The sequence below is a fragment of the Lentilactobacillus senioris genome, from assembly GCF_026798195.1.
GTDB classification, from domain to species: Bacteria; Bacillota; Bacilli; order Lactobacillales; family Lactobacillaceae; genus Lentilactobacillus; species Lentilactobacillus senioris_A.
Genome location: NZ_JAPQEZ010000004.1, coordinates 57,209 through 114,879 on the forward strand (window position 1 = coordinate 57,209; position 57,671 = coordinate 114,879).

Below are 57,671 nucleotides of genomic sequence, written 5' to 3' on the forward strand. Positions count from 1 at the left end.
GTGGTGGTGTTAACTTCAGAAGCCCAAAATCGAGATTTAGGAATTGATCATGACATTTTGGGGCAACAAGGATTAGGTTGGGTAGTAACTTCATATTCGATGAAGGTGAATAGAATGCCACGAGTTGATGAAGTAATTACTGTTACTACCAGAGGGACTTCATATAATCGGTTCTTTGCACTTCGTGAATTTTGGGTAGTAGATGCAACTGGTCAAGAATTAGTAAAAATTGATAGTATCTGGGTATTAATGGACGAAGTTAAACGAAAAATTACTACCATTAGTCCAGAAATAGTTGCTCAATATGAATCGGAATTGGTTAAAAAAATGCCAAAATTACCAAGACCCACTGCCCCAGAAACCGTGATTGCTGAGAAAAATTATCAAATCAGATATACTGACATTGATTTCAACGGACATGTTAATAATGCCCACTATTTAGAATGGGTAGTAGATACCTTGCCGATGACGTTTTTAGAGCAACATACCCCCAAGGCCATCAACATTCGGTTTGAAAATGAAGTGGTGTATGGACAAACTGTGCAAGGAACTGTTGAATTATTAGGAGACGACTCTCAAAGTATTTCACGACACGAAATTAAGTTTGAAGATACCACCGCAGCATTAGCTGAAATTACTTGGCAAAAAGCTACCTTATCGGAGGATGAATAATGAAGATATTAGCATTAGATACATCCAATCAACCATTATCGGTTGCCGTATTAGTAGATGGTAAAATGCAAGCTAGTGAAACCCTCACCACCCATAAAAAACATGCTGAATTCTTATTACCAGTCATTGAAGATTTAGTTTCAAAGTCAGGCTTACAACCGGCTGAAATTGATCGAGTAGTAGCTGCAGTGGGACCAGGATCTTATACGGGAATTCGGATGGCCACTACGTTTGCTAAATCCTTTGCTAGTACGTTAGACAAAGAATTAGTTGCAGTTTCCAGTCTACTAGCACTGGCTTTAAATATTAGGGCCGAAAATGTATTGATTAACCCAATGTTTGATGGTCGTAATCAAAATATGTTTACGGGCCTTTACCAGTGGCAAAACGGGCAATTAAAAGCGGTAGTGGAAGACCAACACACTAACGTAAATGATTGGTTAGACCAATTAACAGAGTTTAATTTACCAATTGTTATGGTTGGAGAAATCGATAATTTTGTGGAACCTTATCAAGAAATTTTAGGTGATCGGGTCCAAGTGACTGAAGGACTGCAAAATATTCCCAATGCGGCTTTATTAGCTGAATATGGTCAACAATTAGAACCTATTAAAAACGTGGATAGCTTGGAACCTCGCTACTTACGACTCACCAAAGCAGAAGCTGATTGGCAAGCTGCTCATCCAGATGAAAGGGGTGGTAACTATGTGGAAAAGGTTTAAGACCTGGTATGGTCAAAATATTAGTAATCGGGATGCTAGATTACGGGAAAAATATTTAGATATCAGAAACCACGAAGTTACCATCAATGATATGGATTACTTTCTTGCCAAAGCGGTAATTCCGGATATTCCTGAAATTTTAGGAATTGAACGAGCAGTTTATGGTGGTCAAACTCCTTGGGATGATAAAGCATTTCAAAACGAATTAAGTCGTAAAAAAGACCGCTTTTACTTAGTTTTAAGAAGAAATGATTGGTTAGTAGCATTTATTGGTTGTTCTTTGAATTTTAAAACTAAGGATTGCCATATTACTAACGTTGCAGTTGCTCCTAATTTTCAAAACCATGGCTTGGGTTATTTTTTGGTGACCAAAATTATTAAAAAAGCCCGACAATTAGAGTATAAAAAAGTAACTTTAGAAGTACGGGTAAGTAACACCAACGCTCAAAAATTATACCGAACCTTAGGTTTTCAAGATGCTGGAATTAAACGGGGTTACTATAATGGCGATCATGAAGATGCCTTAAATATGGTGTTGGAATTAGATGGGACTGCTGACGCTGTGGTTCCTGATTATGATACGGAGGAAAAATAGTGGCACGAAATTTAATTTTAGCTTTTGAAACTAGCTGTGATGAAACCTCAGTAGCAGTGATCGAAGATGGTAACCAAATCTTATCCAACGTAGTGGCTACTCAAATTAAAAGTCACCAACGATTTGGTGGGGTGGTACCAGAAGTAGCTAGTCGGCATCATATTGAACAAATTACTATTTGTGTAAAGGATGCATTGGCAGAAGCTCAAGTGGACTATTCAGATTTAACCGCAGTAGCTGTTACTTACGGACCTGGATTAGTAGGAGCTCTCTTAATTGGGGTAACTGCTGCTAAAACCATTGCCTGGGCACACAACTTACCTTTAATTCCAGTTAACCACATTGCGGGGCACATTTACGCTGCTCGGTTTGTACAACCAGTTGAGTTTCCAGCGTTAGCGTTGGTTGTTTCTGGTGGGCATACCGAACTAGTATATATGCCAGCCGAAAATCAATTTGAGATCATTGGTGAAACTCGTGATGATGCAGCAGGAGAAGCCTATGATAAAATTGGGCGAGTATTGGGAATTAATTATCCTGCTGGTAAGACGGTGGATGAATGGGCTCATGAAGGTCAAGATACCTTTAATTTCCCCCGAGCTATGGACAAAGAAGACAATTTTGACTTTAGTTTTAGCGGGTTGAAAAGTGCCTTTATTAACACTGTTCACCATGCTGATCAAATTGGTGAAACTTTGGATGCCAAAAACTTAGCGGCTAGTTTCCAAGCTGCCGTTGTAGATGTGTTGGCTGATAAAACGGTCAAGGCCTTACAAGAATATCCAGTTAAAGAATTAATCTTGGCAGGTGGAGTCGCTGCTAACCAAGGAATTCGGGCACGGTTACAAAACGAATTACAAGCATTTCCTACAACCGAATTAGTCTTAGCACCTTTGGCTTTATGTGGTGATAATGCTGCTATGATTGGTGCCGTAGGGGAAGTATTGTACCGGCATAATGTGTTTGCAGATGCTAGCTTAAATGCTAATCCTGGATTGGAATTTGAGTGGGCAGCTGATAGTGAATGTTAAATAAAAAGGACTTTTGACACGGTTAAGTTGTCAAAAGTCTTTTTTTATTGATTATTCTAATAATTCTTCAAGTTCAATACTTTTTTCGGTCCACTGCATTTCAACTTCATCAGTTTTAGTTTGGTTATCATCTAAAGCTGCTTGCAGTCTACCTAATTCTTCATAATCAGTTTGAACGATAGAAACCATTTGTTCTTCAATAGCCGTCCGTTGATTTTTAAGATCGGTTAGTTGATTTTCGAGATCTTGAACTTGACGTTCCATCTTGCGCCGTTTCTTCTGGGCTTCTTTACCTAATTGATAATTATTTTTAGAAGGCAGACTGGTAGTAGTATTGGCTTCAAGATTATTTTGCTCCTCATTCCGGGCTTTGAGGGCTAATTGTTCGTCCTTTTTTTCGACGTAGTAATCATAATTACCAAGATAAGCAGTACTACCTTCCGGGCTGATTTCAACCACTGAAGTGGCCACTTGGTTAATAAAGTACCGGTCATGTGAAACAAATAAAATGGTGCCGTCAAATTGCTTTAAAGCGGCTTCCAGCACTTCTCTACTATCAATATCCAAATGGTTAGTCGGTTCATCAAGAATCAAGAAGTTATCATGCTTCATTGCTAACTTGGTAAGTAATAAGCGGGCTTTTTCACCACCAGATAAAGATCTGACTTGCTTTAAAACATCGTCGCCAGAAAATAAGAAACTACCTAAAATGCTTCTAATATCTTTTTCTGGGGAGGTGGGGTGTTCGTCCCACAATTCGGCTAATACCGTTTTGTTATTGTGAAGACTTTGCTGTTCTTGATCATAGTAGCCGGTATCAACGCCGGTTCCAAATGAAACCGTGCCTTTAATAAATGGAATAATGTCTAAAATACTTTTAAGCAGTGTAGACTTACCGATTCCGTTAGGACCCACAATAGCTACCGCTTGGTTAGCGGTGATGTCTAAGTTAATAGGTTCTGCTAGTATTTTTTCATCGTAACCTACAGCGGCATCGGTTACTTTTAATACGTTATGGCCACTTTTCCGATTACCAGAAAAAGTAAAATGAGCTACTTTTTCATCACTGTTAGGACGATCGATTCTATCCATTTTGGCTAGTTGTTTTCTTCTAGCCTGTGCTTGCCTGGTTGAAGAAGCTCTAACAATATTTTTATCCACAAAAGTTTGGAGTTTTTGAATTTCAGCTTGTTGTTTTTCATAAGCTCGCTCTTGTTGATCTTCTAGTTGCGCTTTTTGGGTAATATAGTTAGAATAATTGCCCTTATAATGATGGAGGGTATTGTGAGCTAAGTCATAGACCTCATTAACTAACTTATCTAAAAAGTACCGATCATGAGAAATGATTAACAGAGCGCCACTATATTTTTGAATATAACCTTCTAACCAGGTAATAGTAGCAACATCTAAGTGGTTAGTTGGTTCATCTAAAATTAAGAGTTCGGGTTTTTCTAATAGTAGTTTGGCTAATGCTAACTGAGTTTTTTGACCGCCAGAAAGTTCGCTAATAAAGTGGTCGTAATAGGGTTCGTCGAAGCCAAAGCCGTGTAGTACACCCCGAATTTCGGCAGCATAACCGTAACCATTTTGCCGTTCAAATTCTACTGATAAACGATCATACGTGGTAGCCAATTGCTCCAACTGATCTGAATCAGTAGTGGTTCCCATCTGATTTTCTACTTCGTGAAGTTGGTTTTCTAGTTGTTTCACCTCAGCAAAAACGGATTCCATTTCTGCATAAATGGTTTTATCTGATTCTAGTCCGGTATCTTGAGCAAGATAACCGATTGATAAATCTTTTTTCTTTGTGATTTCACCACCGTCAATACTGGTTTGGTCCATTATCATTTTAATCAAGGTGGATTTACCGGCTCCATTACGGCCGACTAAGGCAATTCTACTGTTATCTTGGATCGTAAGATTGACGTTAGTAAATAAATCTTCACCATTAAAACGTTTGGTGGCATTTTTAACCTGGAGAATTATCAAGGCAATCTCCCTTCTAAAAGTTCTATTCTTACTATTCTAGCATACTGGAAAAAAGGAATAAATTAGAATAATATTTGAAATCTATTTCACAATCTTTGTTAGTATGTTAAAATAGGTACCAATAAGTATTTCACAAGACATAATCTTTGAACTACGGATATGGAGGAAAATATTTCGTGGCAGTTGACAATATTCCAAAGGCAACGGCAAAACGGTTGCCTATTTACTATCGTTACTTAAACATTTTACACGATGCTGGTAAAAACCGGATCTCATCAACCGAGCTAGCAGATGCAGTCCAAGTGGACTCAGCAACAATTCGCCGTGACTTTTCCTATTTTGGTGCCTTAGGTAAACGAGGGTATGGGTACGACGTAGATAATTTACTTAACTTTTTTAAACAAATACTTAACCAAGAACGACTCACCAGTGTGGCTTTAGTCGGGGTTGGTAATTTAGGACACGCTTTACTTAATTTTAACTTCCACAAGGATAGTAATGTCCGTATTTCAGCGGCTTTTGATATTGACGAAAACATCGTTAATACTATTCAAGACGGAGTTCCTGTTTATCCAATGGATGAATTAGGTCAACAATTAGAAGATCAACAAATTAAAGTGGTCATTTTAACCGTTCCTTCTGCAGAAGCTCAAAAAGTTACGGATGATGCAGTTGCTGGGGGAGTTCAAGGAATTCTTAACTTTACTCCAATTCGGTTATCCGTTCCTGATAAGGTACGAGTTCAAAACGTTGACTTAACTAATGAGTTACAAACTCTAATTTACTTTATTGATAACTATTCGTAGTTTAATTACGTAAACCTATTTTGGTTTGCGTTTTTTTATTTTTCTAACCAAATCACTTGCATTTCTTAGCGAATGATAATATATTATAAACAGTGTTTAGCACTTCTGACAAATAAGTGCTAACAATGCTAATAATGTTGAAATTGATGGAGGGATTATCGTGTTAAAACCATTAGGAGATCGCGTAATCATCGAAACGCTAGAAGAACAAGAAGAAACCGTTGGCGGAATTGTCTTAGCAAGTAACGTTAAGGAAAAGCCTCAAACTGGTAAAGTAATTGCTGTTGGTGCTGGTCGGGTGTTAGATAACGGTCAAACCGTTGCTCCAGCTGTTAAGGAAGGCGACGTTGTTATGTTTGACAAGTACGCCGGTACCGAAGTGAGCTATGATGAAAAGTCATACCTTGTTCTACATGAAAAAGACATTGTAGCAATCGTAGACTAGAAACTTTTTAAACTAATAAAAATTAAACGTTGAGGTGGATATATAATGGCTAAAGAAATTAAATTTTCAGAAGATGCTCGCACATCCATGCTTAAGGGTGTTGATAAGTTAGCAAACACTGTTAAAACTACAATCGGACCTAAAGGCCGGAATGTTGTTTTGGAACAAACTGCTGGTAATCCAACTATTACCAACGATGGGGTTACAATTGCTAAGGCAATTGATTTACCTGATCATTTTGAAAACATGGGTGCTAAGTTAGTATCAGAAGTTGCTTCTAAGACTAATGATGTTGCTGGTGATGGTACCACAACTGCTACTGTTTTGACTCAAGCAATTGTTAACGAAGGTATGAAAAATGTTACTGCTGGTGCCAACCCAGTTGGTATCCGTCGGGGGATCGAACAAGCTACCAAAGCAGCTGTCGCTGCTCTTCACAATATGTCACATGATGTAAAAACTAAAGAAGATATTGCTCAAATCGCTTCTATTTCTTCAGCTAATGAAGAAGTTGGGAAGTTAATTGCGGACGCAATGGAAAAAGTTGGTAACGACGGTGTGATTACTATTGAAGAATCACGTGGGGTTGATACTAGCTTAGACGTTGTTGAAGGGATGCAATTCGATCGTGGTTACATGTCACAATACATGGTAACTGATAATGATAAGATGGAAGCTGACCTCGACAATCCATACATTTTGGTTACTGACAAGAAGATCAATAACATCCAAGATGTTTTACCACTACTTCAACAAATTGTTGAACAAGGTCGTTCATTGTTAATCATTGCCGATGATATTGGTGGTGAAGCATTACCAACCTTGGTTCTTAACAAGATGCGTGGAACCTTTAACGTTGTTGCTGTTAAAGCTCCAGGCTTTGGTGATCGCCGTAAAGACCAACTTCAAGATATCGCTATCTTGACTGGTGCTACTGTGATTACTGATGACTTAGGCTTGAACTTAAAAGACACTACTATTGATCAATTAGGTCAAGCAGGCAAGGTTAACGTCACTAAAGACGCAACTATGATCGTTGAAGGTGCTGGCTCTAAGGATGCCATCGCTGCTCGTGTTGAAGAAATCAAGGGTCAAATTGAAACTACTACTTCTGATTTTGATCGTGATAAGCTAAAAGAACGACTTGCTAAGTTATCAGGTGGGGTTGCCGTTGTACGTGTCGGTGCCGCTACTGAAACTGAATTAAAAGAAAAGAAATACCGGATTGAAGATGCTTTAAACGCTACTCGGGCCGCTGTTGAAGAAGGATTCGTTCCTGGTGGTGGAACTGCCTTGATCAATGTTATTCCTGACGTTGCTAAGCTAGAAGCTACTGGTGATGAAGCTACTGGTATTAAGATTGTTCAACGAGCATTAGAAGAACCAGTTCGCCAAATTGCTGAAAATGCTGGTGTTGAAGGTTCAGTAATTGTTGAAAAATTAAAGAACGAAAAACCAGGAATTGGTTACAACGCTGCCAACGGTGAATTTGAAGATATGATCGCCGACGGGATTGTTGATCCAACCAAGGTAACTCGTTCAGCTCTTCAAAATGCCGCTTCTGTTTCAGCTTTGTTATTAACAACTGAAGCCGTAGTTGCTGAAGAACCAAAAGATGATAGTGCCCCAATGGCCCCTGCAATGCCAGGCGGAATGGGCATGTAATTTAATAAATTAACGTCAAAAATCTAGGCAATTTTGCCTAGGTTTTTTTTAAAATTAAATGAGATTAGTAGCATCCATTAAAATATAAAATCACAAAATACATTAGTATCAAGGATTTTAATTGATTTAATCTGGCTGGAATTTTTATTTTTTACTGCACGACAGATAAGATGTAATATCGGTTAATATAAAACTTTTTGTGTGTTAAGATATTTTTGTACTTTAATAAAATAATAAGACTTGTTTTTCATTAGGTTTAGGCATATGATTTTATAGTTTAGTGCACAATAAATATGCCAATTTATTAACCAAAGAGTTAAAGGAGTAATTGCTATGTGGCGATATCTGAAACGGGTTTTAATTGGGAAACCTTTGAAAACGACGGACGAAGGAGGACAGGCGCTGAGCAAATTTAAGGCGCTAGCTTTACTGTCGTCAGATGCTTTGTCATCCGTGGCATACGGGACAGAACAAATCACTACCATTTTGATCACACTCTCAATGGCGGCGTTGATGTATCAAATTTGGGTTGCAGCCCTTGTTCTAGTTTTGTTAGCTGCAATTACGTTGTCTTATCAACAAATTATTCATGCTTACCCTTCAGGAGGGGGAGCATACGTGGTAGCAAGTACCAATTGGGGTCAAGGGGCCGGATTGGTTGCTGGGGGTTCGTTACTAGTTGACTATATGTTGACCGTAGCCGTATCAACTACTTCAGCAACTGAAGCCATTACTTCCGCAATTCCCGCATTATACAGCCATCAAGTGCTATTATCTTGTCTGATTGTTATTGGAATTATGTTATTGAATTTACGGGGATTACGTGAATCGGCTAGCTTCTTGACTTTACCGGTGTATCTATTCATTGTAATGATTATTTTCATGATTATTTACGGTGGCTATAATATTTTAACCGGTAATATTGAGTATCACGCTGCTGCTGGAATTAATGCTCCAGTTCAGGGAATGACACTAGTGCTATTCCTTAGAGCTTTCTCATCTGGATCATCATCATTGACTGGGGTGGAAGCGATCAGTAACGCGGTACCAAACTTTAAGACTCCCAAGAGTCATAATGCTTCCGCTACGTTAGCGATTATGGCAATTATTTTAGGAATCTTCTTTGGTGGTATTACCTACCTAAGTTACTATATGGGAATTGTACCAAACGGACATGAAACGGTGCTTTCTCAAATTGGTGAAGGTGTCTTTGGCCATGGATTCTTGTATTACTTACTACAATTATCTACCGCAATGATTTTAGCGGTGGCCGCCAACACTGGTTTTTCTGCATTTCCAATGCTAGCTTATAATATGGCTAAGGATAAGTTTTTACCACATGCTTACTTGGACAAAGGCGATCGATTAGGTTATTCTAACGGGATTATTTCATTAGCCATTGGGGCAATTGTATTAATCTTAATTTTCGGTGGTAAAACCAGTTCCTTGATCCCATTGTATGCCGTTGGGGTGTTTGTTCCATTTACCTTATCGCAATCGGGGATGATCATTCACTGGAAGCGTAATAAGGGTAAATTCTGGGCTGGAAAAGCCACTATTAACTTCATAGGGGCTTTCATCTCAGTTTCATTAGTAATCTGCTTATTCTTGCTACGGTTTGAAAATGTTTGGCCTTACTTGATTGTTATGCCATTGTTATTACGAATCTTCTACAAGATTCACAGACATTACAAGCGAGTAGCTGAACAATTAAGGGTGGAAGAAGAAGCTAGAAGCATTGCCGCAACTCATCATTATGATGGAGCTACTGTTATTGTATTGGTCAGTGGGGTTACCAAAGTTACGGCTAAGGCGATTAGTTATGCTCAATCTATTGGGGATTACGTAATTGCAATGCATGTTTCTTTTGATGCTAATCCTGAAAAAGAACATAAAACAGCTGAAGAATTTAAAAAAGAATTCCCGGATGTTAGATTTGTGGATATTCATTCTTCTTATCGCTCAATTGCGCAACCAACATTACGTTTCTGCGATGTAATTTCCAAACGAGCTGAAGATAGAAATTATTCAACTACGGTTTTGGTACCACAATTTGTTCCTCGTCATCCATGGGAAAACATTTTGCATAACCAAACTAGTTTACGTTTAAGAGCTACTCTAAATTCTAGACAAAATATTGTGATTGCTACTTATAATTATCATCTAAAAGAGTAGTACTACAAATTAATAAGGCTAACACTGGTATAAGTGTTAGCCTTATTTTTGTCCCTTGGAAAATAGAAAAATAGGTATAAAAAAACGACTCCTTAAGAGTCGTTTTTAATTTATTATTATTTAATGCCCATCATGTTTACAAAGATTGGAACAACAATATCAGAAACAATTGAAATAATAACGGTGGCAATTGCAGCCATTGATCCTTGAACTGAACCAAGTTGTAAGGCTTTGGCTGAACCAACGGTATGGCCGGCAGTTCCTAGCCCTAAACCAACTCCAACGGGTTCTTTTAAGTGGAAGATCTTAAGCAACCAAGTTGCCAAAGCGTAAATAATAACAGCGTTGACGATGCAGGCCATAGCAGTAACGGCTGGAATACCACCAATTGCACCAGCGATTGGCATAGCCACGGCAGTAGTTGCTGCTTGAGGAAGCATTGAAAGAATACCGGCATTGTCTAAGCCAAAGGCCTTAGAAACACCAAAGATGGCAAATAATGAAATAAATAGTCCAATAGTTAATGAAAGAATAATTACCGGCCAGAAACGTTTAACAATATCGTTTCGACGGTAAAGTGGAATAGCAAAAGCAATAGTAGCAGGTTGTAAGAACCAAATAATTTCATTACCACCTGGCAGATAAGCATTGGTGTAGAACCAAGTAGTATCTACATTTAACCATTTAGCCATTAAAACTAAAATGGTAATTCCTAAAACCATCCCAACAAAAAGGGGTTGAAATAGGAAAAAGCCGTGTGAAACCTTGAAGAGCCATTGACCCAGTAAGAATACCGCGATTGAAAGGAAAATTCCAAAGATCGGGGTACCCAAATATTTAATTATTTCAGCTTGCATAATTAACTCATCCTTTCTTTATTCGGTAACGCTAGTATCTTTGTGGAAGACGTTCTTCATAATCCACATAAACAATGAAGTAACCAATGCTACAACAACAAGCAAGATTACCGTTGAAAGAATGATTACGATGATCAGTTGAACACCTTGGTCTTTCATAACGTCTAAACTAGCTGTCAAAGCGATACCTGAAGGAACAAACAAGAAGGCAATTAAGCCGATCATAAAATCAGCAAACTTTTCAACCCATTCCAATTTCACAATGTGAAAGGCTAACAAACAATACATTAAAATTAAACCAATCACAGGTGTTGGCACCGGAAAGCTTGCTGGAAATAATGGTGAAATAAGGCTAGATACAAAAAGAACAGCTGCAAAGATTCCCATTTGGACAAGGATTGGAGCTTCCTTAGTCTCCACGTTTTGCTTATCGTTCATATTACTATCTCCTTTCAAAATGCTTTTTTTTAACCACCTTCATTATAGCATTTCACAAATAAAAAACAATTTAAAAGTAAATTGAAAGTTCATTGAATCACAAAATTATAGAACTTAAATCTAGCTAAAAACGTTCAATTTTTATTAAAGATCTACAAGAACCAGTAGTTAGCTTGTATTTAGTCGGTTCGATTTGTATAATTAATTAAAACTAAAATAAATTTGAGGTTAATATCTTGAGGTTTGAAATCATTGTTTCATTAGTTGCAACCATGATTATCTCGGCAATTTTGACCCCATTTGTTCGAAAGCTAGCCTTTAAGGTCGGAGCCGTTGATACTCCGAATAACCGACGAGTTAATAAGGTGCCGATGCCGACAATTGGTGGGTTAGCAATATTTATTGCCTTCACATTTTCTACAATGATTCTTTTGAGAAACCAAATGCCGACTAAAACATTATTGGGAATTTTTGGTGGAGAAGTTATTATTGTTTTAACCGGGATTGTTGATGATATTTTTGAATTAAAGCCGCGTCAAAAAGTATTAGGAATTTCACTGGCAGCTTTATGGGTCTATTTCTTTGCTGGAGTTAGAATGACCTCCATTACGTTGCCATTTATTACGGTACAGTTAGGGTGGCTCAGTTTGCCGCTTACCTGGTTATGGATTTTGGCGATTACTAACGCGGTCAATTTGATTGACGGACTAGATGGTCTGGCTACAGGTGTAGCGATCATTTCATTAAGCACTATGGGAATTACCGGGATGTTCTTTTTAAACGTAGGAAATGTCTTTGTTTCCATTATGATTTTTGCTTTGGTAGCTTCATGTTTAGGATTTCTACCATATAATTTTTTCCCAGCCCGAATTTATTTGGGTGACACTGGGGCGTTATTTATTGGTTTTATGATCTCCGTTTTTTCGTTGTTTGGCTTAAAAAATGCTACCTTTATCACCGTTATTATTCCGGTAGTTATTTTAGGAGTTCCCATTACCGATACTTTGTATGCTATTTTAAGACGGAAATTGAATAGAGAACCCATTTCTCATGCCGACAAAATGCATTTGCATCATCGGTTAATGAGTTTAGGGTTAACTCATCGACAGACAGTATTGGTAATTTATGGAATTGCTTTGATTTTTTCGTTTATTTCTTTACTTTACCCAATTTCATCGTTATGGGGTTCAATTCTGTTAACAATTGCGGTGTTGATCGGCTTAGAATTGTTTGTGGAAACAATCGGCTTGGTGGGGCAAAATAGACAACCATTATTAAATGGAATTAAAAAATTAGTTAAAGGCACCACTAGTAAAAATAGTCATTAAAAAAGGAAATTAGCATTTATTGCTAATTTCCTTTTTTGTATGGTAGGGCGACAGGTTGAATTGTTCCTTTGGCAATACTTAACTTACCGCTTAAAAGATCCATTAGTTCATTAATAATGTTTTCTTGTTCGCTAATACTAACTGCAATTGTAACGGTAACTTGACTTTCGTAATCGGTATTTTTGATAACGATGCTTTGGGTATTTAAGAAATAGATTAAAGAATCGAGTTGAGAATATTCAATGGTGATACCTAGCATTTGAAAATCTACTAATTCTACGATGCCAATGGTTTCGATTGCTGAAGCAGTGGTACCACTATAAGCCCTAATTAAGCCGCCAGCCCCCAATTTAATACCGCCAAAGTATCTAGTAACTACGGCAACCACATTATGAAGCTGGTTTTTCTTTAATACTTCTAAAATCGGAACACCAGCAGTTCCAGAAGGTTCACCATTATCGCTAGCTCGTTGAATTTGGTCAGTATCGCCAACGAGGTAGGCATAGCAATTATGATTGGCTTTAGGATTATCAGATATTACTTGATCAATGAATTCTTTAGCCGCGGATTCAGATTCAACGGGTGCTAAATGACAAATAAAACGTGATTTTTTGATTATTTCTTCGTATTTACCAGTAGTGGCAATTGTTAAAAAACTCATTAACGGTTCCTCCGAGAAATATTTATTGATGAGGTGATGAAATTGGTAATGCAATTAAGTGATTTGTTTGGTCGACAAATTAAAGAACAAGAGGTTCCTGAGTCGTTAATTACAAATTCAGCGTGTCACAGTTTTTCGGCGTTTACCCGTCGCGGGCAAAATGTTATTTGTGTAAGGTGTGGCAGCCAAATTAACAAACAAGAAACCAAACTAGCAATTGATCATTTTTATTGTGCCAATTGTCTTCAGATGGGAAGACTAACGTCCAGCGATAATCTCATTACGATTAACGAGCCCAACCAATTTAACTATACGGGTAGTTGCCAGTGGCAAGGAGTTTTAACAAATGATCAACGAAACTGCGCTAAACAAGTAATTGCATCTATAGACAAAAGAATAGACCGATTATTATGGGCGGTAACCGGAGCCGGTAAAACGGAAATGCTTTTTCCAGGTCTAGAACATGCTTTTAGGCAACAGTTGAGAGTAGCAGTGGTCTCTCCTAGAATTGATGTGATTTTAGAATTAGCTCCCAGACTCCGAACGGCCTTTCCAGATGTGACTAGCTGTTTACTATATGGGAAAACTACTGAAAAGTACAGTTATACCCAATTAGTGATAGCAACGGTACATCAGTTACTTCGATTTTACCACGCTTTTGACGTGCTAATCATTGATGAAGTGGACGTTTTTCCATTAGCTGGCAATAAGCAACTGCATTATGCTATCCAGCGGGCCAAAAAAGTAACTAGCAGTGTTATCTACCTCACTGCTACACCAGATACCACCTTAAAACAGCAGGTTAAAGCCACAAAGTTGGCCGTTAGTTACTTGCCTAGACGGTTTCATGGCTTTCCACTAGCCACTATTACTAATGTTAAAGTTGGTAATTGGCGAGCCAGATTAACGCAAAGAAAACTGCCACCTCAATTAGTAACTGCTATTGAACAACGGATTATTAAACAACAACCTTTTTTGCTTTTTGTCCCGCACATCGCTGATTTAAAGCTAGTGAGTGAAATTTTAAAGCCGCGGTTGAATTTACCAATCATTACGGTCCATGCAAAAGACCCGAAACGAGTTGATAAAGTGCGACAGATGAGAAATAAGGAGACTTTGTTTTTAGTTACTACTACCATTTTAGAACGGGGAGTTACTTTTCCCTTAATTGATGTATTAGTGTTAGGAGCCGACGACGATATCTTTTCCGCAGCAGCCTTAATTCAAATTGCGGGACGCGTTGGGCGCAATGTTAAGCGACCTAGTGGAGACGTGTATTTTTATCTCCATAAACGTACGAATGCTATTAAACAAGCTCAACGAGAAATTAAAATGATGAATAAAAAGGCAGGGTTTAAGTAATGGTAGAATGTTTACTATGTACTAAGCAGTTTAGTAATGGGCTTAGTTTTCAAGATATTTTTAGTTTTCGTCCCTTAACCGCACCTTCGATTTGTTCACATTGTCAGCAAACCTTTAATTCGTTGGTAGAAAAGCCAACTTGTTCTAGTTGTGGTCGCTTGTTAAATGAACAATTAGTTAATCCTTGTAATGATTGCCAAAAATGGGAGAATGATTCATTTACTAATCGTGCATTATATGAATACAATTCTGCATTGAAGGATTATATGGCTAGGTATAAGTTTATGGGGGACTACCGATTAAGGTTTGTGTTTCAATCAGAACTGAGTCAAGCCATTAAGCAGGAAGGAAAAATAGTAATAGCTATTCCAGTTAATCAAACCACTTTACGAACTAGGGGCTTTAATCAGGTAACTGGCTGGTTTGCTAACATTAAGTACTATGATGTGTTAACTCCCATTACCACTACTAAGACGGTCGCTCAATCTCAAAAAAATCGACGCGAGCGATTAGAACTAAAGCAGCCGTTTGAGTTGATCGCTAGGGCGGTACCAGTTATTAAAGACCGGGATGTTTTAATTGTTGATGACGTTTATACAACTGGTAGGACAATTCGGCATGCGGCCGATTTGATTAAAGTGGCTGGAGCTCGGTCTGTGACGGGCCTAACGCTGGCTCGTTAAAAATAAAAAGCGCAATATTTGTTATCTATTCCGCTTTCATTTATACTATGGATATAGAAACGGTAGCCAAGCTATCGTTACCATAATTAATATGGTGAAGGGAGAGATTAATATGCTTGATTTTAATATTCGTGGTGAAAACATTGAGGTGACTCAAGCAATTCGGGATTACGTTGAAAAACGAATCAGTAAACTAGAAAAATTCTTTGATAATGACATTCAGGCGTCAGCACATGTGAATTTGAAGGTTTATCCGGATAAACAGGCGAAAGTAGAAGTCACAATTCCTTTGCCATACATGACTCTTCGGGCTGAAGAAGTTTCTAATGACCTATATGCTAGCGTTGATTTGGTAACGGATAAGTTAGAACGTCAAATCAGAAAGTATAAAACTAAGGTTAACCGGAAGTCTCGTGAAAAAGGATACAAAAAACTTGATTTTGCTTCAGCTGAACTTGTAGCTGACTTAGAAGAACAAGATGAAGCTGAATCAAAATTTGAAGTAGTAAGAACTAAACGATTATCCTTAAAACCAATGGATAATGAAGAAGCCATTTTACAAATGAACATGTTGGGTCATGATTTCTTTATCTACGAAGATGCTAATTCAGAAGGCATTGACATTGTTTACCGTCGAAATGATGGTCGTTATGGCTTGATTGAAACTGGTGAAGATTAAAAAGTCGTTTTACTTGAAGCTTACCGTTAATTTTACGGTAAGCTTTTTCATTTGACACGTGATTTTAACCAAAACACAATGTTTATTTTGGTTTTCATCACTTGGCTACAATGATACAATGAATTAGTGTGTAATATTGAAACAATCAAAAACATTAAAAACAATGAATAATGAAATGTAGAAGGGAATTTACTGATGGCAAATGTATTAAAAAAATGGGTCGAAAGCGATAAAAGAGAGCTTAAACGACTTAGCAATCTTGCCGATAAGGTCGGATCATACGCTGATGAGTATGCCCAGTTAAGTGACGAAGATCTAAAAGCAAAAACACCAGAGTTTAAGGAACGTTACCAAAATGGTGAAACTTTGGATGACTTACTTCCAGAAGCCTTTGCCGTTGCTCGAGAAGGAGCTAAGCGAGTTTTAGGACTTTACCCATTCCACGTTCAAATCATGGGGGGAATTGTTTTACACGAAGGTAATATTGCCGAAATGAAAACTGGTGAAGGTAAAACCTTAACGGCTACCATGCCCGTTTATTTGAACGCTTTAGCTGGCGAAGGGGTTCACGTTGTTACGGTGAACGAATACTTAACTGCCCGGGATGCTGCTGAAATGGGGGAACTTTATAACTGGTTAGGCTTAAGCGTTGGGGTTAACCTTAATGACTTGAGTCCTGAAGATAAACGTGCGGCTTATGCTGCTGATATTACTTATTCAACTAACAGTGAAATCGGTTTTGATTATTTACGAGACAACATGGTGGTATACAAAGAAGATATGGTCCAACGTCCATTGAACTTCGCGATCGTCGATGAAGTTGATTCTATCTTAATTGATGAAGCTAGAACACCATTGATTATTTCTGGTCAATCAAGTGGAACTTCCCAATTGTATGTACGGACCGATCGGTTTGCTAAAACTTTAACCAATGATGAAGATTACAAGTTAGATTTAGAAACTAAGACGGTTTCTTTGACCGATCAAGGGATTGAAAAAGCGGAAGATTACTTCAACTTGGATAATTTGTACGATACTGATAACACCGCTTTAACCCACCATTTGGATCAAGCCTTACGAGCTAATTACATCATGCTTCGTGATAAGGACTACGTGGTCCAAAATGATGAAGTAATGATCGTGGACTCATTTACTGGTCGAATTATGGACGGACGGCGCTTCTCAGATGGATTACATCAAGCTATTGAAGCTAAAGAAGGTGTAACCATTCAAGAAGAAAGTAAGACGATGGCTAACATCACTTACCAAAACCTTTTCCGGATGTACAAGAAATTAGCCGGGATGACGGGTACAGCTAAAACAGAATCTGAAGAATTCCGGGAAATTTACAACATGGAAGTTATTTCAGTGCCAACTAACAAACCAGTGGCTCGAGTTGATGAACCCGATGTTTTATACCCTAGTTTGGAATCTAAGTTTGATGCGGTAGTAGACAAGATTAAGGAATTACATGAAAAAGGCCAACCAATGCTAATTGGTACCGTGGCCGTGGAAACTTCTGAATACTTATCCAATCGATTAGATGCAGAAAATATTCCACACGTAGTTTTGAACGCCAAAAACCATGCTAAAGAAGCCGAAATCGTTATGAATGCCGGGCAAAAAGGGGCCGTAACCATTGCCACCAACATGGCCGGCCGGGGAACTGATATTAAATTAGGACCTGGGGTAGTTGAACTTGGCGGTTTAGCTGTTATTGGGACTGAACGACATGAATCTCGACGAATTGATAACCAACTTCGGGGCCGTTCAGGTCGTCAAGGGGATCCAGGATTATCTCAATTCTACTTGTCCCTAGAAGATGATTTGATGTTGCGGTTTGGTTCTGAACGAATCAAGAATTTCTTGGATCGAATGAAGGTTGAAGGCGACGACGCTGTTATTCGTTCCAAGATGATTACTAAGCAAGTAGAGTCAGCGCAAAAGCGGGTTGAAGGTAATAACTACGATTCTCGTAAGAACGTTTTGCAATATGATGACGTTATGCGACAACAACGAGAAGTTATTTACCAACAACGCCAAGAAGTTATCGAAGAAGACAATTCATTGAAGTGGGTTATCATGCCAATGATTGAACGAACCGTTAACCGCATTGTTGATTTACACACCCAAGGCGATCAAGATGATTGGGATTTAGAAACTATTTTGGACTTTGCGATTAGTGCTATGGTAAACCCAGATGAAATTAGTTTAAGCGATTTGCAAAATAAATCAGCTGATGAAATTAAAGCTTACTTGATGGACTTGGCTAAGAAGGTTTATGACCAAAAGAAGGAACAACTTTACGACGAATCCCAAATGCTAGAATTCGAAAAAGTAGTTCTTTTACGAGTGGTTGATGCTCATTGGACCGACCATATTGATGCCATGGATCAATTGCGGCAATCAATTGGTCTTCGTGGTTATGGTCAACAAAATCCGTTGGTTGAATACCAACGAGAAGGCTACACCATGTTTGAAGAAATGGTATCAGACATTGATTACGATACCACTCGTCTCTTTATGAAGGCTGAAATTCGACAAAATATGCAACGTTAATAAGTTTTATGGTAGAAGGGCAGTGATGATTTTAATCGTTGGCCCTTCTTTTTACTAACGGAGGAAATGAGAATGGAATTAACTGAAAGTAAAAAACAATTAGCAAAATTGCAAGAAGCTATCACTGGCTTTAGGGGGTCACTTTGACCTTGATCGGTTAAGTGAAAGTATTGCTATTAACGAATCCAAAATGGCCGAACCAGGATTTTGGGACGATAATAATGCCGCTCAAAAATTAATTGATGAAAATAATCAATTAAAAGCTAAGTATGATCGATTTAATGATTTAAATAGCTTGCAAGATGATGTCGCTACGTTGGTAGATCTTTATGAAGAAGAACCTGACGCTGATTTAGCAGAAGAGTTAACAACTCAGTTGGAGCAACTGCAAAATAACGTGGACCAATATCAATTATCCCTATTATTGAGTGGACCTTACGACCATAACAATGCCATCTTAGAAATTCATCCTGGTGCTGGGGGCACCGAATCGCAAGATTGGGGTTCGATGTTACTTAGAATGTACACTAGGTGGGCTGAACAACATGACTTTCAAGTCACCACGTTGGATTATCAATTGGGAGATGTTGCCGGAATTGACAGTGTTACGTTATTAATTAGCGGTCCCGATGCTTACGGTTACTTAAGATCTGAAAAGGGCGTTCACCGGTTGGTACGAATTTCACCGTTTGATTCTGCTAGTCGGCGTCATACTTCATTTGCTTCGGTAGATGTGATGCCAGAATTAAATGAAGACGTAGAAATCGAAATTAATCCAGACGACTTAAAGGTCGATGTTTACCGGGCTAGCGGGGCTGGCGGACAGCACGTTAATAAGACTTCTTCTGCCGTCAGAATTACCCATTTACCAACTGGAATTGTGGTTGCTAGTCAGGCTCAACGTTCGCAACTCCAAAACCGAGAAACAGCAATGAACATGTTAAAGTCAAAATTGTATGAATTAGAAGAGCAAAAAAAGGCGGAGGAAAAAGCAGCTTTACAGGGTGAACAATTAGATATTGGCTGGGGTTCGCAAATCAGATCATATGTGTTTCATCCCTATTCAATGGTTAAAGACCACCGGACCAATTACGAAACTGCCAATGTTAATGCTGTGATGGATGGAGATTTGGATCCGTTTATCAATGCTTTTTTGCAATGGCAACTACAACAGGACAATCCAGATTAAAATGAAGAAAGGGTAGGATTTGAAGCGATGAAATATTTATTGGGATTGTTTTATTGGTTAGTGACCCCCGCAGTCCTGTTAGTTTTAGCAGCAGGTTTGAAAAGTTATTTAATCTCTAGTCATAGGGTAAAAAGGGAACGTAAGTTGTTTCATTCGGCCATTGATAGTGACAATTATGAAGGGCGTCATTTTGTGCAAATGAGCTTGCTATTAGGAGTATTAGGTTCTTTAGTTAGCTTGGTGACAGGAGTAACAGTACCACTTTCACTGGTAGTGATTTATCCAATCGTTGCCTTAATTTTACTGGTGGTAGTTCCCCAATCAGTGACGTTGTTAACGTTGTTAGCGACAGTTGGGATAATGGCATTTGATCCAACTAATTTTACTGAATCACTAACTGGTTGGTTAACGAAGTGGGGCTATCAAACTAATAATCTTAACTTAGTGGGAACACTAGGGTTAGCTACCATTGTTGTTGGCGGTTTAGCTTTCTTTGTTCGCCGCAATGCAGGCCAACATTTATCGCCTAAAATTGAATTTAATAAACGTAATACCATGATTGCCGTTTACCCATTTAACGAACTATCCGTAGTCCCACTATTAGTATTAGTACCAGGCAACTGGTTTAGTACGCATTTACCTTGGTGGCCATTATTAAATCTTGGTGGTCATTCTGTTGCACTAGTGGGATTACCATTAGTAATTGGATTGGGGCTAACCGTTAAGCACAGTTTACCTACCGTTTTTTTCCAGCGATTAGGAAAACAATTAGCGTGGTTAACGTTATTGGGAGCCATATTAACAATTGCTTGTCGTTTCTTTACTCAATGGTCTTTAATTGCGTTATTAGCATATTTGATCGTGGGCATTATTTTAGTGGTGGCAAATATTATTTACGATCGGCAACAAGCATTTTCTAACAGTCAGGTAATGAACGGAATTCGAATTATTGGGATTCAACCTAATAGCCCAGCTGCTAAAATGAATTTAGTGGTGGGTGACGTTATACTAGAAGTTAACGGGCAAAAAGTGACTAATGAAGATGATTTTTACAAAGCCTTGATTACTAATGCTACTTATTGCCACTTGAAAGTTCGGGATAGAAATGACCAATTAAAAGTGACTGAAACGGCCATCTTCCAAGGGGCTGCTCACGAAATTGGAATTAAGGTCTTTCCGGAAAATACAAAGTGAGGGATGAATTGTGAAATCAGTTTTGGTGGTGGATGATGAACCGTCGATCGTAAAGCTATTGAAATACAATTTGCAACAGGCTAATTTTGAAGTTACTACTGCTGATAATGGGAAGACAGCAGTGGAATTAGCCCAGCAAGCTAATTTTGATATTATTTTGTTGGACTTGATGTTGCCTCAATTAACTGGAGAAGAAGTTTTGAAGGTGTTACGGCGTGATGGGATTAATACGCCTGTAATTGTAATTACCGCTAAAGATTCGGAATTTGATCGAGTTTTAGGATTAGAAATTGGGGCGGATGATTATGTTACCAAGCCCTTTAGTCCGCGAGAAGTTTTGGCCCGGATTAATGCGGTGCTCAGACGGACTAATGATACTCAACAGGTTAATAGTAATAAAGTTGATGATCCTCAACGAGTTAGGATAGATGAGCAGTTGGTAACGGCTCAATTAGATGGTCAAGAATTGGTGTTAACCCCTAAAGAATTTAAGTTGCTAGCTTATTTAACAAAGCACCCCAAACAAGTATTATCTAGAGAACAGTTAGCTGAGGCTATCTGGGGGACGGACTACGTTGGCGACAGTAGAATGGTTGATATGCAAATTGCCCATTTGCGAGAAAAAATGGAAACTGATCCTAAACATCCAGAAATGTTAACGACGGTTCGGGGATTTGGTTATCGTTTTGATGCGGAGATCAAATGAAAAATAAAGCAATCAAAAGTTTAATTATAATTAGTTGTCTTAATTTATTAATTGCTGTTTTGTTTATGAGTTGGGAATTAAAACATCAGTTTTTAACTGGTCGATTAATTTTACTGTCAATAATGGCGGTAGAGTTGATAGGGTTGATTATCTATTTGTTGAATTTAAATAAGCAAATTAAACAAATTAGCCAACGAGCAAATGTAATTGCTTCAGGAGCGGAACGGGGACCAGTAATTGATTCACCTAGTAGTTCCTTTTATGAACTCAATAAAGCATTAAATCAAATTCAAATTCATCAGCGACATCAGCAAATTACCGTCACTAATATTACCGACGAACTGGTGGGGGTTTTAAACCACTTGCCAGTAGGGGTAATGGTGATTGACCAACAACAAAACGTCACTTTGACCAACCAAGCTTTTGCTAAAATGGTGGAAAAAGAAATTGATCCGGCGCCACATCCGTTTACTGATGACGTAAGTAACGCGGCTTTGTTAAACATGATTAATTCAGCATTGATGAGTCAGCAAAACGGTCATAAAGAAATTACTAATTTTCAACGAGCTCGGACTTGGGATGCTCAGGTGGTTAATTTGGATGGTGCTGTGCCGGCAGTGGTTGTTATTTTATACGATATTACTATGTTAGTGGCAGCTAAGCAAAGCCAAATTGATTTTTTGAGAAACGCTAGTCATGAATTAAAAACCCCGGTTGCTACTATTCGAGGTTTTACCGAAACATTGCAGGCGGGGGCCAAAGACGATCCGGAAACGTTAACGGATTTTTTACAGGATATTGAAACTGCCAGTCAACAATTAACGGACTTAGTTAATGATATTTTGGTGATTTCTCATGTTCAGATGCAAGAAGCTGGAGACATTGAACCAATTGAGTTAGCTGATTTGGTCCAACAAGAACTCATTCGTTGGCAACCAATTGCTGAGAGTAAGAAAGTTAGCCTAACTCACCAAATTGCTGCACAGTTAGTGGTTACTGGTAATCGCCAAGCACTGAAGCGAATTATTGGTAACTTGATTAGTAATGCGATTAAGTATAATCGAGAAAACGGTAAGGTTTTAATTACTGCTGACAGTAGCGCTGACCAGTGGTGGTTACGAGTGATTGACTCTGGTATTGGAATCGAAGAATCTGCAATTCCCAGGGTCTTTGAACGTTTCTTTAGAGCGGATCAGTCTCATAGTAATCAAGTAGTTGAAGGTACTGGGCTGGGATTAGCCATCGTAGCTGAATTAGCAGCAACTTACCATGGTCATATCGATGTTACTAGCCAAATTAATCAAGGCACCACAATTCAATTAACTTTTCCCATTGCTAACCAAAAGAATTAACTCATTTGAGTTAATTCTTTTTTTATTATGCTATTCAAAATTTACACAATATTTACATAAGCACAGTTTTAGATTTACAATCGCTTGCTATGCTATTAACTGTAAGGGAGGAGTCGTAAATGAAGGCTAAAAAGATGTATTTGAGCTTGCTGGGAATTGTGTTAGTGGGGTTAGTGGCGTTGGCCTACATAACTCGTGATAAACAGAGCGCTCAAAACGAAACGATCACTGCAGTAGGTTCAACGGCTTTACAACCACTCATGGAAGCTGCAGCTGAGCAATATACTACGGAGCATACTGGAGTTAATATTAACGTTCAGGGTGGTGGTTCTGGAACTGGGTTAAGCCAAATTGCTACTGGATCTGTAAATATGGGAAACTCAGACTTATTCGCTCAGGAAAAAGAAGGAATTAACCCAAAGGGATTAGTTGACCACTTAGTCGCAGTAGATGGCGTAGCTGTGGTAACTAACAAACAAGCTGGTGTTAAGAATCTAACCACAAAACAATTAATTGCTATCTTTACTGGCAAGGTCACTAATTGGCGGCAGGTAGGGGGAAAGAACCTCCCCATCACCGTTATTAACCGAACCGCTGGTAGTGGAACTCGGGTAACTTTTGAACACTATGGCTTGAAAAATACGCCAAGTATGACGGCTCAAGAGCAAGATTCGTCCGGGACTGTTCGTCAGATTGTTAGTTCCACCCCGGGGGCAATAAGTTATCTTTCATTTGGTTTTGTGAATAATACAATCACGACTCCGACTCTAAACAACATAGCTCCAACCAAACAAAATGTGCAGACTAATAAATGGCCTATTTGGTCTTATGAACACGTTTATACTCACGGTGAAGCCAAAGGACTCACTAAAAAGTTCCTGCAATATCTCACTAGTGACACCGTGCAAAAATCTTTGTTCTCCAGCTTAAAATACATTCAAGTCGATCAGATGCAATATCAACGGACCGCTGATGGGCGAATAGTAAGGAAGTGATCAAATGACTCCTAAAAGTAATTTAAAAACGCAAAAACTACTCACTAAATCTAAAACAGCACGTTATGAGCAACGGGGAAAATTCATAAGTGTTTTAACCCTGGCATTAATCATGGTCATTGTGATTGGAATTATTGGTTTCATCCTGGTTAAAGGATCTACTATGTTTATCAATGATAGCGTGAGTCTTAAAGATTTCTTCTTAGGAACGAATTGGAACCCAGGTTCAACCACTCCATCCGGTCAGCCAGCTGTAGGAGCGTTACCAATGATTGTAGGCTCGTTTGGGGTCACATTATTGGCAGCATTGTTAGCAACTCCATTTGCAATTGGAACAGCCATTTTTATGACGGAATTGTCTTCTAAAAAAGAAGCCAGTTTTTTACAAATGGTAGTGGAATTACTAGTTGGAATTCCTTCAGTGGTTTACGGATTTATTGGCTTAACAATTGTGGTGCCATTTGTGCGTAATACTTTAGGTGGTAGTGGTTTTGGAATTTTATCTGGGATGTTTGTGCTATTCGTGATGATTTTACCAACCATTGTTTCCATGACTGTCGACGCCTTAAAGTCAGTTCCCAATCATTATCGGCAAGCAGCGTTTGCCTTAGGAGCTACTCAGTGGCAAACCATTTGGAAAGTAGTCTTGCGCTCAGCAACTCCCGGTATTTTGACTGCAATTGTTTTTGGAATGGCTCGGGCTTTTGGTGAAGCCTTAGCCGTACAAATGGTGATCGGTAATGCCGCATTGATGCCACATAGTTTGATTTCACCGGCCTCAACATTGACCTCCGTATTAACAGCTGGCATGGGTAATACCGTAATGGGTTCTTTACAAAATAATGCTTTGTGGTCGTTAGCGTTAGTGCTATTAGCGATGTCATTAATTTTCAACTTAATCGTACATTTAATTGGTCGAAAGGGGGCCTTTAAGAAATGAAAGCAAATCAACGTAAAAACCAAATCGCGATTGGTGGAGTTCGAGTAATTGCTGCTTTGGTTGTCATTATCTTGGCCCTATTACTGGGATACATTTTTGTTAGAGGTCTGCCATATGTGAACTGGCATTTCTTAACTAGCCCAGCCAAACCGTTTCAAGCTGGCGGTGGAATTGGCATTCAATTATTCAATTCATTTTACCTGTTAATCTTAACGTTAATCATTTCATTTCCGATTTCGTTAGGAGCAGCTATCTACCTGAATCAATATGCTAAGGATAATTGGTTAACCTCTGTGATGCGGACCAGTATTGAAATTTTAAGTTCTTTACCATCTGTAGTGGTGGGGTTATTTGGTTTCTTACTTTTCGTAATTCAAATGGGATATGGCTTCTCAATTCTTTCAGGGGCATTGACCTTAGCAGTTTTCAACTTACCTTTGCTAACTAGAAGCGTAGAAGATGCAATTGGTAGCGTCGATGATAATCAACTTCAAGGTGGGTTGGGATTAGGCCTTTCTAAGTTTGAAACCATTACCCATATCGTAGTACCAGCAGCTTTACCTAGCATTATCAGTGGGGTAATCTTGTCAGCTGGTCGAATTTTTGGTGAAGCGGCTGCCTTAATTTATACAGCCGGACAAAGTGCACCAGCACTAGACTTTGCTGACTGGAATCCATTTAATAGTGCTAGTCCGCTAAACCCGATGCGGCCCGCAGAAACTTTAGCAGTTCACATCTGGAAAATTAATTCTGAAGGAATTATGCCTGATGGTACCCAAGTTTCAGCTGGTTCAGCAGCAGTCTTGGTTTTGGCTATTTTGCTCTTTAACTTATTAGCCCGTTACCTGGGTAGAAAAATTTTCAAGAAAATGACGGCTACTGATTAAGGAGGAATTTTAATGCTACAAACAGCAGAGCAGTACTTATATCAATTTGATAAAGAAACGCCAATTGCGATTTCTACTGATAAACTGAACGTCTTTTACGATGATCGGCACGCCATGATTGATGCTTCCTTGGCCTTTAAGCAAAATACGATTACCGCCTTAATTGGGCCTTCAGGTTCCGGTAAGTCTACTTATCTACGTTCCTTAAACCGGATGAACGACGATGTTGCCACCGTTACTGGACAAATTAACTTTCAAGGAATCAATATTAATCAACCAGCAGTTGACGTTTATGAAGTCAGACGGCAAATCGGAATGGTGTTTCAACGGCCTAATCCGTTTGCTAAGTCGATTTATGATAATATTACCTTTGCTTTAAAGCGGCGAGGGATCACGGATAAGCAGATCCTAGATGAAATTGTAGAAACTTCTTTAAAGCAAGCAGCTATCTGGGATCAGGTAAAGGATCAATTAAATAAAAGTGCTTTAGCATTATCAGGTGGTCAAGCGCAACGAGTTTGTATCGCTAGAGCATTAGCCGTGAAGCCAGAGATTTTATTGTTAGATGAACCTGCTAGTGCACTAGATCCGATTTCAACTGCCCAGTTAGAACAAACTTTAAAAGATTTACGCGAACAATATACAATTATTATTGTCACTCATAATATGCAACAAGCGGCCCGCTTAAGTGACTATACGGTCTTTTTTGATCAAGGCAGGGTAGTGGAATACAACCAAACCAGAAAAGTATTTACTCGTCCCAAGATGGACCGTACCAACGATTATGTTTCTGGTAATTTTGGATAGGAGGCGGCTTAATGAGCGCAATTATTGAATCTCAAAATTTAAACCTCTTTTATGGTGATTTTCAGGCTTTATATGACATTAATCTTGCTTTTCAACCCAATGAAATTACCGCCTTAATTGGCCCATCTGGCTGTGGGAAATCTACGTTTTTACGTAGTTTAAACCGAATGAACGACTTGATTGATGGAGTTAAAATCGAAGGCAAAATTCTGTTTGAGGGCAACGATATTTATGCCCCTCATGTTGATCTGGTAGAGCTACGAAGTCAAATTGGCATGGTGTTTCAACAGCCTAATCCATTTCCGTTTTCCGTTTATGATAACGTTAGCTTTGGTCTCAAATTAGCTGGTGTGAAGGATAAAACCCAAATTGATGCGGCGGTAGAACGGAGTTTAAAGCAGGCCGCAATTTGGGATGAAGTCAAGGACAAGCTTCACCAAAACGCGTCGGCATTTTCGGGGGGACAACAACAGCGAATTTGTATCGCTCGAGTTTTGGCGGTTTCTCCAGAGATTATTTTAATGGACGAACCCACCAGTGCTTTGGACCCTATTTCAAGTGCTAAAATCGAAGAAACGATGCTAGAATTAAAAGAAGAGTACACGATTATTACGGTTACCCATAATTTAGCTCAAGCTGGTAGAATTTCAGATCGAACTGCCTTTTTTAACGCTGGTAAGATTGTTGAGTTTGATAAAACCAAGAAAATGTTTTTAAAACCAGCAAAACAAGAAACGGCAGATTACTTAGCCGGTAAATTCGGATAGGAGGAAATAAGATGAAAATTATTGAACAAGAACTAACTAACTTAAATTCTCAGTTTGTAGAAATGGGTTCTTTAGCTACTGAAGCCGTGATTAAAGCCGGAAAATCGTTTGTGGAGCATGATGTTAATTTAGCTCAAGAAGTAATTGATTCCGATCATGCTATTAATGAATTGCAAACCAAATTAGAAAAAAAATCTTTCGAATTAATTGCTTTATATCAACCGGTGGCAGCTGATTTAAGACACGTAGTCGGGGTATTGAAGGCCGTGACCGATTTGGAGCGCATTGGTGATCACGCTCGAAATATTGCTAGAAGAACAATTAAGTTACAGGGATTAACCCATTTATCAGAAATTGAAGTCAATGTTAAGAAAATGGTTACAGAAGTAACTGCTGAGTTACAAGCAGCTTTAAATAGTTACGCAATAGTAGATCAAAATGCTGCTGAAGCAGTCCCTGAAACTTATAATGAGACTATTAACGGCATGTATGATCAAATTGCCGGACCTAGTTATCAGGCCATGTCTAAAAATCCAGGGTTAATTAATTCAGCTATTATCTACCTAAAGGTGGCTCAAGATTTGGGTAGAATTAGTGACTATGGAATTAATATTTGTGAATGGACGGTCTATTTAGCCACGGGCAAAATTGTTGAGTTAAAGAACTACTAAGTTAAATAGGTTAAAAATCGCTAATTTTAGTGCTACAGACTTGAATGTAGCGCTTTTTTTGGATACTCTATGATTAGACTTATCTAGTAGGAGGAAAATGATGAAATCAAAAAAGCGATTTAGACGTTCCAGTACTAATCAAGTAGTTGCAGGGGTCTTAGGCGGTATTGGAGAATATTTTGATTGGAATGCTAATTTACTCCGAATTTTATTTGTAGTTTTGTGTTTAACTCCAGGGATAGGTATTTTTTGTGTAATTGGTTACATAATTTTGGCAGTAATAGTGTCCGTTGATTATGGTCACCAACCTACCACTGCATTTACTAAACCAAATAATAAAAATCAGGGTCGAAAGGTTATTCATGGTGTGGAAGAACAAGACATCGATGACCCAAAGAGGGGATAAATTTGAATTTTTTAACCAGCATAATTGTTAACGCAATAATTTTTATGGCATTAAGTGGCTTTTGGCCCACTTCCTTTCATGTTTCCAGTATTTGGGTCGCTTTAGGGGCTGCTGTAATACTAGCGGTCTTAAACGTTTTAGTTAAACCGATTATTAAGTTCTTTTCATTTCCCATTACCATTGTGACGTTAGGATTGTTTAGTTTATTGATCAACGGTTTTATGCTAGAAATTACGTCTTGGATTGTCGGGAGTCAATTTTGGTTCTCATCCTTTTGGGTAGCGGTGGGAATCGCCATTTTGATGTCGATTATTAACATGATTGTAAACGAATTCTTTAGCAACCAACAATCTGATTAATTAAAGTGCTAAAATTAAGGAAATGAAGTGAGGAGGAAGGTCTTTTGGCGGAAAGTGTTAGTGTTTACGACCTTGTTCAAAATGCTCGATTGAGTGTTTATTGTGGAGAAGAGTTTTTAAAAACGCGCAGAATTTCAACAAGCGATATTTCTAGACCAGGATTAGAATTAACTGGTTTTTTCAACTATTATCCTGCTAAGCGGGTACAACTTTTAGGAATTACTGAGATTTCTTACGCTAAGCGTATGGAACCAGAAAAATTGCTGGAAGTAATGCAGGAAATGTGTCGACCAGAAACACCAGCATTCGTTATTTCAACGCAACTAGATCCACCAGAAGAATTATTGCAGGCTGCAAGACAGGCTAATATTCCAGTTTTGGGAACTAAATTAACCACTTCGCGAGTTTTATCGAACATGACTAATTATTTAGAAGATGAACTGGCAGAACGGAAATCACTACATGGAGTTTTAGTTGATGTGTATGGTTTAGGCTTATTGATTACCGGTGATAGTGGAATTGGTAAAAGTGAAACTGCTCTAGAATTAGTTAAACGAGGTCATCGTTTGATTGCTGATGATCGTGTAGAGGTTTATCAACAGGATGAACAGACCTTGATGGGTACGGCACCGGCAATTTTACAGCATCTATTGGAAATTCGAGGAATTGGGATTATCGATGTCATGACGTTGTTTGGTACCGGGGCAGTTAGAAGCCGCACTAAGGTAGCGTTAATTGTTAATTTAGCTAACTATTCCAAAGACGATAAGTATGACCGGTTAGGTAACGGAACCGAAAACGTTCAAATTTTTGACGTTCAAGTACCTAAAATCACCATTCCGGTTAGAACTGGTCGAAATTTAGCCATCATTATTGAAGCGGCAGCGATGAACTTCCGAGCGCAATCAATGGGTTATGATGCTACTGCTACTTTTGATCGTAATTTGAATAATTTGATCAAACAAAATAGTGAAAGTGATACATCTGAAGAACAAAAAAACGAAAATATTATTAAACAAAATGAAGCTGCGATTGCTCCAGAAAAAAAGTCTAATACTGCTGGTAAGACTAAAGAAGAGAAGGAGTAATTGGTTGTGATACAAAGTTTGGCTTTAAATCCGATTGCATTTCACTTAGGTGGTATCGAAGTTCACTGGTACGGTATTATTATTGCTAGTGCAGTGCTATTAGCTGTTTTTCTAGCAACTAGGGAAGGTAGTCGACGCGGAATTGATCCGGACAATATTTATGATATGATTTTGTGGGCATTACCAGCCGCTTTAATTTGTGCAAGATTGTATTATGTAATTTTTGAGTGGGGGTATTATTCCGCTCATCCGGATGAAATTATACGGATCTGGGATGGTGGAATTGCTATTTATGGGTCTTTAATCGGAGCCATGGCAGTCATCATTTGGTATTGTCGCAAACATTTTATTTCGGTTTGGTTAATGCTAGACGTGGCGGCACCTACCGTTATCTTGGCTCAGGCCATTGGTAGGTGGGGCAATTTTATGAACCAAGAAGCCTTTGGACAGGTAACTACTTTGAATTTCTTGCAGGGGCTACATTTACCGGAATGGATTATTAATCAGATGTATATTACCGGAATGTATCGTCAACCAACTTTTTTATATGAGTCGGTTTGGAGCTTCCTAGGCTTTATGGTTTTAGTGTCACTACGCCATAATCCACATCTGTTTAAACAAGGAGAAATTTTTTTAACGTATGTTTTATGGTATTCCTTTGGCCGTTTTTTTGTAGAAGGAATGCGGACAGATAGTTTGATGTTAGGTGGACTTAGGATTTCTCAAATTTTATCGATAGTGTTGTTTATTGGAGCTATCGGAATTTTTATTTATCGTAGAAAACAACAGCAGCCTTGGTATCTCACTGGGGCCACAAATGACGAACAAATTTAAGGAGAACATAATATGGCAGAAAAAGTTGCGATACTAGGTGCAGGTTCTTGGGGCAGTATCTTAGCCAGTGTTTTAGATGAAAATGGTTCGGAAGTTCGGATCTGGTCATACAATCCTGAACAGGTTAAAGAATTAAATGATCAACATACTAACAAGCGTTATGTCAAAGATTACACCTACTCTGAAAGCATTGTGGCATATTCAGACATTGAAGCCGCAATTAAAGGAGCAGATGACATTTTATTCGTTGTGCCAACCCAGGTTACTAGAAGTGTGGCTCGCCAAGTAGGAGAGATCATGAAACGAACGGGTCAGAAGGCTACTATTTTACACGCTTCTAAGGGAATTGAAGAAAAAACATATGCCAGATTGTCTCAAGTCTTGGCTGAAGAAATTGCTCCTGAAAACCGGGACGCAATTGCTGTTTTGTCAGGTCCTAGTCAGGCTGAAGACGTTGCAAGACATGATATTACTTTAGTGACCGTGGCTAGTGAGAATCAACACGCAGCCGAAAAGCTTCAAAAGTTATTTATGAATAACTACTTCAGAGTGTATACTAACGATGATATTATCGGTGTTGAAATTGGGGCGGCATTGAAAAATATTATTGCGTTAGGAGCTGGAGCTCTTCATGGTTTAGGCTATGGAGATAATGCCAAAGCAGCATTAATGACTCGAGGGCTAGCTGAAATTTCTCGGTTAGGAACTTCTTTTGGAGCTAATCCATTAACCTTTATCGGATTATCTGGGGTCGGTGATATTATCGTCACTGCTACTAGTACTAACTCCCGAAACTGGCGAGCTGGTAACGAATTAGGCCAAGGAAAATCCCTAACCGAAGTTGTAGAAAACATGGGAATGGTAATCGAAGGGGTTGCCACTGCCAGAGCAGCTTATGAATTGTCACAAGAACGAGGCATTGAAATGCCAATTACCACCGCAATTTACAAAGTACTATACGAAAACTTAGAAATTAGGGATGCTATTCGTTGGGCAATGACCCGTGATGGCAAGGCCGAAATTGGCTAAGAAAAATTAAGGAGTTTACCAATGACTAAGAAAGTTACCAAAGCAGTAATTCCAGCAGCGGGGCTAGGAACCCGTTTTCTACCTGAAACTAAGGCGTTGCCTAAGGAAATGCTGCCAATTGTTGACACGCCAACTATTCAATTTATTGTAGAAGAAGCTAAAAAGTCTGGTATTAAAGACATTGTAATCGTTATCGGTAAGGGCAAACGCTCTATTGAAGATCACTTTGATTCCAATCCAGAACTAGAAATGAATTTAGAAGAAAAGCATAAAGAAAAAATGCTAGAATCTATCCGTAAAACTAACGATATGAATATTTACTTTATTCGCCAATCTCATCCTCGTGGATTAGGGGATGCGGTTTACACCGCTAGAAGTTTTATTGGCAACGAACCCTTTGTGGTCATGTTAGGTGACGATGTTATGGAGGACAAGGTTCCATTAACTAAACAATTGATGGAAAGCTACGCTGATACTGGTGCTTCTACGTTGGCAGTTAAGAAAGTCCCCCACAAAGATATTTCTAAGTATGGTGTTATTGATCCTTCTAAAGAAGTAAAGGCTGGTCTTTATAACGTTAAACAATTTGTGGAAAAACCAGCTCCTGAAGAAGCCCCAAGTGATTTGGCTATTATCGGCCGTTACTTACTAACTCCTGAAATTTTTGGGATTTTGGAAAACACTGCTCCAGATGATGGTGGTGAAATTCAATTGACCACTGCCATTGATACCTTAAACAAGACTCAACGGGTTTTTGCTCACGAATTTAAGGGGAAGCGGTTTGATACGGGTAACAAGTTAAGTTGGTTGAAGACTAACATCACTTTTGGATTACGGCACGAAGAAATTGCTGATGGTCTAAGAACGTACATTAAAGAACTAGGTAAAGAGTTAACTGAAGAAGACAACAAGGCCCAAAAATAAAATACTGGACAAACTTACTTTTTAATAGTAAAGTCTTTCTCAGATATTAAGTATATTTCTTTATGAGGAGGAGCCAAATGACAAAAAGTTATGATGTCGTTGTAATTGGTGCGGGACCTGGTGGCATGACCGCTGCTTTATATGCATCCCGAGCCAATTATTCAGTAGCAATGATCGACCGTGGGATTTATGGTGGTCAAATGAATAACACGGCAGAAATTGAAAATTATCCTGGATTTAAATCCATTATGGGACCTGATTTGGCTCAAAATATGTATGATAGCTCCATTAATTTTGGAGCAGAGTACGTATACGGAAGTGTAGAGTCAATCACAGACCTAGGTGATACTAAGTTAGTTAAGACTGATAGTGAAGAAATCGAAGCTAAGGTTGTTATCATCGGCACTGGTTCCGAATACAAGAAATTAGGCGTTCTAGGCGAAGACGAATTTGGTGGCCGGGGAGTTTCCTACTGTGCTGTCTGCGACGGAGCATTCTTTAAAAATAAGGATGTGGTTGTCGTGGGGGGCGGAGATTCTGCCATTGAAGAAGGCCTTTACCTAACTAAAATCGCTAACTCAGTAACTGTTATTCACCGACGTGATCAACTTCGGGCACAAAAGGTTTCTCAAGAACGGGCATTTTCTAACGAAAAGATGAATTTCGTTTGGAATACTAACGTTGAAGAAATTTTAGGTGATGAAAATAAAGTTACCGGTGTGCGGGTTCGAAATAATCAAACTGGTGAAGAATCTACGATTGATGCTGCTGGGGTGTTTATTTATGTAGGTCTTAACCCAATGACTGAACCATTTAAAAATTTAGGGATTACTGATGATAATGGTTGGATTGAAACCAATGATCAAATGGAAACCAAAGTTCCTGGGGTATACGCAGTGGGAGATGTTCGTAAGAAGGATTTACGTCAAATCACAACTGCCGTTGGTGAAGGTGGAATTGCCGGCCAACAAGCCTTTAAATATATTGAAGCTCATAAATAGTTAAAAATCGTAATCCATGTGATTACGATTTTTTTATATCCAGGCAAAAATGATTTGCGAAAGTATGTTCGTATGGTAGAATTGTCGGTGTACTTTGAATGAACGGACAGGGGGTCGTCAAATGATCGAGCGACAAACCGATAAAGAATTTGATTTAGTATCTAAATACACGCCAACGGGTGACCAACCGAATGCGATTAAGCAACTGGTTACCGGAGTGGAAGAAGGAAAAAAATCCCAGATTTTGTTGGGGGCTACTGGAACTGGGAAAACTTTTACGATCTCTAACGTAATCAAGGAAGTTAACCGTCCCACGTTAGTTTTATCCCATAATAAAACTTTAGCCGGTCAATTATACGGTGAATTTAAAGAATTTTTCCCGAATAACGCAGTGGAATACTTTGTTAGTTACTATGATTATTATCAACCAGAAGCATATGTGCCTTCTAGTGATACCTACATCGAAAAAGATTCGTCCATTAATGATGAAATTGATAAATTGCGGCATTCGGCAACTAGTTCGTTATTGGAACGCAATGATGTAATCGTGGTGGCATCTGTTTCCTCTATTTTTGGTTTGGGGGATCCACACGAATATCAAGATCACGTGGTATCACTTCGGGTAGGGCAAACGATTGAACGCGATCACTTACTACGACAATTGGTTGATATTCAATTTGAGCGCAACGATATTGACTTCCAACGGGGGAGATTTCGGGTTCATGGTGACATTGTAGAAGTCTTTCCGGCTTCTAGAGACGATCATGCATTGCGAATTGAATTTTTTGGTGACGAAATCGACCGAATTCGCGAAGTGGATACGTTAACCGGGGAAGTTATTGGTGACCGAGATCACGTAGCTATTTTCCCGGCAACACATTTCTTAACTAACGAAAGTATCATGGACATTGCCTTGCCTGAAATTCAGGCTGAAATGGAAAGCCAGGTGTCTAAGTTTGAGGCTGAAGGGAAATTACTAGAAGCGCAACGACTGAAACAACGCACTACTTATGACATCGAAATGATGCGAGAAATGGGTTATACTAGCGGAATCGAAAATTATTCGCGGTTCATGGATCGAAGAAAACCGGGGGAACCACCATATACGCTGCTGGACTTTTTCCCTAAAGACTTCTTATTGGTGGTGGATGAATCTCACCAAACTATGCCGCAAATTAGAGGAATGTTTAACGGCGATCAAGCTCGGAAACAACAATTAGTTGATTATGGTTTTCGGCTTCCTAGTGCGTTGGATAATCGCCCGCTACGATTAGAGGAATTTGAAAAACACGTTAACCAAGTAATCTATATGTCAGCGACCCCAGGACCTTATGAATTGGATAAAACTGATGATATTGCTCAACAAATTATTCGGCCTACTGGCCTGCTTGACCCAACGATCGAAGTGCGTCCAATCATGGGGCAAATGGATGACTTGGTGGGAGAGATTAACAAACGCATTGAAAAGAATGAGCGAACGTTTGTAACTACTTTAACTAAGAAGATGGCTGAAGATTTAACTGATTATCTTAAGGACTTAGGCATTAAAGTGCGTTACTTGCATTCCGATATTAAGACCTTGGAACGAACCCAAATTATTCGTGATTTACGGTTAGGGAAGTTTGATGTGCTAGTTGGAATTAATCTGTTGCGGGAAGGTTTGGATGTGCCAGAAGTATCATTGGTAGCTATTTTAGATGCCGACAAGGAAGGCTTCTTAAGAAACGAACGCTCATTAATTCAAACGATTGGTCGAGCCTCTCGAAACGAAAATGGGGCCGTAATTATGTACGCCGATCACGTTACCGACTCAATGCAAGCTTCCATTGACGAAACCGCCAGAAGACGAGCTATTCAAATTGAATATAACAAAGAACACGGAATTACTCCGCACACCATTAAGAAAGATATTCGTTCATTGATTTCACCAACTAAGGAAACTAGTGATAGCGGTGAAAAGGATGACTTCGTTGAAAGTGACTTCCAGTCAATGTCTAAGAAGGATCAAAAAGCGATGTTAGATCGGTTAACTGAAGAAATGAGGCAGGCAGCTAAACAATTAGATTTTGAACAGGCTGCTAGTCTAAGAGATACCATTATGGAATTAAAAGCAGAAAGCAAGTAATTGGAGGGTGACTTTTGCCAGTTGATAAAATAAGTATTCGGGGCGCACGCGCTCATAATTTAAAAAACGTTAATGTTGATATTCCTAAAGATAAGTTAGTGGTTATGACCGGTTTATCGGGCTCCGGTAAAAGTTCACTGGCCTTTGATACCTTGTATGCTGAAGGACAACGACGTTATGTAGAAAGTCTTTCTTCATATGCCCGCCAATTCTTAGGTCAAATGGATAAACCAGACGTAGACTCTATTGATGGTCTTAGTCCGGCCATTTCTATTGACCAAAAAACAACTTCTAAAAATCCCCGTTCCACCGTTGGAACGGTTACCGAAATTAATGATTATCTCAGATTATTATGGGCGCGAGTAGGGGTACCGGTCTGTCCTAATGACGGAACCGTTATTTCTAGTCAATCCATTGATCAAATGATTGCTCAAATTTTGGCACTTCCAGAACGGACTAAACTCCAAATCTTGTCTCCTATTGTACGGGGGAAGCGGGGCCAGCATAAAAAAGTGTTTGATAAAATCAAGCGTGAAGGATTTGTGCGGGTAAGAGTTGATGGTGAACTCAGAGATATTGATGAAGAATTTGAATTAGATAAAAATAAAAATCACGATATTGATATCGTGATTGACCGAATTGTGGTTAAAGACGGCATTAATAACCGGTTATCCGATTCGTTGGAGGCTGCGTTACGGTTAAGTGGTGGTTATGCTACTGCCGATTTCTTGGGGGCTAGAGAACCACTATTATTCTCAGAACATTATGCTTGCCCTATTTGTGGTTTTACGGTGGGCGAAGTAGAACCCCGGCTATTTTCATTTAACTCACCGATTGGAGCCTGTCCAGAGTGTGACGGCTTAGGGGTTAAATTAGAAGTGGATTTAGATTTAATCGTGCCCGATAAATCCAAGTCATTAAACGAAGGAGCCTTGGAACCATGGAACTCCACGACTTCTAAGTACTATCCCAGCTTATTGGCGCAAGCTGCTAACTACATGGGAATTGATATGGACACGCCGTTTGAAGACTTAACCGATAAACAAAAAGATTTTATTTTATATGGCTCCAAAGGTAAGAAATACCATTTTGAATTAGAAAGTGATTTTGGTGGAGTTAGAGAAACTGATTCTGAATTTGAAGGAGTCGTGAATAACGTTACTCGGCGTTATCAAAATACTAATAGTGATTTTACTAGGGATATGATGCGCTCTTACATGGCGGAATTAACTTGTAATACATGTCACGGCTACCGGTTAAATCCTAAAGCACTAGCTGTTAAAGTTGGTGAGCAAAATATTGCCGAAATTTCTGCTTTAGACGTTAACAAAGAGTTGACCTTCTTTGAAAATCTAGAATTTAGTGAACAAAATGAGATGATTGCTGCTCCCATTATCAAGGAAATTAGTGACCGGTTGAGTTTTTTGAAAAACGTGGGGGTCGATTATTTAACTTTAGCCAGATCAGCACGAACATTATCTGGTGGGGAAGCTCAACGAATTCGTTTGGCTACCCAAATTGGCTCTAACTTGACTGGTGTGCTTTATGTCTTAGATGAACCCTCAATTGGTTTACACCAACGAGACAATGACCGGTTAATTTCTTCGCTACAAAAAATGCGGGATTTAGGCAACACTTTGGTGGTCGTAGAACATGATGAAGATACCATTAGAGCTGCTGATTATATTGTTGACGTCGGTCCAGGAGCCGGACAGAATGGTGGTCGGATTATGGCTACCGGAACTCCAGCTCAAATTGCTGCTGCCAAAGATTCAATTACCGGTCAATATTTGGCTGGTAAGCGGTCTATTGCAGTTCCAGAAAAGAGACGTAAAGGGAATGGCAACAAAATCCGAATTACCGGAGCTGCCGAAAATAATTTAAAGAATTTAACGGTTGATTTCCCATTAGGAACCATGACTGTAGTTTCTGGGGTCTCTGGGTCTGGTAAATCGACGTTAGTAAATGACATCTTAAAGCGGGCTTTGGCTCAAAAGCTTAACCGTAATAAAGAAAAGCCAGGTAAATTTAAAAAAATTACCGGTTACGAAAATATTGAAAAACTGGTTAGTATCGACCAAACTCCGATTGGTAGAACTCCAAGAAGTAATCCAGCTACGTATACTGGAGTATTTGATGATATCCGTGATTTATTTGCCAACACTAATGAAGCGAAACTACGAGGCTATCAAAAAGGTCGGTTCAGTTTTAATATCAAGGGTGGCCGTTGTGAAACTTGTCGAGGAGACGGAATCTTAAAGATTGAAATGAATTTCTTACCCGATGTTTATGTTCCTTGTGAAGTTTGTCATGGTAAGCGTTATAATGCGGAAACGTTAGAAGTCGAATACAAGGGCAAAAATATTGCTGATGTTTTAGATATGACCGTGGATGAAGCATTGGAATTCTTTAAAGCAATTCCTAAAATTACTCGCAAACTACAGACCATTCAGGATGTTGGCTTGGGTTATGTTTCACTGGGCCAGTCTGCCACCACTCTTTCTGGTGGGGAAGCTCAACGAATGAAGTTGGCCTCTGAATTGCATAAACGAGCTAACGGTAGTAACTTCTATATTTTAGATGAACCAACTACCGGTTTGCATACGGAAGATATTCGTAAACTGCTAACGGTCTTACAACAATTAGTTGATCAGGGTAACACGGTACTTATTATTGAACATAACCTGGACGTGATTAAATCAGCAGATTACCTAATTGACTTAGGGCCAGAAGGTGGGGCCGGTGGTGGTCAAGTGATTGCTAAAGGCACTCCAGAACAGATTTGTAAAGTAGCGGACAGTTATACAGGTCAATATTTAAAAGCTAAACTAGAGGCTGATGAAGCGCTAGTTGCTAAAAATAAATAAAAAGAAACTCGGGATAATTTCCGAGTTTTTTTGTATAAAAATAAATAGTTTAAAAAGAAACGCCCGGCACGTTAAAGGTGTGGTATAATCTAGAAAGCTTGGTTAAATGAAAGGACAAATGTCATGACGAATAATCAATTCGTAATTATTACCGGGATGAGTGGGGCTGGTAAAACAGTGGTGATGCAAACTTTTGAAGATTTGGGGTATTTTTGCGTGGATAATATGCCACCAACTTTACTACCTAAATTTAAAGAGTTGATCCGGTCTGAAAAAGATGTTACTAGGGTAGCCCTGGTGATGGATCTTCGTTCACAAGCGTTTTATGATGAGCTTATTGAAATGTATGCAGATTTAAATAATAACGAAGAAGACGATATTGATATTATTTTCTTAGATGCTTCAGATGCCAAATTAGTTTCACGTTACAAGGAAACTAGACGAGCTCACCCATTAGCACGACACGGCCGGGTAATTGACGGAATTCGCAGAGAACGGGAATTGATGATTAACGTGAAGGATGCTGCTGATGTGGTGATTGATACCACTAATACCTCTCCACGGGAATTAAGAGAAGAGATCATGCACTCCTTTGAAGCAGTTAATGATACTCACCCATTCCATGTAGAAGTAATGTCATTTGGTTTTAAGTATGGATTGCCATTAGATGCCGATATTGTGATGGACGTGCGATTCTTACCTAATCCATATTATGATTTGAAGATGCGCTATGAAACTGGTCTGGATGAGGATGTTCGAGAATTTGTTATGAATTCTACTGGAGCAGAGCAGTTTTATGAACAACTATACAATTTAATTGCTTCTACTTTGCCAGGTTACGAAGCAGAAGGGAAAGCTAGTCTAACCATTGCGATTGGTTGTACGGGGGGCCAACATCGTTCAGTAGCAATTTCGCAACGGTTAGCAAATGATTTGGCGCAAAAATATCCAGTAAATGTTACCCATAGAGATATTAATCGCCATAAAGAAAAAGAGGATTAATATATGAATGATATTGTGACTCACCGCCCTCGGATTGTGGTGATTGGGGGAGGTACCGGATTACCGGTAATCTTAAATAATTTACGAAATCGCAATGTAGATATTACTGCAGTGGTAACGGTAGCAGATGATGGTGGTTCATCTGGTACTTTGCGAAACTACATTAACGTAGTGCCACCAGGAGATATTCGAAATGTCATGGTAGCTTTATCGGATCTACCTGATATTGAAAAAACGTTATTCCAATACCGGTTCAATAGTAGCGATCAATTCTTTGCGGGCCACGCCCTTGGCAATTTAATTATTGCGGCTCTTTCAGAAATGCGGGGCGGTATCTTTGATGCGGTCCAAGAATTAAGCGAAATGATGCGGGTGGACGGTCATATTTATCCGGCCGCTAATGAACCATTGGAATTAAATGCAGAATTTAGTGATGGCACTACGTTGAGTGGAGAATCGGAAATTACCGCTGCTAATAAACTTATTAAGCGGGTTTGGGTTGAAACTACTGACGACTCCCACAAACCAGAAGCGGTCTCAGAAGTGGTAGATGCAATTATGGCTGCTGATCAGATTGTATTAGGGCCCGGAAGTTTATTTACCAGTATCTTGCCTAACTTAATGATCGAAAACGTAGGTAAAGCAGTAGTCGAAACCAAGGCTGATGTAATTTATATTTGTAACATTATGACCCAACGTGGAGAAACGGAAAACTTTACTGAAGCTGACCACGTGCGAGTTTTAAATGAACACTTAGGTACTAACTTTATTAATACCGTTTTGGTGAATAGTAAGGAAGTACCAGCGGAATATATTGATCACCAAAAATGGGATGAAGTCTCCCAACCAGTTAAGCATGATTTTGCTGGTTTACGCCAAATGGGTTGTCGAGTTATTTCGGCAGATTACTTAGAATTACGGGACCACGGTGCCTTTCACAATGGTCAAGAAGTGACCGACGAATTATTGAACTTAATTGGTCAACCGGGGTATGGGTATCAAAATTAAGGGGGCAATAGACATTGTCTTATGCAAGTGAAGTCAAGAAAGAACTAACCGCCTTAACGGTTCATAAGGCGAATGCCAAGGCCGAATTAATGGCGTTAATCCGCATGAACGGGGCGTTAGGGATTTCTAATCATCAATTTATTTTGAACGTGCAGTCTGAAAATCCAGCGATTGCTAGACGAATGTATTCGCTTTTGTCACAATTTTACGGCATTACTGGGGAATTAAGCGTTCGAAAAAAGATGAAATTAAAGAAAAACAACCTGTATATTTTGCGGGTTAGTGAGCGAGTTACTGAATTATTAGATGACCTAGGTATTTTTGATGGGACCCAAATCGTAGAACGAGTTCCAGAAGAATTACTGCAAGATGATATGCAGATTAGATCGTACCTACGAGGTGCCTTTTTGGCTGGCGGATCGGTTAACAATCCAGAAACATCCCGGTATCATTTAGAAATTTATTCACTATACGAAGACCATAACAAAATGATTGCTGAAATGATGAATCGTTATGATCTAAATTCTAGAACGACTCAGCGACGGAGTGGCTTCATTACTTATCTAAAAGAAGGCGAAAAAATCGCTGATTTCTTACAGGTAATCGGAGCAACCAGTTCGATGCTGAAGTTTGAAGACGTGCGAATCGTACGGGATATGAGAAACTCAGTGAATCGGTTAGTTAACTGCGAAAATGCAAATATGAATAAAGTGGCTAATGCAGCTACTAAGCAAATTCAAAATATTCAGTTAATTGATGAACGGTTGGGATTGGATCAACTTCCACCTAAATTACAGTCAATTGCTAGAGCAAGGTTAAGCCATCCAGAAGTAAGCTTAAAAGAATTGGGTGAATTAGTTCCAGGGGGGCCAATTTCTAAATCAGGGGTCAACCATCGACTACGGAAAATTAATGAGTTTGCGGTTAATCTATAATAATTAAGTTGATTTATCTACTAAATGGTCGATATTACTGAATTTAAACAAAAAAAGAAGCATTCCTAACGGAATGCTTCTTTTAATTGTTATTATTTACGTTCGCTACTCTTAGTCATGATGCCATCAATCAAACCATAATCAACGGCTTCTTGAGCGGTTAAGTATTTATCCCGTTCAGTATCGCGATTAACTTTTTCGATTGGTTGGTCAGAGTTAGCAGCTAAAAGTTCGTTAATCATCTTACGAGCTTTTAGAATTTCTTCAGCAGCAATCTCAATTTCAGTTTGTTGTCCTTGAGCACCACCAGATGGTTGGTGAATCAAGACTTGAGAATGTGGCAAGGCAAATCGTTTGCCCTTAGCACCGGATGATGCCAAGACACTGGCCATTGATGCAGCCATTCCCATAACGATAGTTTGCACATCGGCACCAATGAAATTCATGGTGTCGTAAATTGCCATCCCAGAGGTAATTACCCCACCAGGAGAGTTAATGTAAAGGTAGATGTCTTTTTCAGAATCCTGGGCATCCAAGAAGAGCAATTGCGCAATAATCGCATTTGCCATATCGTCTTCGATGGGGCCAGAAAGCATGATGATCCGGTCTTTTAATAACCGAGAGTAAATATCATAAGCGCGTTCGCCACTTGATGACTGTTCGATAACAGTTGGCACTAAATTCATTCCAAATGCCTCCTCAAATATTTAATCAGCTTAGTTTCCACTAAGTTTATGAAGTTATTTTACTCGATTGGTCAAAAAAGGTCAAACACTTTGTCTGATTTTAATTATCTTTTTAGCTAACTAAGATTAGCACTGAAATTCAGTGGCTTACTGATAAGTTATTTTAATAATACATTTAATATTAGAATGGTTATAAATAACAATCAATAACTGTTTGATTTGGTTGGATTGGATTGCAAAGCACAAAAAAAGCAGGGTAACCAAACCCCGCTAGTATATGTATACTGCCCTTAACAAGTGTTTAATTTTTGCTGCAGTTTACTGCATTGTTGTTTTTTATTACATTATCAATAAAAAAACTGCAAGATTATACAAATCTCACAGTAGTTAAAATCGCTTTATATCAACGAATGATCAATAATGATATTCAGTAATATCCAATAATGCGCCTGGAGGGAATCGAACCCCCATTTCAAGAACCGGAATCTTACGTGCGATCCATTACACTACAGGCGCAAAATTATATTCAAATTTAAGCACAATAATTAATATACAAGAAATTGACTGAAAATTCAAGAGGGAAAAGAAATAATTACTTGTAAACGCTTACTATTGAGGCTTATTATTGCATTTACGAAAAGGTCTGATATACTTTTTTATGGGTAATGAATCCAAGTTACTCGATTCATAGTGAATTTATTAACTTAAGTTTACTTTTATTGATGTTGGTTTCATTTTTAGTGGTTGAATTGTTGTGGACCACTTATCATAATTATCTACTTTCCTAAAGGAGGAAACTACAGTATGACTGTAAAAATTGGTATTAATGGTTTTGGTCGAATTGGTCGTTTAGCATTTAAGCGGATTCACCAATTAAACTCTAACGACATCGAAGTTGTTGCTATCAACGATTTAACAACTCCTTCAATGTTAGCTTACCTTTTGAAGTATGACTCTACTCACGGAACTTTCCCTGGCGAAGTTACTTCAACTGACACTGGTATTGTTGTTGATGGTAAGGAAATTCCTGTATATGCAGAACGTGACGCCGCAGACCTTAAATGGGTTGCTAACGATGGTGTTGACTTTGTTCTTGAATGTACTGGTTTCTACACTTCAGAAGAAAAAGCACAAGCTCATATCAACGCCGGCGCAAAGCGGGTATTGATTTCAGCTCCTGCTGGCCCTATCAAGACTGTTGTTCCTGGTGTTAACTTGGATCAATTGAATTCTGATGACGTTATCGTTTCAGCTGGTTCATGTACTACTAACTGTCTTGCACCAATGGCATACTTCTTGAACGAAGAATTCGGTTTGGAAGTTGGTACTATGACTACTGTTCACGCCTTCACTGCTACTCAACAAATCCTTGATGGACCTAAGGGTAAGAAGAAGCGTAACAACCGTACTGCAAGTACTAACACTATTCCTCATTCAACTGGTGCTGCTAAGGCTATTGGTTTGGTTATTCCTGAATTGGATGGCAAACTTCAAGGTCACGCACAACGTGTTGCCGTTGTTGATGGTTCATTGACTGAATTAGTTTCTATTCTTGGCAAAGAAGTAACTGCTGAAGAAGTTAACGAAGCAATCAAGAAGCACACTGTTGACAACCCTGCATTTGGTTGGAACGAAGACGAAATCGTATCATCAGATATTATCGATGATTCACACGGTTCAGTATTCGACCCAACTCAAACTGAAGTAACCACTGCCGGTGATAAGCAATTAGTTAAGACTGTTGCTTGGTACGACAACGAATGGGGCTTCACTTGCAACATGGTTCGCACTTTGTTGGAATTTGCAACTCTTTAATTAAAAATTTCCAAGTTTGAAAGCAAAAGGCGGGGGAGGATTCTTTCACGCCTTTTGTTTTTTAATAAAAATTGATTATTTTGGAGGCTATGATTTTGGCTAAATTAACTGTGTCTGATTTAGACTTAGACGGCAAAAAAGTATTGATGCGCGTTGACTTTAACGTGCCAATCAAAGATGGTGTTATCGGTGATGATAACCGAATTCAAGCAGCACTTCCTACTATTGAATACGTATTAAACCACAATGGAAAGGCTATTTTATTCTCTCACCTTGGCCGGATTAAAAAAGAAGATGACAAGCCAGCCTTGTCACTTCGTCCAGTTGCTGAACGTCTTTCTAACTTGTTGAACAAACCAGTTACTTTTGTTCCTGTAACTGAAGGTGCTCAACTTGAAGAAGCTATCAACAACATGGCTGATGGTAGCGTATTATTAGTAGAAAACACTCGTTACGAAGACGTTGTTAACGGCGAATACGTTAAACGTGAATCTGGTAATGATCCTAAATTAGGTGAATACTGGGCTTCATTGGGCGACGAATTCATCAACGATGCCTTTGGTACTGCTCACCGTTCTCACGCTTCAAACGCCGGAATTGCTGACGCTATGCGTAAAGATGGTAAGCCAGTTGCCGCTGGTTTCTTAATGGAAAAAGAAATCCAATTCTTAGGTGACGCCGTAAATAACCCACAACGTCCATTCGTTGCTATTTTAGGTGGTGCCAAAGTTTCTGATAAGATCGGTGTTATCGATAACTTATTAGACAAAGCCGACAAGATCATTATCGGTGGTGGGATGACTTATACTTTCTACGCTGCTAAAGGTATGAACATTGGTAACTCCCTTGTTGAAGAAGACAAGATTGAAGTTGCTAAGAACATTCTTGAAAAGGGTGGCGACAAGATCGTCCTTCCTGTTGATAGTATCGTAGCTAAAGAATTCAACAACGACGCTGAACACAAAGTTGTTGAAGGTGACATTCCTGATGGTTGGATGGCTCTTGATATCGGACCTAAATCAGTTACTGAATTTGAAGATGTTCTAAAAGACGCTAAGACTGTTGTTTGGAACGGCCCAATGGGTGTCTTTGAAATGCCTAACTACGCAAACGGAACTCTTGAAATTGGTAAGTTCTTGGGTACTTTATCAGGTGCAACTACCATTGTTGGTGGTGGTGACTCTACTGCTGCTGTTAAGCAATTGGGTGTTTCTGACAAGTTAACTCACATTTCTACCGGTGGTGGCGCTTCATTAGAATACCTTGAAGGTAAAACCCTTCCAGGGATTGCTGCAATCGATAATAAATAATTCATTAAGACTCGACTTATTGGTCGGGTCTTTTTTATGAAATGGTTTTCACTAGCTTTTACCAGTCCAATTAGGTAAAATGACCTTAAAGACTAAATTTAGGGATGATAATATGCGTATACCATTTATTGCAGGAAACTGGAAAATGAACTTGTCAGTTGCCAAATCAGTTGAATTTTTGAACGCAATTGCCGGAAAATTACCGGCCGCAGAACAGTCACAAACTGCGATTGCTGCTTCACCATTATTTTTACAAACTATGCTAGACCACAACGCTAATTCACCATTAATCATTGCTGCAGAAAATTGTTTTTATGAAGATGAGGGAGCCTATACAGGTGAAACTAGTCCGAAGGCTCTTCATGAGATGGGGATTACCCACGTTATTATTGGTCATTCAGAACGACGGAAATATTTTAACGAAACCGATGACATTATCAATAAGAAAGTTCACGCGGTATTTCGTAATCAAATGATTCCAATTATTTGTTGTGATGAAACGATGGGCAGACGAGAATCTTCAGAACGAATTTCTTGGGTAGTTAGCCAAGTTACTGCTGCTCTTAAGGGAATTGATATTGAACAGGCTAAGAACGCTATTATTGCTTACGAACCTAGTTGGGCTATTGGTAGCGGACAGACTGCTAGTGCAGATGAAGCTGAAGAAGGCTGTTACTTGATTCGGCAAACAATTGCTGACATTTATTCTGATGAAGTTGCTAACCAAGTCCGGGTTCTTTACGGTGGTAGTGTTAATGATGATAATGCTAGTGTAATCTTGGCTCAAAACGACATTGATGGAGTTTTAGCTGGTGGAGCTAGTTTGAAACCGGAATCATTTTTAAAGTTAGCTAATTTTCAGCAAAATAATTAAAATATAAGGTAGTTTTATATTGAAACTTGTTGCACAAACTAATAAAATTGAGTTGAACCTGTTTCAAGGTCATTACTTTCGGTAAGGAGAGAAAACAATATGTCTATTATTTCTGATATTTACGCTCGCGAAGTGTTAGATTCACGCGGCAACCCAACTGTTGAAGTTGAACTATATACTGAAGCAGGTGCAATGGGCCGAGGAATCGTGCCATCTGGTGCCTCAACTGGTGAACACGAAGCCGTTGAACTTCGTGACGGTGACAAGAACCGTTACATGGGTAAGGGTGTTTCCAAAGCAGTTGAAAACGTTAATAACGTAATTGCAAAAGAAATCATCGGTTACGATGTAACTGACCAATTAGCAATCGATAAAGCCATGATCGAACTTGATGGTACTCCTAACAAGGGTAAGCTTGGTGCTAATGCCATCTTAGGTGTTTCTTTAGCTGCTGCACGTGCTGCTGCTGACGAACTTGAAATGCCACTTTACAACTACCTTGGTGGTTTCAATGCTCACGTATTGCCAACCCCAATGTTGAACGTTATCAATGGTGGTAAGCACGCTAACAACAAGGTTGATTTCCAAGAATTCATGATCATGCCTGTTGGTGCTCCTACTATTACTGAAGCAATTCGTTGGAGTTCAGAAGTCTTCCATAACTTGAAAGCTATCTTGAACGAACGCGGTTACTCTACTGCCGTTGGTGATGAAGGTGGATTTGCACCTGACTTGAAGAACAACGAAGAACCATTTGAAATCTTAGTTGATGCTATTCAACGTGCCGGTTACAAGCCAGGTAAGGACTTTGCCATTGCCTTTGACTGTGCCGCATCAGAATTCTACAACGCTGAAACTAAGAAGTATGACCTTGTTGGTGACGGCAAGTCATACACTGCTGATGAATTTGTTGGCTTGCTTGAAAGCATCGTTGACAAGTACCCAGTTATTTCCATCGAAGATCCTTTGGATGAAAATGAATGGGCAGATTGGCAAATGGCTACTGAACGCCTTGGCAAGAAAGTTCAAATCGTTGGTGATGATTTGTTTGTTACTAACACTGACTACCTTAAGAAAGGTATCAAGAGCGGCGTTGCCAACGCTATCTTAATCAAGCTTAACCAAATCGGTACTTTAACTGAAACTGTTAACGCTGTTGAAATGGCTCGTGAAGCTGGCTACACAGCTATCATTTCACACCGTTCTGGTGAAACTGAAGATACTACTATTTCTGACTTGGTTGTTGCTCTTAACGCTGGTCAAATTAAGACTGGTTCAATGAGCCGTGGCGAACGTATCGCTAAGTACAACCAATTGATGAGAATCGAAGACCAATTAGGTACTGTTGGAGAATACAAAGGAATCAACGCATTCTACAACTTAAAAGACGAAGCTCGTCAAAACATTATTAACAAGTAATTAGTTAATTAAAATAACCTCTATTTTCGTATCTAGTTTTAGAACGAAAATGGAGGTTTTTTATTTTGAAAAAAATGATGATTGGACTAATTAGTTTATTGGGCTTGTTACTTATGAGCATACCTATTAACGCAGACGCCAGTATCCCAATTAACATTAATGCTACACTAGTATCGCGTAATACAGATGGTACTTCTAACAAAAGGGAACAAAAGTTAGCAAGACAGGATTGTAAAGTTGGTGGTCAATTTCCAATACCCGAGGTGAAGGGATATTCACCCGATATCACAGATATTCCTAAATTCATTACTCCTAATATGGCCAACCAGCAGCATCAACTTACGTACTATGCAGAGGTTGCTAAGGTTATTGTCAACTACGTTGATCAGACTCAGCAAAAACTACAATCTCAAACAATTCTAGATAAGGGAACCATTGATGGAAAATATCAAATTGATAATCCCCAAATTTCAGATTATGAACTATTAAATCCAGATAAATTGACTGGTTCCATTACTCAAACTGAACAAATTATAACTTTGAAATTTAAAAATAAGACAGAACAGCCTGAAAAAGATCCAAAACCGGATCCAGAGCCAGAGCAGCCGGATGAAACTAAGCCAGAAAAACCCGATCAACCAGATGAAGATTTAACTCCAGAAGAACCGGATTTAAAAAAAGAGTTATCAGTGACTATTCAACAATTAACTGACTCCGGTAAATTACTACAGCAAGAAGTCAGACAACTTACCGATGAGCAGCTACAGGAATTATTTCATCAACAATGGGCGTTAACTGGCTATCAGTTTAATCGTTACCAGTATGACGATGTTAATCAAGTTTTAAAAATAATTTATCATCCGTGTTCGGTTAACGTTGTCGTAGTTGCTAGAGATACTTTAGGTAATCAGTTAACTAGCGAACGAGTAACTGGCGAGTTTGGCTCCTCCTTGACGATTAACGCGCCAATTATAAAAGGTTATCAAGCTAAAGTGCAGTCACAAATTATTCAAGTAGCTTCATTAAAACCAGCAGAAGTAGTGTTTATTTATGAACCAGAAACCACCATGGAAGAAATAATAAAGTCAGATAAAGCTGAAGCTGAATCGATGATTCCAGAAACCGCAAAAGCTAAGCCGCTTCAAGTTGATAATGATTTACTTTCCACAGCGGATCAAAAAATTAAACCAGCTAGTAAAGGGAAGCCAACTAAAGCCGCTGTTAAATTTATCAATCCAAAAAGGTCTAGTAAACCCAATAGTTCGCAAGTTTTAAAAAGATCAGCAAAAAAATTACCACAAACTAGTGAAGCTAATATTGGCGGGTTGTTAACAGTATTAGGGACTTTAACTTTAATGGAAATTGGTTGGTTAAAACTTAAAAGCAAGCGAAAATAGTGGTCAAAGTGGGTAAAGTATGTTAAATTGGACAGAGTAATAAATGACCGAGTGACTTTTAGGAGGCGCCAGCTTGTATAATTTGTTATTAACATTACTTCTGATCGATTGTGTTTTAATTACAATTGCAGTTTTAATGCAACCATCAAAAACTAACGACGCTATGTCAGCTTTAACTGGCGGTGCCGATGATTTGTTTGCAAAGCAAAAACCACGTGGTTTCGAAGCATTTATGCAAAAGACCACTTTGGTATTGGGAATTCTTTTCTTTGCCCTTTCATTAGCGTTAGTTTGGATTTCATCACATTAATAATTAAGACCTCCTGTTTCAATACAGGAGGTTTTTTATTATAATTAAGTTATTGATGTTTTTTAATAAGGAGGGTGTTCAATGATCTCACGACCAGAACCATTTTATTTTAAACACGGACCACAAGGAATTATTTTGCTACATGCCTTTGCTAGCAATCCTAATGACGTGCGGTTATTGGCTCGCCAGCTTGAACGCCTGAATTATTCGGTGTATGCTCCAATGCTAACGGGCCATGGAACTGGCGATTTTACTGATATTTTAGTAAATGCTAATCCTCAAATCTGGCAAGCAGATGTGCAAAAAGCCATTGAATTTATGCAAGCTGAACAAATGGAATCGATTAGCATCTTTGGGATTTCCTTAGGGGGGATTTTTGCCACTTGGGCTCTAGAGCACAATCCACAATTATTGATGGGTGGGGCCTTTGGTTCACCAATTGTGAGTGACGATAATTTTAATGTGCATAGTACGTTTATGCAGATGGCAAAGGCTGATTATCAACAACAAAAGTTGGCTCAGCCACTGATGGAAGAAAAATTAGCATGGCTAGATTCTCACGTGGATGAACAATTAGCCGCAATTGCTCAGTTTACGCATGAGGTAGCTGATCAACTAGGAGCTATTAAGCAACCTTATTTCATAGCCCAAGGAACTAAGGATGAAATCATTAACCCTGATAGTGGTAAACGATTAGCGGCAGCACTAGCTGAACACAATTTCCAATTTCATGAATATGATGCGGGCCATATGTTAACGGTTAATGGCGCTCATCACCAATTAGAAGCAGATTTAATTTCCTTTTTAAAGGAAAACAATAAATAGTAAACGAGGAAAAATGATTGCAAGAGCAAGATAAAAACTTACAAAAAGAGATAGAAGATGTTTTACGGTCTAATCCGGATGCGGCTTTTACCGTCGAAAAAATTGCAGACGTACTGAAATATCATGGTTCTGCAGCTTTTAAATTAATTGTGCAAGAACTAGTTGCGTTAGAACGAGCTGAAATGGTTGTAGTCACCGATAATGGTAGCTTCCAGTTAAACCCAGAAAAGCGCAAATTAACGGGGATTTTCCACGCTAATGATAAAGGTTTTGGATTTGTCGCTTATGATGAAAACCAACCTGACGCTTATATTGCCCCAGATAACACTATGTATGCCTTAAATGGTGACGAAGTGGAATTTGAAATCACTCGTCCAGCTGCCGGTAGTGACCGCGGTCCAGAAGGTAAAGTAGTGGCCATTACTGAGCGAAAGTATCAAACAGTGGTGGGACCATTTAATCAAGGCGAAGACGATCATGGCTTTTATGGTCAGCTTAAATTAACTGACAAGAAAATTTCTAAATATCAATTTTATATTTCAGATATCGGGATCAAACCAACTGCAGGAGAGGTTGTAACCGCTCAAATTACCGAATATCCTAATGCAGAACATCCAGATTACATGGTTGGGATTGCAGAACAGGTCATCGGTTCAGTGGATGATCCCGGAATTGATATTTTACAAATCGTGTATGCTCATGATATTCCTGCAGAATTTCCTACGGATGTATTAGAAGCAGCGGATGCCATTCCAGACCACGTTTTAGATGAAGAATTAGAAGGCCGAGAAGATATTACTGACCAAACTTTGGTAACCATTGACGGTGAATCTTCGAAAGATTTGGACGATGCGGTTACTGTTTGGAAGCTACCTAATGGTAACTACCATTTAGGAGTGCATATTGCTGACGTTAGTCATTACGTTACCCCAGGGAGTGTCATCGATAAAGAAGCTTACCGGCGGGGAACTTCAGTTTATTTAACTGATCGAGTAATCCCAATGTTACCTAGAAGACTTTCTAATGGAATCTGTTCACTTAACGAAGGTGTGTTACGACTTTGTATGAGTTGTGATATGGAAATTGATCCGGAAGGTAATGTTATTAAGCATCGGATTCACCCTAGTTATATGAAGTCAAAAGCACGGATGACTTATACGGCTGTTAACCAAATCATTGAGGCTCATGATGAAAATACTATGAACCACTATAAAGATTTGGTACCAATGTTTGAAGACATGGCTGATTTGCACCGAATTCTTTACAAGAACCGGAAAAACCATGGGGCCATTGATTTTGACGATCGCGAAGCAGAAATCATCGTAGATGAAAAGGGTCACGCAGTTGACATTAAACTCCGGGTCCGGGGCTTAGCTGAACGAATGATCGAATCATTCATGTTGGCTGCTAACGAAACGGTTGCCCAACACTACTTTGAAGCTAACGTACCATTTCTTTATCGGGTCCATGAAACCCCAGATGCTGATCGGATTAAGAATTTCTATGAATTCTTAACTGCTTTTGGAATTAACGTTAAGGGTGACCCAGAACACATCAAGCCTAAAACTTTACAAAACGTATTGAAGAAGGTTGCTGGTCAACCCGAAGAAGCTATGGTTTCAGTTATGTTATTAAGAAGCTTGAAGCAAGCTAAGTATTCTGACCAATCATTAGGACACTTCGGATTAGCCGCACCATTTTATACTCACTTTACGTCACCAATTCGGCGGTACCCAGATACCACTGTTCACCGTTTAATTCATTACTATGAAGACAACGGTATTAACTCTGAAACTAAGAAAACTTACGCTGGCGTATTAGACGAAATCGCAGTTCACTCTTCTGAAACAGAACGGCGAGCAGTTGATGCAGAACGGGATACTGACGCAATGAAGAAGGCTGAATACATGGCTGATCACGTTGGTGAAGAATTTGATGCAGTCATTAGTTCTGTACTTAAATTTGGGATGTTTATTGAACTCCCTAATACGGTTGAAGGTTTGGTTCATATTAGTCGGATGAACGATGACTATTATGAATACGTAGAACAGTTCATGGCCTTAGTAGGTCGTGGCACTCGTCGAACTTATAAGATGGGACAACCAATTCGAGTTAAGGTAGTTAACGTTGACGTGGAGCATAGCGCAGTTGATTTTGATATTGTTAACCCTGAGGAAACTCCGGTTAGTGATATTTTACCTAAACGCAAGCCGCGTTCTAATAATGGTCGCAGAAATAACGATCACCGTCACAGCAATAAAGATGGTCAAAAGAAGCATCACGGTGGTAACCACAATGGTTCTCAACGAAGAAATAATTCGCAGTCTGGAAACAAATCACGCCACTAATTTTTTAATAAAGGGGTGAGCCAATTGGTTAAACGTAAACCAACGCCCAAAGATGACAATTTAATTGCCACTAACCGAAAAGCACGGCATGACTACTCAATTTCTGATACCTATGAAGCCGGAATTGTGTTGACTGGTACTGAAATCAAGTCTTTACGAGATCGGCGAGTTAACCTAAAAGATGGGTTTGTTCAAATCCGCAATGGAGAAGCTTGGTTGATGAACGTGCATATCAGTGAGTATGCGCAAGGTAATCAGTTTAATCATGATCCATTACGTAATCGGAAACTATTGTTGCACCAAAAAGAAATCAATAAACTGCAGCAAGCTACTAAGGAAAAGGGAATTACAATTGTCCCATTAAAGATGTACCTTAAAAATGGCTTTGCAAAAGTGTTGATTGGAGTAGCAACCGGGAAACACGAATACGATAAACGTGAAGATATTAAAGCACGGGATCAAAAACGCCAAATTGATCGTGTTATGAAGCATTATTCATAAAAAGACAACCCGATTGGGTTGTCTTTTTATTTAATATTAAGTTAGACACCAAATGTATCGGGTTGCTGAGTTACTTTTTTATGGCGACCAAACAACGGCATCATCTGGGGGTGACCTAAAGCAGCAATTAAAGCTAAAACAATAGGAGTAGATTCATTGTCCATTAGACAGACTTGGCGCCATTGACCATTTCTGCCAAACGGTTCAGCTTTAGCAATTAGTTTTGTATATTGCCTAATTTGATATTTTTGGGTACGGCGATTACCAATAGCCTGCCATGAGGAACTTAATAAAACCATTTCTGTCGCTAAAAATGAACGATGCCAATTAGATTTCATCACGGGGGTCTTATTAGCCAAAATAGTAAAGGCAGCATTTTTGCCAGCAGTTAGCTGTTTAATTTCTAAGATCTCAATTCCTTGAGGACTGTAAATTGTAAAACTATCACCAGCAATTCCCCAGGTTCCCATAATTAAAAAACGAGTGTGATGATGTTCATCGACAACCTTGGTAACTTGAGAGTGATCTAATTCAGTTTGATTAAAGTATAAGCACATTTTCATTTGATCAATCCTCAATTTCGTTTTCTATATTTTAACACGTTCCCATCTTTTTGGGACTGTTATTTAAATGCTGATGTGATACAATGAATGTTGAGGTGTTGGGAATGAAACCGTTTATTCACAATGACTGGTGGCCAATTTTAAAACCAGAATTTGAACAGAATTACTATCGGGATTTACATAATTTTTTGGTTAATGAATATCAAACCCAAAATATTCATCCTGATATGAATCACATTTTTGAAGCTTTTAACTTAACGCCGTTTAGTGAGGTTAAAGTGGTAATTTTAGGTCAGGATCCTTATCATGGTCCTAACCAAGCACACGGACTAAGTTTTTCCGTCCAACCAGGAGTACCGGTTCCACCGTCGTTACAAAACATCTATAAGGAATTACAAACCGATGTTGGATTTAAGCCGGTGAATCATGGTTATTTAGTTAGTTGGGCTAAACAAGGAGTTTTAATGCTTAACTCTGTTTTGACGGTCCGGGACGGTCAGGCGTTTTCACATCGTAATAAAGGGTGGGAACGTTTAACTGATACCGCAATTAAGAAATTATCGGAACGTGAGCAACCAGTGGTCTTTATTCTTTGGGGGCGCGCTGCTAGAGATAAGATTCGTTTAATTGATACTGCCAGAAACATTGTTATTGAATCCCCACACCCCAGTCCACTTTCAGCTCATCGTGGTTTTTTTGGTTCTAGACCTTTTTCTAAAACCAATGCTGCGTTAATCAAGCTAGGTGAAACGCCTATTAATTGGCAGTTGCCGGCACAGGTGGACTAATTAATTAGTGTTTTAATTAAATCATTTACTGGAGGTTTTACCATGGATTTGTTTGAAAGTATGAAAGCCAAGATTAACGGTAAAAACATTAAAATTGTTTTTCCAGAAGGCGATGATGTTCGAATCTTGGGAGCTGCATCTCGTTTAGCTACGGATAATTTGGTGGCACCAATTGTTTTGGGTGATGAAGCCCAAATTATGCAATTAGCTGATGAAAACAAAATTAACATGAGCCAAGTAACAATCGTTGACTATCTAAAACAACCTGCTGCTGAAATTGATGAAATGGTGGCTGCAATTGTTGAACGAAGAAATGGTAAAACTGATGAAGCCAAGGCCCGTCAATGGCTTCAAGATCCTAATTATTTTGGAACTACAATGGTTTACATGAATAAGGTTGATGGAATGGTTTCAGGCGCCAACCATCCAACTGGAGATACTGTTCGCCCAGCCTTACAAATTATTAAAACTAAGCCAGGAGTTAAATTAATTAGTGGGGCATTTATCATGCAACGTAATGACGAACGTTATCTATTTGCTGATTGTGCCATCAATATTGAATTAGATGCTGCTGGAATGGCAGAAGTAGCTGTCGAAAGTGCTGCTACTGCTAAGAAGTTTGATATTGATCCTAAGGTCGCCTTACTAAGCTTTTCTACCAAGGGTTCAGCTAAGGGTGAAATGGTTACTAAAGTTCAAGAAGCTACCAAGTTAGCTCAAGAAAAAGATCCTGATACCCCTATTGACGGGGAATTACAATTTGATGCAGCTTTTGTTCCTTCAGTAGGAGCTAAAAAAGCACCAGGTTCTAAAGTAGCCGGCAATGCTAATGTCTTTGTCTTCCCAGAACTTCAATCAGGTAACATTGGTTACAAGATTGCGCAACGTTTTGGTGGCTTTGAAGCTATTGGTCCTATCCTACAAGGTTTAAACCAACCGGTTTCAGATCTTTCTCGAGGGGCTAACGAAGAAGATGTTTACAAAGTAGCTATTATTACTGCTACTCAAGCACTATAATTTAAATATCAAAAAAATCCGGACACCATATTGATGATGTTCGGATTTTAATATTGGAGGGTCCAAATGACGCAAACAATTAAACTAAATGCTCCTGAACAAACGATGGCATTGGGCCAAAAATTAGCCCAATTGCTCCAACCGCAAGATTTAATTTTGCTGGATGGGGATTTAGGTGCTGGTAAAACTACATTCACTAAAGGGTTAGCAAGTGGACTAGGGATCAACCGACCAGTAAAAAGTCCTACGTTCACAATTGTCCGAGAATATCAAACTGGTCGGCTGCCACTTTATCATATGGATGTCTATCGCTTAGAAGATGGTGGTGGTGAAGAACTGGGCCTAGAGGAATACATTAATGGCGATGGGGTAGTGGTCATTGAATGGTCTGAATTTGTGGCAGCTGAACTCCCCAATGAATTTTTACGAATTAAATTCGAACGTAACGATGAAAATGGCGATAACTCTCGGGTAGCGATTCTTAGTGCTAAAGGTTCGCATTACGAAAAATTATTAGCTGAATTGGGAGAAGTATAATGGCTGAAGTTGATATTAGGGTTGCTGAACCAACGGATGCACAAAATATTTTAACGTTATTGCACCAGTTAGATACAGAATCTGATACTTTTTTAGTGGATGCAGATTTATCCCAAATTACTGCCGAAATGGAAGCTCACCAAATTGAATTAATTAATCAAACTCGGACTAATTTTTTGGGAGTGGCGGAGTATGATGGCCAATTAATCGGGGTGGTGACGGTTGATGAAGTGGATCAAACCGGTGAAGTAGGCATTGCGGTTCTGAACGAATTTCAACAAAATAGGATTGCAACGGCTTTATTAGATATGACCGTTGATTGGGCTGAAAATTACAGTCAACTAACGGATTTGATACTTTCTGTCTATGTTGATAATATTGCTGCGGTGAAGTTGTATAGCAATTTTGAATTTGAGGTTACAAAAACATTAAATGAAAACCGCGCACAGTACCAGATGAAACGGCAACTAAAAAAGGCTTAACCATAACGGTTAGGCCTTTTTAATTTTGCATTTTAATAAATGGTGAAATGGCAGCGTGACCAAATTGTTGTTCTTGGGTAATTAAAATATTAGCACAAGCAACGCTATCATCTAGAGCGTTATGGTGATTTTCTAAAGTGATATTTAATTGGTCACACACTGTATTTAGTTTATAATTTTCAAACTGCGGATAGAAATTACGAGAAGTTTTGACGGTATCTAAAGTAGGATATTTAACTAGTGGAATTTCATAGCGTTCCAATGATTTTTTTAAGACACTGTTATCAAATGAAGCGTTATGGGCCACAATCAATTGTTGTGATGCGAATAGGTCCTGAATATGCTCCCAAATCATGGGAAAAGTAGGGGCATCCATTACATCAGCCTCGTGGATACCGTGCACTTTGATGTTTTGCCAGTCAAAGCTGGTTTCAGGATTAATTAAAGAATAAAATTTAGAAGTTACCTGGTCATTTTCAACTAGGGTTAGAGCAATTGAACAGGCACTAGCTCGTTTTCTAGATGCCGTTTCAAAGTCCATTGCTACAAAGTTCATCTGATCACCTCACAATCGTCAAAAGTATAACGGTTGAAATAATAAAATGCAAGGAAGTAATTTGCTCAACGCCCTAATTATCGGGTAAAATAAGGTATTAAACAAAAAAGGATCGAGAATATGCAGACAAGAGAAATATTTGAAGAACGTTTCAATTCCCAACTAGAAATGTATTTTGATCAACCGTTGGGACGTTACACTAATACCAAAACTGGCGGACCAGCCGACGTAGTAGTATTTCCTACTACTAAAGAACAGGTACAAGAATTAGTTCGAACAGCTAATGACAATCAAGTCCCAGTTACCGTTATTGGAAATGCTAGTAATTTGATTATCAGAGACGGCGGTATTCGGGGATTAGTAATTATTTTAACTAAAATGACCGAAGTTAAGGTGAATCAAAATGAAATTACAGCATGTGCAGGAGCTGCGATTATTGAAGTTACCAAAGTAGCTCAAGGGGCCAGTCTGACTGGCTTAGAATTTGCTG

Annotated in this window: 56 protein-coding genes and 1 tRNA gene (2 of these 57 running past the window's edge); 49 read left to right on the forward strand and 8 right to left on the reverse strand. The window is 38.9% G+C overall.

The genetic code is table 11. From position 1 onward, the window contains the following. The 4 genes in view from OXT66_RS06415 to tsaD are tightly spaced (each overlapping or abutting the next) and all read left to right on the forward strand, a layout consistent with a single transcriptional unit that may run on beyond the window. Positions 1-672, forward strand: partial view of an acyl-[acyl-carrier-protein] thioesterase gene (locus tag OXT66_RS06415; protein WP_268596545.1) — the 3' portion only. The gene continues 87 nt to the left of window position 1, outside the view; the window shows 672 of its 759 coding nt (coding positions 88-759); the start codon falls outside the window, past its left edge; it ends in the stop codon at positions 670-672. Beyond that, on the forward strand, positions 672-1,394 hold the full coding sequence (gene tsaB / locus OXT66_RS06420; RefSeq protein WP_268596546.1) for a tRNA (adenosine(37)-N6)-threonylcarbamoyltransferase complex dimerization subunit type 1 TsaB: 723 nt from the start codon (positions 672-674) through the stop codon (positions 1,392-1,394). Before OXT66_RS06415 ends, tsaB begins: the two co-directional genes overlap by 1 nt. Beyond that, a complete protein-coding gene (rimI, locus tag OXT66_RS06425) occupies positions 1,378-1,989 on the forward strand; it encodes a ribosomal protein S18-alanine N-acetyltransferase (protein ID WP_268596547.1) in 612 nt (203 codons plus the stop codon). Before tsaB ends, rimI begins: the two co-directional genes overlap by 17 nt. Next, a complete protein-coding gene (gene tsaD, locus OXT66_RS06430; RefSeq protein ID WP_268596548.1) occupies positions 1,989-3,020 on the forward strand; it encodes a tRNA (adenosine(37)-N6)-threonylcarbamoyltransferase complex transferase subunit TsaD in 1,032 nt (343 codons plus the stop codon). Before rimI ends, tsaD begins: the two co-directional genes overlap by 1 nt. 51 nt (positions 3,021-3,071) lie before the next feature. Here tsaD and OXT66_RS06435 read toward each other — a convergent pair whose 3' ends face one another. Next, positions 3,072-5,009 carry an ABC-F family ATP-binding cassette domain-containing protein gene (locus OXT66_RS06435; RefSeq protein ID WP_268596549.1) on the reverse strand — a complete coding sequence of 646 codons (1,938 nt, stop codon included), beginning with the start codon at positions 5,007-5,009 and terminating at the stop codon, positions 3,072-3,074. A 176-nt stretch (positions 5,010-5,185) separates the two neighbouring features. Here OXT66_RS06435 and OXT66_RS06440 point away from each other — a divergent pair, with 176 nt between their 5' ends. The 4 genes from OXT66_RS06440 (at position 5,186) to OXT66_RS06455 (ending at position 10,100) form a co-directional block, all read left to right on the forward strand. After that, positions 5,186-5,815, forward strand: a complete 630-nt coding sequence (locus OXT66_RS06440) for a redox-sensing transcriptional repressor Rex (RefSeq protein WP_268596550.1) — start codon at positions 5,186-5,188, stop codon at positions 5,813-5,815. A gap of 160 nt (positions 5,816-5,975) precedes the next feature. Beyond that, complete coding sequence (gene groES / locus OXT66_RS06445; RefSeq protein WP_268596551.1) at positions 5,976-6,260, forward strand: co-chaperone GroES; 285 nt, start codon at positions 5,976-5,978, stop codon at positions 6,258-6,260. A 45-nt stretch (positions 6,261-6,305) separates the two neighbouring features. Continuing rightward, entirely contained in the window at positions 6,306-7,925 is a 1,620-nt protein-coding gene (gene groL / locus OXT66_RS06450; protein WP_268596552.1) for a chaperonin GroEL, read from the forward strand. Between the two features lie 333 nt (positions 7,926-8,258). After that, positions 8,259-10,100: an APC family permease gene (locus OXT66_RS06455; RefSeq protein WP_268596553.1), complete on the forward strand. Its 1,842-nt coding sequence runs from the start codon at positions 8,259-8,261 to the stop codon at positions 10,098-10,100. A 116-nt stretch (positions 10,101-10,216) separates the two neighbouring features. On the opposite strand, the gene OXT66_RS06460 is transcribed toward OXT66_RS06455, so the two are convergent. After that, positions 10,217-10,957, reverse strand: coding sequence for an LrgB family protein (locus OXT66_RS06460; protein ID WP_268596554.1), 741 nt, complete (start codon positions 10,955-10,957; stop codon positions 10,217-10,219). Between the two features lie 18 nt (positions 10,958-10,975). Beyond that, positions 10,976-11,395 (reverse strand): CidA/LrgA family protein, encoded by a 420-nt coding sequence (locus OXT66_RS06465; protein WP_268596555.1) that lies wholly within the window; start codon positions 11,393-11,395, stop codon positions 10,976-10,978. A 236-nt stretch (positions 11,396-11,631) separates the two neighbouring features. Between OXT66_RS06465 and OXT66_RS06470 the strand changes: the two genes are divergently transcribed. Beyond that, the gene (locus OXT66_RS06470; RefSeq protein WP_268596556.1) at positions 11,632-12,723 is read left to right on the forward strand and encodes a glycosyltransferase family 4 protein; all 1,092 of its coding nucleotides are present in this window, start codon (positions 11,632-11,634) and stop codon (positions 12,721-12,723) included. Between the two features lie 22 nt (positions 12,724-12,745). Here the strand turns inward: OXT66_RS06470 and OXT66_RS06475 are convergent, their stop codons facing one another. Next, positions 12,746-13,384, reverse strand: a complete 639-nt coding sequence (locus tag OXT66_RS06475) for a YigZ family protein (RefSeq protein ID WP_268596557.1) — start codon at positions 13,382-13,384, stop codon at positions 12,746-12,748. A gap of 36 nt (positions 13,385-13,420) precedes the next feature. Here OXT66_RS06475 and OXT66_RS06480 point away from each other — a divergent pair, with 36 nt between their 5' ends. The 26 genes from OXT66_RS06480 to whiA all read left to right on the forward strand — a co-directional run bounded on the left by OXT66_RS06480 (position 13,421) and on the right by whiA (position 41,753). Next, the gene (locus OXT66_RS06480) at positions 13,421-14,746 is read left to right on the forward strand and encodes a DEAD/DEAH box helicase (RefSeq protein WP_268596558.1); all 1,326 of its coding nucleotides are present in this window, start codon (positions 13,421-13,423) and stop codon (positions 14,744-14,746) included. Beyond that, on the forward strand, positions 14,746-15,429 hold the full coding sequence (locus OXT66_RS06485; RefSeq protein ID WP_268596559.1) for a ComF family protein: 684 nt from the start codon (positions 14,746-14,748) through the stop codon (positions 15,427-15,429). Before OXT66_RS06480 ends, OXT66_RS06485 begins: the two co-directional genes overlap by 1 nt. A gap of 112 nt (positions 15,430-15,541) precedes the next feature. Continuing rightward, complete coding sequence (gene hpf, locus OXT66_RS06490) at positions 15,542-16,108, forward strand: ribosome hibernation-promoting factor, HPF/YfiA family (RefSeq protein ID WP_268596560.1); 567 nt, start codon at positions 15,542-15,544, stop codon at positions 16,106-16,108. A gap of 195 nt (positions 16,109-16,303) precedes the next feature. Continuing rightward, entirely contained in the window at positions 16,304-18,667 is a 2,364-nt protein-coding gene (gene secA, locus OXT66_RS06495) for a preprotein translocase subunit SecA (protein ID WP_268596561.1), read from the forward strand. A 72-nt stretch (positions 18,668-18,739) separates the two neighbouring features. Further along, a protein-coding gene (gene prfB, locus OXT66_RS06500) for a peptide chain release factor 2 (protein WP_268596562.1) occupies positions 18,740-19,856 on the forward strand; the annotation gives its coding sequence in 2 pieces (ribosomal slippage) (positions 18,740-18,799 and positions 18,801-19,856; 1,116 coding nt in all). 27 nt (positions 19,857-19,883) lie between these two features. Next, complete coding sequence (locus tag OXT66_RS06505) at positions 19,884-21,050, forward strand: PDZ domain-containing protein (protein ID WP_268596563.1); 1,167 nt, start codon at positions 19,884-19,886, stop codon at positions 21,048-21,050. 10 nt (positions 21,051-21,060) lie between these two features. Continuing rightward, complete coding sequence (locus tag OXT66_RS06510; protein WP_327059003.1) at positions 21,061-21,756, forward strand: response regulator transcription factor; 696 nt, start codon at positions 21,061-21,063, stop codon at positions 21,754-21,756. Further along, positions 21,753-23,108 (forward strand): sensor histidine kinase, encoded by a 1,356-nt coding sequence (locus OXT66_RS06515; RefSeq protein WP_268596564.1) that lies wholly within the window; start codon positions 21,753-21,755, stop codon positions 23,106-23,108. The genes OXT66_RS06510 and OXT66_RS06515 overlap by 4 nt, the downstream gene beginning before the upstream one ends. Before the next feature lie 119 nt (positions 23,109-23,227). Continuing rightward, a complete protein-coding gene (locus OXT66_RS06520) occupies positions 23,228-24,103 on the forward strand; it encodes a phosphate ABC transporter substrate-binding protein (RefSeq protein WP_268596565.1) in 876 nt (291 codons plus the stop codon). 4 nt (positions 24,104-24,107) lie between these two features. After that, a complete protein-coding gene (pstC, locus tag OXT66_RS06525; RefSeq protein ID WP_268596566.1) occupies positions 24,108-25,043 on the forward strand; it encodes a phosphate ABC transporter permease subunit PstC in 936 nt (311 codons plus the stop codon). Further along, a complete protein-coding gene (gene pstA / locus OXT66_RS06530; RefSeq protein ID WP_268596567.1) occupies positions 25,040-25,930 on the forward strand; it encodes a phosphate ABC transporter permease PstA in 891 nt (296 codons plus the stop codon). The genes pstC and pstA overlap by 4 nt, the downstream gene beginning before the upstream one ends. Before the next feature lie 12 nt (positions 25,931-25,942). After that, complete coding sequence (gene pstB / locus OXT66_RS06535; RefSeq protein ID WP_268596568.1) at positions 25,943-26,737, forward strand: phosphate ABC transporter ATP-binding protein PstB; 795 nt, start codon at positions 25,943-25,945, stop codon at positions 26,735-26,737. Between the two features lie 11 nt (positions 26,738-26,748). Beyond that, positions 26,749-27,504: a phosphate ABC transporter ATP-binding protein PstB gene (gene pstB / locus OXT66_RS06540; RefSeq protein ID WP_268596569.1), complete on the forward strand. Its 756-nt coding sequence runs from the start codon at positions 26,749-26,751 to the stop codon at positions 27,502-27,504. 11 nt (positions 27,505-27,515) lie between these two features. Next, on the forward strand, positions 27,516-28,175 hold the full coding sequence (gene phoU, locus OXT66_RS06545; protein ID WP_268596570.1) for a phosphate signaling complex protein PhoU: 660 nt from the start codon (positions 27,516-27,518) through the stop codon (positions 28,173-28,175). A 97-nt stretch (positions 28,176-28,272) separates the two neighbouring features. Beyond that, positions 28,273-28,581: a PspC domain-containing protein gene (locus tag OXT66_RS06550; RefSeq protein ID WP_268596571.1), complete on the forward strand. Its 309-nt coding sequence runs from the start codon at positions 28,273-28,275 to the stop codon at positions 28,579-28,581. A 2-nt stretch (positions 28,582-28,583) separates the two neighbouring features. Beyond that, on the forward strand, positions 28,584-28,940 hold the full coding sequence (locus tag OXT66_RS06555) for a phage holin family protein (RefSeq protein WP_268596572.1): 357 nt from the start codon (positions 28,584-28,586) through the stop codon (positions 28,938-28,940). Positions 28,941-28,984: 44 nt separating this feature from the next. Continuing rightward, positions 28,985-30,028: an HPr(Ser) kinase/phosphatase gene (gene hprK, locus OXT66_RS06560; RefSeq protein ID WP_268596573.1), complete on the forward strand. Its 1,044-nt coding sequence runs from the start codon at positions 28,985-28,987 to the stop codon at positions 30,026-30,028. A 6-nt stretch (positions 30,029-30,034) separates the two neighbouring features. After that, positions 30,035-30,862, forward strand: a complete 828-nt coding sequence (lgt, locus tag OXT66_RS06565; RefSeq protein ID WP_419146383.1) for a prolipoprotein diacylglyceryl transferase — start codon at positions 30,035-30,037, stop codon at positions 30,860-30,862. Between the two features lie 12 nt (positions 30,863-30,874). Beyond that, the gene (locus OXT66_RS06570) at positions 30,875-31,891 is read left to right on the forward strand and encodes an NAD(P)H-dependent glycerol-3-phosphate dehydrogenase (protein ID WP_268596575.1); all 1,017 of its coding nucleotides are present in this window, start codon (positions 30,875-30,877) and stop codon (positions 31,889-31,891) included. A gap of 21 nt (positions 31,892-31,912) precedes the next feature. Next, positions 31,913-32,815, forward strand: a complete 903-nt coding sequence (galU, locus tag OXT66_RS06575) for a UTP--glucose-1-phosphate uridylyltransferase GalU (RefSeq protein WP_268596576.1) — start codon at positions 31,913-31,915, stop codon at positions 32,813-32,815. Positions 32,816-32,892: 77 nt separating this feature from the next. Continuing rightward, entirely contained in the window at positions 32,893-33,816 is a 924-nt protein-coding gene (gene trxB / locus OXT66_RS06580) for a thioredoxin-disulfide reductase (protein ID WP_268596577.1), read from the forward strand. A 121-nt stretch (positions 33,817-33,937) separates the two neighbouring features. Further along, complete coding sequence (gene uvrB / locus OXT66_RS06585; RefSeq protein WP_268596578.1) at positions 33,938-35,941, forward strand: excinuclease ABC subunit UvrB; 2,004 nt, start codon at positions 33,938-33,940, stop codon at positions 35,939-35,941. A gap of 14 nt (positions 35,942-35,955) precedes the next feature. Beyond that, positions 35,956-38,808, forward strand: a complete 2,853-nt coding sequence (uvrA, locus tag OXT66_RS06590) for an excinuclease ABC subunit UvrA (protein WP_268596579.1) — start codon at positions 35,956-35,958, stop codon at positions 38,806-38,808. A gap of 123 nt (positions 38,809-38,931) precedes the next feature. Continuing rightward, positions 38,932-39,810, forward strand: a complete 879-nt coding sequence (rapZ, locus tag OXT66_RS06595; protein WP_268596580.1) for an RNase adapter RapZ — start codon at positions 38,932-38,934, stop codon at positions 39,808-39,810. A 3-nt stretch (positions 39,811-39,813) separates the two neighbouring features. Continuing rightward, complete coding sequence (locus tag OXT66_RS06600) at positions 39,814-40,818, forward strand: gluconeogenesis factor YvcK family protein (RefSeq protein WP_056978099.1); 1,005 nt, start codon at positions 39,814-39,816, stop codon at positions 40,816-40,818. A 14-nt stretch (positions 40,819-40,832) separates the two neighbouring features. Beyond that, positions 40,833-41,753, forward strand: a complete 921-nt coding sequence (whiA, locus tag OXT66_RS06605; RefSeq protein WP_268596581.1) for a DNA-binding protein WhiA — start codon at positions 40,833-40,835, stop codon at positions 41,751-41,753. Between the two features lie 92 nt (positions 41,754-41,845). Here the strand turns inward: whiA and OXT66_RS06610 are convergent, their stop codons facing one another. Together OXT66_RS06610 and OXT66_RS06615 are read right to left on the reverse strand one after the other, a co-directional pair. Then, positions 41,846-42,439, reverse strand: a complete 594-nt coding sequence (locus OXT66_RS06610) for an ATP-dependent Clp protease proteolytic subunit (RefSeq protein ID WP_268596582.1) — start codon at positions 42,437-42,439, stop codon at positions 41,846-41,848. A 444-nt stretch (positions 42,440-42,883) separates the two neighbouring features. Further along, positions 42,884-42,955: transfer RNA gene (locus tag OXT66_RS06615), tRNA-Arg, on the reverse strand. 288 nt (positions 42,956-43,243) lie between these two features. Between OXT66_RS06615 and gap the strand changes: the two genes are divergently transcribed. The 9 genes from gap to smpB all read left to right on the forward strand — a co-directional run bounded on the left by gap (position 43,244) and on the right by smpB (position 53,238). Next, complete coding sequence (gap, locus tag OXT66_RS06620) at positions 43,244-44,254, forward strand: type I glyceraldehyde-3-phosphate dehydrogenase (RefSeq protein WP_268596583.1); 1,011 nt, start codon at positions 43,244-43,246, stop codon at positions 44,252-44,254. A 95-nt stretch (positions 44,255-44,349) separates the two neighbouring features. Next, complete coding sequence (locus OXT66_RS06625) at positions 44,350-45,564, forward strand: phosphoglycerate kinase (protein WP_268596584.1); 1,215 nt, start codon at positions 44,350-44,352, stop codon at positions 45,562-45,564. A gap of 112 nt (positions 45,565-45,676) precedes the next feature. After that, complete coding sequence (tpiA, locus tag OXT66_RS06630) at positions 45,677-46,438, forward strand: triose-phosphate isomerase (RefSeq protein ID WP_268596585.1); 762 nt, start codon at positions 45,677-45,679, stop codon at positions 46,436-46,438. A gap of 99 nt (positions 46,439-46,537) precedes the next feature. Next, positions 46,538-47,857, forward strand: coding sequence for a phosphopyruvate hydratase (gene eno / locus OXT66_RS06635; protein ID WP_268596586.1), 1,320 nt, complete (start codon positions 46,538-46,540; stop codon positions 47,855-47,857). A 74-nt stretch (positions 47,858-47,931) separates the two neighbouring features. Beyond that, on the forward strand, positions 47,932-49,254 hold the full coding sequence (locus OXT66_RS06640) for a MucBP domain-containing protein (RefSeq protein WP_268596713.1): 1,323 nt from the start codon (positions 47,932-47,934) through the stop codon (positions 49,252-49,254). A 73-nt stretch (positions 49,255-49,327) separates the two neighbouring features. Continuing rightward, a complete protein-coding gene (secG, locus tag OXT66_RS06645) occupies positions 49,328-49,564 on the forward strand; it encodes a preprotein translocase subunit SecG (protein WP_268596587.1) in 237 nt (78 codons plus the stop codon). An 81-nt stretch (positions 49,565-49,645) separates the two neighbouring features. Further along, positions 49,646-50,389, forward strand: a complete 744-nt coding sequence (locus OXT66_RS06650; RefSeq protein ID WP_268596588.1) for an alpha/beta hydrolase — start codon at positions 49,646-49,648, stop codon at positions 50,387-50,389. A gap of 17 nt (positions 50,390-50,406) precedes the next feature. Continuing rightward, positions 50,407-52,737, forward strand: coding sequence for a ribonuclease R (rnr, locus tag OXT66_RS06655; protein ID WP_268596589.1), 2,331 nt, complete (start codon positions 50,407-50,409; stop codon positions 52,735-52,737). A 24-nt stretch (positions 52,738-52,761) separates the two neighbouring features. After that, a complete protein-coding gene (gene smpB / locus OXT66_RS06660) occupies positions 52,762-53,238 on the forward strand; it encodes an SsrA-binding protein SmpB (RefSeq protein ID WP_268596590.1) in 477 nt (158 codons plus the stop codon). A gap of 41 nt (positions 53,239-53,279) precedes the next feature. Here the strand turns inward: smpB and OXT66_RS06665 are convergent, their stop codons facing one another. Next, positions 53,280-53,801, reverse strand: coding sequence for a hypothetical protein (locus tag OXT66_RS06665; RefSeq protein ID WP_268596591.1), 522 nt, complete (start codon positions 53,799-53,801; stop codon positions 53,280-53,282). 104 nt (positions 53,802-53,905) lie between these two features. Here OXT66_RS06665 and OXT66_RS06670 point away from each other — a divergent pair, with 104 nt between their 5' ends. The 4 genes from OXT66_RS06670 (at position 53,906) to OXT66_RS06685 (ending at position 56,625) form a co-directional block, all read left to right on the forward strand. Further along, entirely contained in the window at positions 53,906-54,589 is a 684-nt protein-coding gene (locus tag OXT66_RS06670; protein WP_268596592.1) for a uracil-DNA glycosylase, read from the forward strand. Positions 54,590-54,631: 42 nt separating this feature from the next. Continuing rightward, positions 54,632-55,606 (forward strand): phosphate acetyltransferase, encoded by a 975-nt coding sequence (gene pta / locus OXT66_RS06675; protein ID WP_268596593.1) that lies wholly within the window; start codon positions 54,632-54,634, stop codon positions 55,604-55,606. Between the two features lie 66 nt (positions 55,607-55,672). Continuing rightward, positions 55,673-56,143: a tRNA (adenosine(37)-N6)-threonylcarbamoyltransferase complex ATPase subunit type 1 TsaE gene (tsaE, locus tag OXT66_RS06680; RefSeq protein WP_268596594.1), complete on the forward strand. Its 471-nt coding sequence runs from the start codon at positions 55,673-55,675 to the stop codon at positions 56,141-56,143. Next, positions 56,143-56,625 carry a GNAT family N-acetyltransferase gene (locus OXT66_RS06685; protein ID WP_268596595.1) on the forward strand — a complete coding sequence of 161 codons (483 nt, stop codon included), beginning with the start codon at positions 56,143-56,145 and terminating at the stop codon, positions 56,623-56,625. The genes tsaE and OXT66_RS06685 overlap by 1 nt, the downstream gene beginning before the upstream one ends. A 19-nt stretch (positions 56,626-56,644) precedes the next feature. Here the strand turns inward: OXT66_RS06685 and OXT66_RS06690 are convergent, their stop codons facing one another. Continuing rightward, positions 56,645-57,181 (reverse strand): 3'-5' exonuclease, encoded by a 537-nt coding sequence (locus OXT66_RS06690; RefSeq protein ID WP_268596596.1) that lies wholly within the window; start codon positions 57,179-57,181, stop codon positions 56,645-56,647. Between the two features lie 120 nt (positions 57,182-57,301). Between OXT66_RS06690 and murB the strand changes: the two genes are divergently transcribed. Further along, positions 57,302-57,671, forward strand: the start of a protein-coding gene (murB, locus tag OXT66_RS06695; RefSeq protein WP_268596597.1) for a UDP-N-acetylmuramate dehydrogenase. Its footprint extends 545 nt past the window's final position; the window shows 370 of its 915 coding nt (coding positions 1-370); its start codon is at positions 57,302-57,304; the stop codon falls past the right edge of the window.

Excerpts from the sequence above, each read along its gene's own strand:
- tsaB (WP_268596546.1), top strand. The coding sequence starts at position 672 with ATGAAGATATTAGCATTAGATACATCCAATCAACCATTATCGGTTGCC.
- rimI (WP_268596547.1), top strand. The coding sequence starts at position 1,378 with ATGTGGAAAAGGTTTAAGACCTGGTATGGTCAAAATATTAGTAATCGG.
- groL (WP_268596552.1), top strand. The coding sequence starts at position 6,306 with ATGGCTAAAGAAATTAAATTTTCAGAAGATGCTCGCACATCCATGCTT.
- OXT66_RS06455 (WP_268596553.1), top strand. The coding sequence starts at position 8,259 with ATGTGGCGATATCTGAAACGGGTTTTAATTGGGAAACCTTTGAAAACG.
- OXT66_RS06460 (WP_268596554.1), bottom strand. The coding sequence starts at position 10,957 with ATGCAAGCTGAAATAATTAAATATTTGGGTACCCCGATCTTTGGAATT.
- OXT66_RS06465 (WP_268596555.1), bottom strand. The coding sequence starts at position 11,395 with ATGAACGATAAGCAAAACGTGGAGACTAAGGAAGCTCCAATCCTTGTC.
- OXT66_RS06475 (WP_268596557.1), bottom strand. The coding sequence starts at position 13,384 with ATGAGTTTTTTAACAATTGCCACTACTGGTAAATACGAAGAAATAATC.
- OXT66_RS06480 (WP_268596558.1), top strand. The coding sequence starts at position 13,421 with ATGAAATTGGTAATGCAATTAAGTGATTTGTTTGGTCGACAAATTAAA.
- OXT66_RS06485 (WP_268596559.1), top strand. The coding sequence starts at position 14,746 with ATGGTAGAATGTTTACTATGTACTAAGCAGTTTAGTAATGGGCTTAGT.
- hpf (WP_268596560.1), top strand. The coding sequence starts at position 15,542 with ATGCTTGATTTTAATATTCGTGGTGAAAACATTGAGGTGACTCAAGCA.
- secA (WP_268596561.1), top strand. The coding sequence starts at position 16,304 with ATGGCAAATGTATTAAAAAAATGGGTCGAAAGCGATAAAAGAGAGCTT.
- OXT66_RS06505 (WP_268596563.1), top strand. The coding sequence starts at position 19,884 with ATGAAATATTTATTGGGATTGTTTTATTGGTTAGTGACCCCCGCAGTC.
- OXT66_RS06515 (WP_268596564.1), top strand. The coding sequence starts at position 21,753 with ATGAAAAATAAAGCAATCAAAAGTTTAATTATAATTAGTTGTCTTAAT.
- OXT66_RS06520 (WP_268596565.1), top strand. The coding sequence starts at position 23,228 with ATGAAGGCTAAAAAGATGTATTTGAGCTTGCTGGGAATTGTGTTAGTG.
- pstC (WP_268596566.1), top strand. The coding sequence starts at position 24,108 with ATGACTCCTAAAAGTAATTTAAAAACGCAAAAACTACTCACTAAATCT.
- pstA (WP_268596567.1), top strand. The coding sequence starts at position 25,040 with ATGAAAGCAAATCAACGTAAAAACCAAATCGCGATTGGTGGAGTTCGA.
- pstB (WP_268596568.1), top strand. The coding sequence starts at position 25,943 with ATGCTACAAACAGCAGAGCAGTACTTATATCAATTTGATAAAGAAACG.
- pstB (WP_268596569.1), top strand. The coding sequence starts at position 26,749 with ATGAGCGCAATTATTGAATCTCAAAATTTAAACCTCTTTTATGGTGAT.
- phoU (WP_268596570.1), top strand. The coding sequence starts at position 27,516 with ATGAAAATTATTGAACAAGAACTAACTAACTTAAATTCTCAGTTTGTA.
- OXT66_RS06550 (WP_268596571.1), top strand. The coding sequence starts at position 28,273 with ATGATGAAATCAAAAAAGCGATTTAGACGTTCCAGTACTAATCAAGTA.
- OXT66_RS06570 (WP_268596575.1), top strand. The coding sequence starts at position 30,875 with ATGGCAGAAAAAGTTGCGATACTAGGTGCAGGTTCTTGGGGCAGTATC.
- galU (WP_268596576.1), top strand. The coding sequence starts at position 31,913 with ATGACTAAGAAAGTTACCAAAGCAGTAATTCCAGCAGCGGGGCTAGGA.
- trxB (WP_268596577.1), top strand. The coding sequence starts at position 32,893 with ATGACAAAAAGTTATGATGTCGTTGTAATTGGTGCGGGACCTGGTGGC.
- uvrB (WP_268596578.1), top strand. The coding sequence starts at position 33,938 with ATGATCGAGCGACAAACCGATAAAGAATTTGATTTAGTATCTAAATAC.
- rapZ (WP_268596580.1), top strand. The coding sequence starts at position 38,932 with ATGACGAATAATCAATTCGTAATTATTACCGGGATGAGTGGGGCTGGT.
- OXT66_RS06600 (WP_056978099.1), top strand. The coding sequence starts at position 39,814 with ATGAATGATATTGTGACTCACCGCCCTCGGATTGTGGTGATTGGGGGA.
- OXT66_RS06610 (WP_268596582.1), bottom strand. The coding sequence starts at position 42,439 with ATGAATTTAGTGCCAACTGTTATCGAACAGTCATCAAGTGGCGAACGC.
- gap (WP_268596583.1), top strand. The coding sequence starts at position 43,244 with ATGACTGTAAAAATTGGTATTAATGGTTTTGGTCGAATTGGTCGTTTA.
- tpiA (WP_268596585.1), top strand. The coding sequence starts at position 45,677 with ATGCGTATACCATTTATTGCAGGAAACTGGAAAATGAACTTGTCAGTT.
- eno (WP_268596586.1), top strand. The coding sequence starts at position 46,538 with ATGTCTATTATTTCTGATATTTACGCTCGCGAAGTGTTAGATTCACGC.
- OXT66_RS06640 (WP_268596713.1), top strand. The coding sequence starts at position 47,932 with ATGATGATTGGACTAATTAGTTTATTGGGCTTGTTACTTATGAGCATA.
- OXT66_RS06650 (WP_268596588.1), top strand. The coding sequence starts at position 49,646 with ATGATCTCACGACCAGAACCATTTTATTTTAAACACGGACCACAAGGA.
- OXT66_RS06665 (WP_268596591.1), bottom strand. The coding sequence starts at position 53,801 with ATGAAAATGTGCTTATACTTTAATCAAACTGAATTAGATCACTCTCAA.
- OXT66_RS06670 (WP_268596592.1), top strand. The coding sequence starts at position 53,906 with ATGAAACCGTTTATTCACAATGACTGGTGGCCAATTTTAAAACCAGAA.
- pta (WP_268596593.1), top strand. The coding sequence starts at position 54,632 with ATGGATTTGTTTGAAAGTATGAAAGCCAAGATTAACGGTAAAAACATT.
- tsaE (WP_268596594.1), top strand. The coding sequence starts at position 55,673 with ATGACGCAAACAATTAAACTAAATGCTCCTGAACAAACGATGGCATTG.
- OXT66_RS06685 (WP_268596595.1), top strand. The coding sequence starts at position 56,143 with ATGGCTGAAGTTGATATTAGGGTTGCTGAACCAACGGATGCACAAAAT.
- OXT66_RS06690 (WP_268596596.1), bottom strand. The coding sequence starts at position 57,181 with ATGAACTTTGTAGCAATGGACTTTGAAACGGCATCTAGAAAACGAGCT.